Below are 57,671 nucleotides of genomic sequence, written 5' to 3'. Positions count from 1 at the left end.
ATCAGCGGCTCGGTCAGCACGCAGGCGACGTCGCCCTGCGCCAGCGCCGCCTCGAGCGCGGTGACATCGTTGAACTCGACCACCCGGCTCACGGCGTCATGATCGATGCCGTTGGGATGGATCATGTTGCGCAAGCCGACGCGGCCGTCGCGGATCTCGACATGGGCCTCCTCGACGCCGCCATGATAGCAGCCGGAGAACACCAGCACCTTGCGCCGGCCGGTGATCATGCGCGAGATGCGGATCGCGGCGCGGTTGGCATCGGTCGCCGACGTCGTCAAGGTCCAGTATTTCGCACCGAACCGGCGCGACAGCTCGGCGCCGACCCAAAGGCTGTCCTCCGTCGGCAGCATCATGGTCGCGCCACGCTTGAGCTGAGCCAGCGCGGCTTCCGTCACCGCCTCGGGCGCGTGGCCGCACATGCCGCCGGTGTCGCCGAGGCAGAAATCGATATAGTCGCGGCCGTCGATATCCCGGATATGCGCGCCGTGCGCCTCATCGGCATAGATCGGAAAACCGCCGGCCCAGCGCCGCATCCAGTGCGACGGACCGCCATAGAGGTAGTGCTGCCGGCCTTGCTGCCAGGCCGCCGCCGATCGCGGATGCAGCGCCCGGAAGCGCTCCTGCTCGGCATCGAGCAAGCGGTTCAGAACGCCTGCGCGCTCAGTAGTTGCTGATGTCATAGCGCGATCCAGGCGGTCTTGAGGTCGGTATAGGCGTCGAGGGCGTGGAGCGACTTGTCGCGTCCGAAGCCGGATTGCTTGAAGCCGCCGAGCGGCACCGTGATGTCGGCGCCACCATAGGCGTTGACGTGCACGACGCCGGCCTTGATGGCGCGCACCATGCGATGCGCCGTTGACAGACTTCCGGTCCACACCGCCGATGCGAGTCCATAGGGCGTCGCGTTGGCAAGTGTCGTGGCATCTTGCTCGCCATCGAACCGCGTGACCGACAGTACCGGACCGAACACCTCCTCGCGCCAAACCTCCATCGATGGCGTCACCTCCGTGAGGATCGCGGGCGCCATGAAGTTGCCGCCGCTCTCGACGCGGATTTGCTCGCCGCCGATCAACCGCTTTGCGCCCTGCGCTTCCGCGCGGGCAACCGCGTCAAGATTTTTGCGCAACTGCACCTGGCTCGAGATGGCGCCGATATCCGACGTCAAATCGAGGGGATCACCGACCCTGAGCTTTGCCGTGGCGTCAAGCAGCTCATCCATGAAGCGATCATAGATCGCGGACTGCACCAGCAGCCGCGAGCCCGCCACGCAGACCTGGCCCGAATTCCTGAAGATGCCATTCGCGGACACCTTGGCCGCATGCTTGATGTCGGGCACATCGGCGCAAACGATGTTGGGCGACTTGCCGCCAAGCTCGAGATGGACACGCTTCAGGTTCGATCGCGCCGAACATTCCAGCAGGCGGCGGCCAACCGCGCCCGAGCCGGTGAAGGCAAGCACATCGACATCCATATGCAGCGCGAGCGCCTCGCCGGCCGATGCGCCGCGGCCGGTGACGACGTTGAGCACGCCGTCCGGCAGGCCTGCCTCGGTCGCAAGCTCGGCCAGCCGCAGCAGCGTGAGCGACGCCAGCTCCGGCGGCTTGACCACGACCGAGTTTCCGGCGGCGAGCGCGGGACCGATCTTCCACGCTCCGATCATCAGCGGGAAATTCCACGGCACGATGACGCCGACGACACCGAGCGGCTCGCGATGCACGAGCCCGAGCACGTCACCCGAGGTCGGCGCGATCTCGCCATACACCTTGTCGATCGCCTCGGCGTAGTACCTGACGGCGCCGGCCGCCGACAGCGGTTCGGCCTTGTAGGCCATGCCGATCTCGGTGCCGTTGTCGCGCACACCGAGCACCGCGATCTCGAGCGCGTGCTGCTCGATCAGATCGGCGAACCGCAGCAGCACCTTCTTGCGCTGCGCCGGCGCCGCACGCGACCAGCTTCCCTGCTCGAAAACCTGCCGCGCCCGCTTCACCGCAAGGTCGATATCGGCCGCATCGCCGTCTGCAATCGTCGTCAGCACCTGGCCGTCGATCGGCGACACCACATCGAGCCGCGCCTCGCCAAACGGCCGCGCCGGCCGGCCGCCGATGAAGAGCTGCTGGGCCGGAATGGCGGCCGAGCGTAACAGATCGATCTGGGCTTGCTGCATGCGGGATCATCATGACGGTGACAAAAGCAGCGGCTCCGGACCGGGACCGCTGGCATGGCGCAATCCTCGCCAAATCAAGGCTTTGGCAGCAATCAACCGATAGGTGGATGTCGCCGCGGCCAGCGCCCTCATAGCGTGCTCGCACGATGGCCGAACGCCCTGCCCGCTGGGTGCAAACCAACTCGTCCACATCCCTCACGCCGCCGGCGAGCAGAAGGTCATGCCCGAGATCACGCAGCCCCGTATTCTTCTGATCGGCACTGGAGACACCAAGGCCGACGAACTGCTGTTCATGAGCGCGTGCATCGCGCGCGCCGGCGGCAGCACGATCATGATGGACATCAGCGTGCTCGGCGATCCGCCGTATCAACCCGCACATGACAAGCACGCGGTGGCATCCGCTGCGGAGACCACGATCGCGGCGATCGCATCCAGCGGCGACGAAAACTCGGCGATGTCCCTGATGGCGATTGGCGCCGCAAATCTAGCGCGCGAACTCGCGGCGCGCGATGCCATCGACGGCGTAATTGCGATCGGCGGCACGATGGGAACCGACCTCGCGCTCGACGTCGCGCAGGCGCTGCCGCTCGGCCTGCCGAAGCTGATCGTCTCGACCGTCGCCTTCTCGCATCTGATCCCGCCCGAGCGCGTCGCCGCCGATCTGATGATGATCCTGTGGGCCGGCGGCCTCTATGGCCTCAACGGCACCTGCACCGCCGTGCTGTCGCAAGCCTGCGGCGCGATCGTCGGCGCGGCGAAGAGCGCCATCAAGCCGAGCCGGGACCGGCCGGTCGTTGCGATCACCTCGCTCGGCAAGAGCTGCCTGCGCTACATGGTGGAGCTCAAGCCGCAGCTCGAGCAGCGCGGCTACGAGGTGGTTGTCTTCCACACCACAGGCATGGGTGGCCGTGCCATGGAGTCGATCGCCGCCCAAGGCGGCTTTGCCGCGGTGCTGGACCTCAGCCTGCAGGAGGTCGCCAATCAGCTCACCGGCTCGGTGGTCAATTCAGGCGCCGACCGGCTGGAGAATGCGGGCAGAGCCGGCATTCCGCAGATCGTCGCCCCCGGGGCGGTCGACATGGTCGACTTCCCGGCATGGCTTGGGATTCCGAACGAGCTGTCGGATCGGCCGTTCCACGCACACAACCGGCTGCTCGCGTCGGCGACATCGGGAGCCGCCGATCGCCGCCGGATCGCATACGCGATTGCGGAGAAGCTGGCCGGCGCCAGCGCACCCGTCGCCTTTGTGCTGCCGGCCGGCGGCATCCAGCAATGGGACCGCGAAGGCGAAGCCCTGCACGATCCCGACGCCCTCGCCGCCTTTGTCGACGCGATGCGGTCGGCGGTCCGGCCGCCGGTCGAGTTGCACGAGATCAGGGATCACATCAACAGCGCGACATTCAATGAAACGGTGCTCGGTATCTTCGACCGATGGGTCGCAGCCGGCATTGTCCGCCCCGGCCGCGCGACGGTTGCCGCATGACGAGGCCGCTCGCCCAGGCGCTGGTGCTCGATTTCGGCGGTGTCATCTCGAAGACCCTGTTCGAGACCCATGACCTGACCGAGCGCGCCCTCGGGCTCGCACCGTGCACGCTGAAATGGCTCGGACCATTTGCCCCTGACAGCGATCCGCTTTGGGCTGCGATGCAGCGCGGCGAGATTTCGGAACGCGACTACTGGCTGACCCGCAGCAGCGAGGTCGGGCGCATGGTCGGCGAAGACTGGCGCGACATGGAGACCTTCGTGAAACGCGCGCGCGGCGCCGATCCCGACACCGTGATCCGCCCCGAGGCGGTGCGCGCGATCACCCTCGCCGCCGACGCCGGCTTCCGGCTTGCGATCCTCTCGAACGAACTCGACCTATTCTACGGTGCGGATTTCCGCACCCGCCTCTCCATCCTGAAGCGCTTCGACACCATCGTCGACGCGACCCATACCGGGATCCTGAAACCCGATCGGCGCGCCTATCAAAGCGTGCTGGACGAATTGGCGCTGGAAGCAGAAGATTGCGTCTTCGTCGACGACCAGCGCCGCAACATCACCGGCGCTGCCGCGTGCAACATGCGCACGGTGCTGTTTGACGTGCGCAGCCCGGCCGCGTCCTACATCGAGGCGCTGCGGCACCTCGGGCTGCAATTCGACTAAAGCGTTTTCGAGCGAAGTGGGTACCGGTTCGCGTGAAGAAAACGCGTCAAAACTAGAATCTGGAGCCCCGTTCCGATTCCATCGGAACGGAAAAGGCTCCAGCCGGACAGAGAGCGATCATGCGCGACAGAAACTTCCTGGTTGAGAACAACGCCAAGCCGATCTGGCACCCGATGGCTCATCCCGCCGAGATGCGGGCGCAGCCGCCGCGGATCGTGATGAAGGGCGAAGGCGTCCACGTCACCGACATCGACGGCAACACCGTGATCGATGCGGTCGGCGGCCTGTGGAACGTCAACCTCGGCTACAGCTGCGATCCGATCAAGCAAGCGATCGCGGACCAGCTCAGCGCGCTGCCGTATTATTCAGGCTTCCGCGGCACCTCGAGCGGCCCCTCGATCGAGCTCGCCTACGAGCTCACCGAATGGTTCAAGCCGGAAGGCATGGTTCGCGCCTTCTTCACGTCGGGCGGATCGGACTCGGTCGAGACCGCGCTGCGGCTTGCGCGGCAATACTGGAAGATCAAGGGCCAGGCTGACCGCACCAAGTTCCTGGCGCTGAAAAAGGGCTATCACGGCACCCATTTCGGCGGCGCGTCCGTCAACGGCAACGCCAATTTCCGCCGCAACTATGAGCCGATGCTGCCCGGCGTATTCCATATCCCGGCGCCGTCGACCTATCGCAATCCCTTCAACGAGACCGATCCTGCCAGGCTCGCGCAGCTGTGCGCGGCGGCGATGGAGGAGGAGATCGCGTTCCAGGGCGCCGATACCATCGCGGCCTTCATCATGGAGCCGGTGTTAGGGGCCGGCGGCGTGATCGTGCCGCCGGACAGCTTCATGAAGCTGGCGCGCGAGATCTGCGACCGGCACGGCATCCTGATGATCGCCGACGAGGTCGTCACCGGGTTCGGACGCACCGGCGCGTGGTCGGGTTCGCGTCTGTGGGGCGCCAAGCCCGACATGATGACGATGGCCAAGGCGATCACCTCGGGCTATTTCCCGCTCGGCGCGACGCTGATCGGAGAGCAGGTCGCGGAAACCTTCGAGACTGACACGACCACGTTCGGCTCGATCGGCCATGGCTACACCTATTCGGGCCATCCGGTCGGCTGCGCCGCGGGCCTTGCGGCGCTGGCCGAGACCCGCCGCCTCAAGCTCGACGAGAATGCGGCCGCACGCGGAAAGGACCTCGCGCAGGCGCTGGCCGCGCTCAAGGCCAAGCATCCGCTGGTCGGCGACGTCAGGGGCAAGGGCCTGATGGCCGCGCTCGAGCTGGTCGCCGATCGCGACAGCAAGAAGCCCGCCGACAAGAAGATCATGGCGAAGGTTGCCGATGCCGCCTACGAGGCCGGCGTGATGCTGCGCGTCTCGGGCAACAACCTGATCCTGTCCCCGCCCCTGATCCTCACCGCATTGGATGTGAAGGCGATCGCCGAGGGGATCGACGCCGGCCTCTCAGCGGCCGGCTGACAGCGCACTGACACACGCCATGGCGCGCTCGAACGGCGCGCCATCCGCCTTGTCGCGGTCGAGGCAATCGGCCAGCGATGCTGCAGACATTCTCTGATCGGTGCAGAATATCCGCATGAAGTCGGCCGCGAGCGCGACCTTCCGCGGCGCGGATTGGCGCTCCCAGTCGCCGCTGCTCAAATAGAGTAAGGACGCATCGTCAGCACCGCTTTCGGCCGCCGCGCCCCACGCGACCGGCTGCGCCGCCAACAACGCCAGCAGCGCGCCGGCCACCGCTCCCGTGCGATGCACGCGGCCCCTCATTTGGTGTCCCTGGCATTCACCATCGGCGGCACGTCGAGCGCGGGATTGCGATCGAAGAAGTTGAACGGACGGAGCCGGAAGCCGTGCCAAAGGCCCGGCATGACCGGCCAATCCTCTGCGCGCGGCACGTGGCGGAAGCCGACGGTGTACCACAGCACGAGGTCGCGATCCTCGATCGGCCGTTTCGCGGCGGTCCATTTCGGCAAGCCATCGACCTCAGGATTCTCGTTCGGGTACATGCCTGCGGCATATCTCTCATCCTTGGCATAGGCCGAGGTCCACAGCGTGTAGGCGCTGAAGCCGGCGCGGAGCTGGATCGGATCGTCCTTGGCGAGCAATGAGACGTCGGAGTGGCCGGGCATCAGCTGATAACTGGTGCGATAGCCGCGGCTGTTGGTCTTGCCCGTACTTTCGATCCTGAACTGCGCCGCGCTCAGCGGCGTCGTGATCGGTCCTTCGGTCGTGACCGGTTTCGTTTCGACCTGCCACAGGCTCTTGCGCTGGCCCTCATCCAGCCGGCGGACGCTGAAGCGGTCCTCGACCAGTCGGTTCGAAGCGCCGTCGACGTCCATGTCGATCCGGAACGTCATGTAGTGATCGTGATTGACGGCAAGCAGCCGCTCGTCGACCAGCGTCCCGTAGGCCGTGTCCTGCGCGGCCGTCGGATCGCTCAGTGCCCGGCTCGCGACGCCCTTGGTCGCATCGATGCCGTAGGCGCCGAGCCGCACGTCGATATTGCCGGCGCGGTCGAACACGTAGTCCACCAGATAGTCGTAATTACCGACCACCGGCGCCATCCGCACCACCAGCTCGTTGTTCGGCCGCACCTCGGCGGTGTTGTTGATGAGTTCGCTGTGGCGCCAGATCGGATCGCCGGTCGGGCGCTCGAAGATGCAGACCGCGCCCTTGGAGACGACCGGATTGCCTTTGGTGTCCGAGATCGTCAGATCGAGGAAATGCGCGCCTTCGGGGCAATCGATGCCGCGCTGCAATTCACTGGAGAGCACGCCAAAGCCATATTCGCCGATATCCATATAGGCGCGGAACGACCAGGTCGGCGAAGGATCCATATAGGGCACGAACATCTCGCTCGCCGAGATCTGGTAGGCGATGTCGCGCAACGTGCCGTGGTCGTCGTAGCGGATCAGCGACAGCACCGCGCCGACGCGCGGCTCGAGCCGGACATGGAACGACCAATTGTCCCAGTGGACCTGGCCGCCCTCCACCTTCACATTGCTGCCTTCTGGCGCCGTGATCTCGATCGGCTTCGGCGGCTTGCGGTATTTTCCGGAATCGGCATAGGCGTGCGATGGCGTCTGCGGCGGTGGCGGCACCACACCGAGATCGGTCACCGACAGCACCGTTCTGCTTTTGAGATCGACCTGGGCGACCAGGTTCTCGATCGGCTTGCCCCAGAGGTTGTTGGCGGCGCCCGTGGTGTCGACACAGGGCACGTTGAGCAGGCGGCGGCCCTTCAGGGCCGGGTCGCTCACCGGACCGACCGTCAGCGGCAGGCACAGCACATTATGGAAATCGGTGATGCCGCGCTTGGCCATCGCGGCGATCCAGCGCGGGTCCTGCTTCGGCAGATCACCGGCGGACATCAGCTCGTCGATGGTCAGCGCGGCCTCATGATCCCTGACCTCGTCCCAGCCAAGCAGGCTGCGCGCGGCGAGATCGATATGCGCTTCGTAGAGATGCCCGCCGCTCAGCAGCGTCGCGTTCGCCCGCCGCGCGAAGGGTTGTCCGGGCTTCCACGCCCGCACCTCGTCCTTGGGGTCCTCGTCGACCGTCATGGAGACGACCCGCGCCGCATCGTCGAGCTTGCCGGCGCCGCGGAGAATCTCGGAGACCGAACGGATTTCGTCCGTTGTTAGCCCATCCATCGGGTGCGTTGCGGCCGCCTGCGGCCACATCCTGCGCTCGGCCTGCGCCGGCAGCGGCACCGCCAAGGTCGCCGCAACCAGGCCGGCTAATGCCCATCCGCCATGCCGGAATACCAGAGCCATCACGACCTCCACTCAAAACCAGAACTGTCAGAATACAAGCAATGATGACGGCGTGAAGGCCCGCCTCATCCGGTAACCCGTTCCGATGCGCCCGGCAGGATGGTGGCCGCGGCCGGCCGTGGCGCGGCGCGGTGGACATCGAGCAGCCGTACGCCGAGGCGATCGCGCAACGCCGGCCAGATGCCGCGCGGCGCCACGATCATCACAACGACGGCAATGATGCCGAGCCCAACCAGATACCAGCCGCCGGACAGGCCGAGCGGCCCGGTCATCAATTCGCGCAGGCCGAAGAAGATGATGACGCCCAGGATCGGGCCTTCCAGCGTTCCGATGCCGCCGATGATCACGATGAACATCATGTAGACGGACCAGTTGACATCGAATGCCGCCAGCGGCGCGATGAACAGATTGCCCATGAAGCTCAGCGCACCCGCAAGCCCGCATCCAGCCGCGGACAGCACGAAGGCGATGAAGCGATTATGCCGGACGTCGACCCCGACGCTCATCGCGGCGAGATCATTGTCGCGCACGCTCATCAGCCCGAGCCCGAAGCTCGAGGTCATCATCTTGTACAGCGCCGCGATGGTGACGAGCGTCAGGCCGCCCGCGAGCCAGAACATGGTCGGCTCGAACCAGTCGAAATCGATCAGCTTGCTGGTGGCGAGCGGCACGCCCGACGTGCCGCCGACCGCCTGCGATTTCATCGTGAAGGCGCCGATGATCTCGGCGAACACCCACATCGCGATCGAGAAATAGGCGTCGCGCAAACGAAACAGCGGAAAGGCGATGATCGCCGCGACGGCGGCGGCCACCAGCGGCGCCACCGGCAGCACCCAGATCGGGGTCACCTCGAGCCAGCCGGAGGTGAGGAACAGCGCATAGGCGCCGAAGGCGATGAAGACCTGATGGCCGAGCGAGACCAGCCCGGCATAGCCCGCCAGCAGGTTCCACATCTGCGCCATCGTCAGCAGCAGCAGGCATTCGGTCGCGAGCCGCAGGATGCCTTCATTCAGCACGAAGGGTGCGCCGGCGATGATCGCGACCAGCACGATGGCACAGGCGAGGAGAATTGTCCGTGTCGGCATCAGCGTCATACCCTGCTCGACACGAGACCCGACGGGCGGATCAACAGCATGATGAAGAACAACAGATGCGCATAGAGCAGCCCCGCATTCGGATCGATCTTCAACCCGATCAATTGCGCCATGCCGAGCGCGATGCCGCCGAGCAGCGCGCCCCAGAACGAGCCGAGCCCGCCGAGCACCACGACCTCGAAGGCGATCAAGAGCCGCTCGGCGCCCGAGAACGGCGTGAAGCCCGATCGCACCGCAAGCAGCACGCCGCCGATCGCGCCGAGCGCGAGCGACAGGCCCATGACATAATTGTAGACCCGGTCCGGCTTGACCCCGGACAGCCGGACGATGTCGCGGCGGTCGGCGGTGGCGCGCACGATCCGGCCGAACTCGGTGTGGCGCAGCACGAGCTGCAGCGCCATGAACAGCAGCGCGGCGAGCACCAGCGTGAGCAGCGGCATGATGCCGATGTTGAGGCCGGCGATCTCGAGGCTGGCGCGCGACAGTTCGCCGACCTGGAGGCTGCGCACGTCGGCGCCGAATATTTCGACCATGACGTTACGCAGGATCACCGAGACGCCGAAGGTCAGCAGCAACGGCGACAGCGGATCGGGCGACGTCACGACACGATTGACGATAGCCGCCTGATAGAGCCAGCCGACCGCAAACGACAGCGCGATCACCGGGATCAGCATCAGCAGCGGCGACACCTGCGGAAACAGGTTGGAAAGCAGCACGGCGCAGAACGCGCTCAGCACCATGAATTCGCCATGCGCAATGTTGACGACGCGCATCACGCCGAACACCAGGGCGAGCCCGATGCCGAGCAGGCCGTAGAGCCCGCCCAGCAGGGCTCCGTTGATCAATGTCTCAACCCAGATCATATCGTGCCAATCCTGGCTAGTTACCGAAATAAGCGTGCGTCAGCTGCTCCGGCTGCAACCCTTGCGCCGGGCCGGTCAGCGACACCCGCCCCTTCAACAGGCAGTAGATTCGTTCGGAGGTCGCGAGCGCGCGCTTGACGTCCTGCTCGACCAGCACGACGGCGGTGCCCTCGCGGCGAATATCGGCAAAGGAGCGATAGATCTGCTCGACCACGACGGGCGCGAGCCCGAGCGAGATCTCGTCGCACAGCAACAGCCGCGGGTTCGACATCAACGCGCGGCCGATCGCCGCCATCTGCTGCTGGCCACCGGAGAGCTGGCCCGGAAACATCCGCCGCCGCTCTTCCAGGATCGGGAACAGGTCGAACACCCGCCGCAGCGTCCAGCTGCCCTTGCGACGGTTGACGCTGCCCATCAGCAGGTTCTCCTCGATGGTCAGCGAATCGAACAGCAGGCGCCCCTCGGGCACCATGATGAGCCCGAGCCGCGACACCTGCTCGGCCGGCATCTGCGAGATGTCGATGCCGTCGAAATGCACCGCCCCTCGCCGCTCCTCGTTGAGCCCGACCAGCGCCTTCAGGAAGGTCGACTTGCCGGCGCCGTTGGCGCCGACCAGCGCCACCGCCTCGCCGTCCGCGACGGTGAAATTCATGTCGAACACGGCCTGGAGATCGCCGTAGAAGATCTGCAGGCCGTTCACATCAAGCAACGCCATCGGCCTTCAATCCCATGTAGATCTCGCGCACCACGGCGCTGTCCATCACCTCGGCCGGCGGCCCTTCCAGCACCTTGCGGCCGAAATCGAGCACCAGGATGCGATCCGATACTGCGCGCAGGGCGTGCGGAATATGCTCGATCCAGATCATGGCGTGATCTGCCTTCACCGACTTGATGATGGCGACGAGGCGCTCGACCTCGGGCTCGGTCAGCCCGGCCGCGATCTCGTCGAGCAGGATCAGCTTGGGCTTCGAGGCCAGCGCCTTGGCGAATTCCAGCCGCTTGCGATCGATTAGCGGCAAGGCGCCCGCGAGCTTGTCCGCCTTGGCGTCGAGCCCGGTGCGCTGCAACACCTCCATCGTCCAGCTGGTTGCCGCCTCGCCATACAGGCCCGCGCCGTAGGACGCGGCGACCAGCGCGTTCTCGTAGACCGACAGATGCGGAAACGGCTGCGGGATCTGGAACGCGCGCCCAAGACCCATCCGCGCCCGGCGATGCGGCGGCAGGCCAGATATCTCCCTGTCGTCGAGCATGATCGAACCGCCGTCGGCCGTGAGCAGGCCGACGATCAGGTTCAGCAGCGAGCTCTTGCCGGCGCCGTTCGGGCCGATCACGCCGAGACACTCGCCGCGCGCCAGCTCGAAGCTGACATTGTCGGCCACCACGATCTCGCCGAAGCGCTTGCAGAGCCCGCTGACGCGCAGAAGCGGTGCCATCTCAGGCCAGCTTGGAGAGCAGCTGGAGATCGGCCTGCTTCGGGATGAAAGGCGCGGTGCCGTTGTGCACGATCAGGAGCTCGTATTTCGACTTGCCGCCCTTGCTCTTGCGCCATTGCCCGCCCGAAAGCGACGTCACCGCGACGTTCTTGATCGGCGTCCCCTTGAACTTCACGGGTCCGACCACCGTCTCCATGTCGAGCCCCGCGATGGCATCGCGCAACGAGTTCTTGTCCTTCGGATCGCTGTCCTGCAACGCGGCGAGTGCAACCTCCCATAGAGCATGCGCGTAGCCGATCGGCTGGGTCCATTGCTTGCCGGTGGTCTTCTCCCATTCCGCGGCGAGCTCGGCGGCGCTCTGCCCGGTCAGCGAGGACTTGAACGGATAGGCCGGCGTCCACCACACCTCGGTCGACATGCCGTCGCCGCGATCGCCGAGCGCGTTCACCGCACTGGGGAACAGGAAAGCCGCCGCCACCGTGCAGATCTGCGGCTTGAAGCCGGCCTGCGCCGCCTGGTTCCACAGTGTCACCCAGTGATTGCCGTAGGTGAAGCCGGACACGATATCGACGCCGTTGCTCTTGAACGACGACACCTGGTTGGTGAAGTCGTCGGTCGCGATCTGGAATTTTCCGGCGGAGAATTCCTGATAGCCGGCCCCCGCAATGCCGCCGGGCAGACCGACCTTCGGATCGGAGAACGCCTGACCTGCGGGATTGTCGATGTAGAGCGTACCGACCTTCTTGTTGGTCTCGACCGACTGCCACATGCCGAGGAAATTCTTCACGACATCATCGGCGCCCCAGAAGAAGTGATAGCTGTAGGGGAAGCCCTTGTCGGGCGTCGACTTGCGCGGGAACATCCAGCCCTGCCACGGCACCATGGTCGAAATCGACGGAATGCCGCGGGCATCGGCGAGCTCCTGCACCGGAGCCTGCGCGTCGCCATCCTCGATCAGGATCAGGTCGCATTTCTCTCGCAGCACCAGTTCACTCGCGACCACCGACGAGCGGTTCGGGTCGGATTGGTTGTCCTTGAAGACAAACTCGACCTGCCAGGTCTTGCCGCCGATCTTCAGGCCGTCCTTCAGCCGGGCCTTGATGCGCTCATGGATCCAGGTGTCGGGCTCGGCAAACGGCGCGCGGACGCCGGAGAGGCATCCGACCCAGCCGATCTTGATGGTATTGCCGGCGGCCCGCGCGATATTGACCAGCGGTACGTTCATCGCGGATGCGAGACCGGTCGCACCGGCCGCCTTCAGCAGCGTACGCCGGTCGAGCCGGCCGGACGCCGAATTGTTCTTTGTCTCAGTCATGTCCTCTCCCTCCACAACCAATGATGAAATTGCTTGACCGCGGGCTCACGCCGCCGATCGCCGGATCGCGGCACGGCTCACCGCCGCAAATTTGCACAATGTGTTCTCGATAATCTGGCGCGGGATGCCGCGCACGATGAAGACGAGCCGCGAGCGCCGGTCCGCCGACGGCCAGCCCTGTAGCGTGATCGGCGGATGGAAGACGTGCTGCACGCCATGCACCACGACGGGGGCATCGGGCTGCTCGGCGACATGCACGATCGCCTTGAAGCGCAGCAGGTCCTCGCCCTTGAGCGCTGCGGCATAGTCGATCCAGCGCGCAAACGCCTCGCGCTGGATCGGCTCGTCGATGATCAGGCTGTAGGAGGACACATTAGTGTCATGCACATGGTGGCTGTGATGGCCGCATTCTGCGCCATCGCAATCGTGCTCGGCGTGATGATGCGGCGCATTCGCCGCCTGCGACGCCAGATCGAACCAGCGTACCACGTCGGCCGAGCGGGCCGACGGATCGAACAGCCCGGCATCGAGAACCTTTGCCGGATCGACCATCCCGTTCCGCACATGCGCGCGCGTCGCGACCGGATTGATCGCAGCGAGCCGCGCGTCGAGTTGCGCCAGCGCGTCTTCGGCGGCCAGGTCGGTCTTGGTCACGAGCAGCCGGTCGGCGACCGCGATCTGCCTGACGGCTTCGCTATGGGCCGCGAGGGTGCGCGCGCCGTTGACGGCATCGACGGTCGCGACCACGCCGTCGATCCGGTAGCGGCCAACGATATCGGACGCCGTCATCAGCGTGTGCAGCACCGGTACGGGATCGGCGAGCCCGGTGGTCTCGACCAGCACGCGGTGGAACGGCGGGACGGTGCCGGCAGCGCGGCGGGCGGCAAGATCGGCCAGCGTCTCGATCAGATCCTCGCGCACCGAGCAACAGATGCAGCCATTGTCGAGCAGCGCGAGACGATCCTCGCTGCTCTCGACCAGGAGGTGATCCAAGGCCACCTCGCCGAACTCGTTGATGATGGCGACGACGCCATTGAGCTCCGGCTGGCGCAGCAGATGGTTCAGCACCGTGGTCTTGCCGCTGCCGAGGAAACCGGTGAGCACCGTGACCGGGATCTGATCCGCCGTGCCCATCACGCGCCCCGCTCGTAAACCTTGCGGCCTTCGAAGAAGGTCATCTCGACCCGCGTGTCGGCAAGCTGGTCCGGCGGGATGTCGAAGATCATCTGGTCGAGCACGATCAAATCGGCCGACTTGCCGACCTCGATCGAGCCGATCGATTGGCCGAGGCCGGCCGCCCGCGCGGCATCGATGGTGTAGATGTCGATCACGGTGGCAAGATCGAGCGCCTGCTCGGCCCACAACGACTTGCCGGGAAAATCCCCGGTGGGATTTTGCCGGGTCACCATGCCCTCGATGCCCTGCCAGGGATCGGGAATCGGGATCACCGGCCAGTCCGAGCCACCGGCCATCAGTGCGCCGGCCGCCTTCAGGTCCTTGTTCGGCCAGAACCGTTGCGCGCGCTCCTCGCCCATCGCAGCCTTGTGCGCCTCGAGGAAGACGGTTGGATACCAGATGATCGGTGATAGATCGGCCGCAACCCCGAGCTCGGCGAAGCGCTTGATGTCGTCGGGCGCGATGTAGCTCGCATGTGCGATCTGGTGGACCAGATCGGTCGCCCCGTTGAAGCTGCGCACGACATCGATCGCGTCGAGCGCCTGCGTCACCGCGGCATCACCAGCGCAATGAATCTTCGCCGCAAGGCCGAGCTTCTCGCAGCGCCCGAGCCAGCGGATCAGGTCCGGCACGGTCAGCATGGTCGATCCGCGGAAGCAGCAGCCGCGCACGGGGTCGGCCATATAAGGCTCGTGGAAAGCCGCGGTCTTGGCGCCGGGCACGCCGTCGAGGAACACTTTCACATAGTCCGGCTTCACATGCGCGCCGCGATACTGCTCGCGCAGCGCAAACAGCTCCTCGCCGGCCTTGCCGAACATGAAGCCCGGCTCGACCACCGGCATCGCGCAGACCGCCCAGGCGGTCAGCTCGCCGCGATCGTCGAGCCCCTTCAGCGCCGCCATGATCGGCTGCATGCTGGCGGCGTCGATGAAGGCGGTGACGCCATAGGCGTTCAGCACCGAGATCGAACGCGCCACCGCCGCGCGGTCCATCTCGGCCGTGTAGTGACCGGAGGCCGCGAGCGCCCGCTCGACCAGGCCGGATGCGGCCTCGATCATGATCCCGGTCAGCGTCCCGGTCTTGAGGTCGCGGCCGATCTCGCCGTCGGTCGGATCGGGGGTCTCTGCCTGCACGCCGGCCAGCCGCAGCGCCGCCGAACTCGCCCAGCGATTGTGATAGGTGTCGTCGCGCAGCACGACGGGATGTCCGAGGCACGCCGCATCCAGCAGCGCGCAGGACTCCGCGGTGTTCATCTCGTTCAGGAGATTGTTGCCGAACTGGCCGCCGACGATCCAGGCGCCGGGCGCAGCCACCGAGGCAGCCTTGTGCAAGGTCTCGGCGATCCTTGGCACGCTGTCGGCGTTGGAGAAGCGCAGCTCGTAGAGATCGGCCTGCCCGCCCATCATGATGTGATTGTGGATGTCGATGATGCCCGGCATCGCCATTCGTCCACCGAGATCGACGGTCTTGGTCCCCTCGCCGACCAGCGCCGCGACGTCGCGTTCCTCGCCCACGGCGATGAAGCGGCCGGCCTTCACGGCTGCGCACGCCGCCCAAGGCTGCGCCCGGTTCGACGTGTAGATCCGGCCGTTGCGGAAGACCGTGTCGGCGAATGTCCTGTTCATACGGATCAACTTCTCGATTGGGAAAGCCTGGAGCGCTCGCTGTGCGGTGCACAGCGGCCGAACCGCGCACGACACCAGCGTGACGACAAACGTTCGGCATGTCGGCATTTGGAACAATCCACCGTCCGGTGGATGCTCCGCCGCCTGCTGCAGTGCGGGCAAGCGGCAGCGGCTCAAAAGCCCAGCGCCAGCCCGTCCTTGCGGTGGTCGGAGGCGCCGAGCAGAACGCCGCGCGCATGGTCGATGCGGATCGCCTGGCAGCCGCCGATCGGCTCCTCGGAGAAGCGGGCATCGTGGTCGCGGGTGCGCAGCTCGTCGCGGATCGCTGGTGATATCGTCGTCTCCAGCGACAGCGCGCCGTCGAAAGCAAAGGAGCGCGGTGCCTCGGCGGCCGCCTGGATGTCCATCTTCATATCGAAGATGTTCGACAGCAGATTGGCGTGACCGGCGGCCTGGTAGTGCCCGCCCATCACGCCGAACGACATCACGGTCTTGCCGTCCTTGCGCAGCAGGCCCGGGATGATGGTGTGCATCGGGCGCTTGCGCGGCCCGAGCGAATTGAGATGTCCGGGCCGGGCGCGAAAACTCCAGCCGCGGTTGTGCAGCAGGACGCCGGACTTCGGCGCATAGATGCCGCTGCCGAACGGATAGAACAGCGAGTTGATCAGCGAGACGGCGTTGAGGTCGCGGTCGACCACCGTGACATAGACGGTGTCGCGATGCTCGATATCATCCCAGACCGCGGGTGCGGAGGCGCGGCGCATGTCGATCTTGCTGCGGATCCTCCCGATATAGTCTTCGGCAAGGAATGCGACGGGATCGATGTTGCTGGTGGTTGGATCGCAGAAGAAGGCGTCGCGCGCGCGGTAGGCGGCCTTGGTCGCTTCGGCCAGCAGATGGATCCGATCGGCCTGCGCCAGCGCGCCGACATCGAAGCCGGCAAGTGTCCGCAGGATCATCAGCGCCGCCAGGCCCTGCCCGTTCGGCGGACACTCGATCACGTCGTGGTCATGGTAGCGTGCCGAGATCGGCTGCACGTAGTCCGAGGTCTGCGCCGCGAAATCATCAGTGCTGTGGGCGCCGCCGAGCCCGCGCAAGATGCCGGCCATCTCGTCGGCGGCCTCGCCTGCGTAGAACGCCTCGCGCCCGTGCTGCGCGATCCGGCGCAGGGTCCGGCCAAGCGCAGGCTGCGTGCGGATGTCGCCGACCTCAGGCGCCTTGCCGCCGGGAAGGAACTGCGCAGCGGCATTGGCGTCGATCTCGATCCGCGCCCGGAAGCGGCGCCAGTCTTCCGCGACGCGCGGTGTCACGCAAAAGCCCTGCTCGGCCGCCGCAATCGCCGGCCGGAAGATGTCCTCCAGCGACCTACCGCCGTGATCGGCGACCAGCCTGCACCACGCGTCGATGGCGCCCGGCACGGTCACAGCCTCAGGCGCGGTCGGCGGAATGTCGCGCGCGCCGCTGCCGGCATATTTTTCAGTATCGGTGCCGGCGGGCGTGCGGCCCGAGCCGTTCAGCGCGATCGGCCCGCCGGCCTTCGGCGAATACAGCGCAAAGCAGTCGCCGCCGATCCCGGTCATCTGCGGCTCGACGACGCCCTGCACCGCCACCGCGGCCACGGCTGCATCGACCGCGTTGCCACCGGTCTTCAACATCTCGACCGCGGCAAGCGTCGCCTGCGGGTGCGAGGTTGCGGCCATGCCACGCTCCGCAACCGCCACCGAGCGGCCGATGGCCATGAAATCACGCATGTCGGATCCTCAAATGTTGTGAGCGGCAGCCGCTCGCCAACATTGTCGAAAACGACACCGGTCCTTGGCGGAGTCTCGGCCGGCCGCACGGCGAGCGGCAATCCACCTAACGGTGGATCGGTGAATACAGGCGAGGTTTGTCTCGCTGGACGCTTTCCCGAAGCGGCGAATTGATTCAACGGCAACTCAGCAAAACCCGTCAAACCTGTGCGTGAGGAGTGCTTTGGCCTATCTGAATAGTTGCGTGTTCGCCGGCTAATTCTGCGGTGGTTAACTGGTTGCCAAGCTCCGAGCGCGATGGCACGCTGTCATGATCAATTTGGCTCATGTTTGATTTCCAATGCGGATGTCATCTCGCAAAGAGGTTCATGGCACCAGGCGAAATCAGTTCGGTTGCGGGGCTGGTTGGTTACGCATTGCCGCGCCTCTGATCACACTGTCATGCGGTGTCGTCGTTCGCGATGTGCACGCGGCGTCGCCCGCGGAAGAGTCGGGCCCACAGGTGACAGCATCCGAACCGTCGGCTCAAGCCGATGCTCGGAGCGCGCCGCCAGGTGCGGACCGAGCGAACCCCGAGGCTCTGCCTACGACGGAAACCGAGAAGCAATCCGAGCAAGCATCTCAGACGGCCAACGTTGTCGACTCGCTCAAGACCGCTCCTGACAATGTCGATACAGTCTTGGTCCTGGACGAGTGCTTTGTTGCCGAGGCATGCATCGACCGGTTCCTTGGAGTACTTTACGCGCGAGCGCCGAAGACCGACTGGATCGTCGTCTACGAGAAAACGGACGTAACGATCAAGCGGAAGGGAAAACAGATCACCGTCACTCGCAGCATCCCCAAGCGGGTCGAAAATGACTTCGGATGGAAGGACCCCAAAGCAGCAGACAAAGCCGGCATGCCTCTGATGGATTATGTGATCGGAGGGATGGATCGAGCCTTCAAGGGAAAGCTGTTCTATTTGCTCCATGCAGCAGAACAGGCCGGACTGGCACCTGGGATTACAAGCGGATTCCGAGATGACTATCGCCAATCAATCGCAAGCGGGCTGAAGGCCGCGAATGACAAGTCCTATCACGGTGGCAGTTCGCGAGGAGGCTATGGTCACGGGCTCGCCGCAGACGTCATCAGCATGAACGGCGGGAGCAAGGACGAGCGCGTAATCGAGACCAAGCGATTATGGAAATGGATCGACGAACACGAAAAGCAGTTCGGAGTCGGCCGTCCATATTTGAATGGAGACCCAGCGCATCTCGGACCAGTCGACGGTCCGGAATACGTAGCTCATCGTTCAGCATCGAGCCACGCCAGGCTGATCGGCAAGCGACACACCCGAATTGCAGCATCTTCCAGGCATGGCGTGAAAACGCGAGCAAAGTCAAAGGCAGCGACGAAGCCTGCGACAACGAAAATCAGCTCGCGCCTGTGATCGGCGCAGTTGTCGCTGCGCTTCGAATGTGCGCTCCGGCGAGCCCCAGCTCAGGGGGTGAGCTGGGGCTCACGGCGGCTTCGGAGACTGTAGCGGCCAGCCTCCAGCCATGACGTTACGCCTCTCCCCTGAATTTCATCCACTAGGAACTGTAATTGCTGCGCCGCGCTACTACCTTTGCGCTCCTGAGTCTGCTCACCGCGAGATCTGTTGCTCAGAGCTAGTTCAGAATGGCAATTGTCGCGCGCAACTGTCGATTTTACTATGTCCTCAGTCGTGCGGATTGGCCGACGTCAGCCCCACACCCCGACCATGCACATCGCGCGATCAGGGATCGCCGCTTCGGCCCACGGAGCGACGGTCCCGCCCCATTCGGGATGCGACAAACTAACCCGACGGGCAACTCAGCAAAACGTGTCAACCCCTCGCCATCAAAATAATTCGGTTTATCGGAACGGCAACTCAGTGTATGGTTGACGCATCTCACCCGATCGAGGGGCGCTGCGCATCGTCACGGGTGTTGCGGTGAGATGCGGTGGACGTTGATTGCGCAACTGACGAGTGCGCACGAGACGGACGGTGAAGTCGTGTGGTCCTGACGCCCTAGCGGCAGGTGTCTTTTCACAAAACGCTCACACGTCTTGTGAAGACGGTGACAAACAAGCCCAGTCTCGCCGGGGAGAGCACGAAGTAAGCCGTAACCCATCGCGCAGGGAAAGCCGGAGTCTCCGGTTACACCTGTGGTCCTACCCCCGAGCTTTCTACCTTTTGCTCGGGGCCCATGGGTGCGATCGGCACCCGGCTTTCCCTGCGCCCTCTGTTCGAGGAGGGCGGAACGAAGAGCAAAGCTCGGACAAATCATGTCGCGAGAATGTGGAGCCATGACTCACAGACCGCGCCACTCACTCAGTGTCGTCCTGGCGAAAGCCAGGACCCATTACCACAAATGGCAATTGCTGTGCGACGCTGGAGCCACAACCCCGTTCACAATCAACGGCGGTGGTTATGGGTCCTGGCTTTCGCCAGGACGACGCCTGGAAGGCAGCTGGATCGCGACACCCCCGCCTCAATGCGGCCGCGACATCAGCGCGACGACGGCGGAGCGAGTCTCGACGCCGAGTTTCTCGAAGATATGGATCAGATGCGTCTTCACCGTCGCGAGACCGATGCTCAGGCACTCGCCGATCTCACGGTTGGTGCGGCCGCAGCACAACAGCTCGACCACTTCCATCTCGCGCGAGGTCAGTCCGTAGCGCGCCGGCTCGTCGGGATTCGGGGACAGGCGGCTGGTCAGGTTGAACTCGAGGTAGTCATGGATCTTCTCGGCAATATGCATGCTGCCGTCGGGAATCGTGCAGCCCGGCGCCCAGAGCACGCTCATTCCGGCCACGATCCGGTCGTTGCGGCGGAAGAAGAACTCGATCATGTCGGCGACGCCGCATTGGCCGGCAAACGCACGATAGGTCGCCGCCTCCTGGGACGCGCATTGGTCGAGGGCGACGCTGAGCCGGGCGATCGGCCGGTTGCTCGCGGAGCGCGGGTGCAACGGATCGAGCCGGTTCATGCCGGCAAGATACTGGTCGTGGAAGCTCGGCGGAACGTTGCTGCTGAGCACGAAGCGGTTGAGGGTCAGATTGCCGTCGACCTCGTAGAACGCGGTCGCCGAGCCCTCGAGAATCCCCCGCGCGAACTGGATGGCCTGTGTGGTTGCCGGATCCGGTCGGCCCAGAAGCGCGATCATGACCTACCTCCCGATGTTTCCCGATGGCGAACGTCTGCGCGTCGCATGGCGGCCACGCTGAGACAGACGCGGGGCATAGTCAAGCAAATTGCGGGCCAAACGCACCTCCCGGAAACGGTTACGCCGGAGTAACCCGGACATGACCTCCACCATCCGGTTGATTGCGAACGGCGCGACCTATACGGAACTTTTGTACGTCCCCGATATCATTATTGGATCAACAATGAACTCGCGTCGCATCATGGCCGCCTTCCCGTCGGCGGCCGACGAACAAGTCACGCTCGCCAACTGGCGCCAGCATCCCTTCAGCGAGTGGGCATTCCGCAATGTCCGCGAGTTGCTGCCCACCGCCAACATCGCGCGCGCCTCGACGCCGGCCCCGCTGTCCTTTGCGCCGCGCTATCTCGACGACGTCAGCTTCGCTGACCCGCGCGGCGAGACGGTCGGCGTCGGCCAGGCCCTGCGCGCAAGCCACCGACGGCATCGTCGTGTCGCATCGCGGACAGGTCGCCTTCGAATGGTATGCCCACGGCCTGACGCCGGACACCCCGCATCTGATTTTCTCGGTCAGCAAGTCGGTCGCCGGAACGCTTGGCGGCATCCTGGCCGATCACGGCAAGCTCGATCCCGACGCGCCGGTGACGCGCTACATCCCGGAGATGGAGGGATCGGTCTATGGCGGCAGCTGCACGGTGCGCCACCTGCTCGACATGAGCGTCGGCATCCGCTTCGACGAGGACTACATGGCGCGCGACGGCGACGTCATGAACTACCGGCGCTCGACCGGCTGGGAGCCACCCGACCCGACCGTGCCGCCGACCAACCTACGCGACTATCTGCGCACCCTGCGGCCGAACGGTACGCCGCACGGGCGGACCTTCCACTACGTCTCGACCAACACCGACGCGCTCGGCTGGGTCTATGAGCGCGCCTGCGGCATGTCCTACGCGAAGATCCTCGCGCAGTATCTGTGGCAGCCGATGGGCGCCGAGCACGATGCCTACATCGCCGTCGACTCGCGCGGCGCGGCGCGCGTCGCCGGCGGCATCTGCGCGACACTGCGCGATCTCGCCCGCTTCGGCGAGATGATGCGCAACCACGGCATCGGCAACGGACGGCAGGTGGTGCCTGGCTGGTGGGTCGATGACATCAGGCAGAACGGCAATGCCGAGGCTTGGGCGCGCGGCGACCTGACCAAGGTGTTTCCGAACGGCAACTACCGCAACAAGTGGTACACGATCGATCGCAACGAAACCCCGTTCGCCGCCGTCGGCATCCACGGCCAATGGATCTACATCGATCCGGCCAACGAGACCGTGATCGCGCGGGTCTCCTCGCAGCCGCTGCCGATGGACCTCGATCTCGATCACATGTGGATGCGCGGCTATCGCGCGATCGCGGCCCAGCTTGCCAGCAAGGCCTGACGGGGCGCGACGGGGCGAGTCAACGACGACGCGCTATTCGATCGGCGGCCGCCGCGTATGCCAGTCCGTCACCGACTGGAATGCCGCGCCGGTGCGGACCAGCAGGTCTTCGGACAGATGCGGGCCGACCAGCTGCATGCTGAGCGGCGTCTGGTCCGACGCCATGCCCATCGGCAGCGTGATGGTCGGGCTGCCCGAGAAGTCGAACACCGCCGTGAAGCGCAGGATGTTCAGGAGGACGTTGGGGTCGGCGCCGTACTCGCTCATCTTCGTCAGAGTCGGGATCGGCACCGGCATCGTCGGGATCAACAGGAGATCGATATCCTCGAACATCGCGGAGAGGCTGCCTGAACTTCAGCCGCTCGTGATGGATCGCGGCGATATCGACGCCGCTCGTCGCCCTGCCCTGCTCGATCAGCTGCGCGAGGTCCGGTCCATATTCCGACTTGCGCGACGGGTAGGTGTCCAGATGCGCCTCCGCCGTTTCCACCGAGCACATCGCAATCCACTGGCTCACGAGCTTCTGATAAGGCGGGAAATGCACCTCGCGGATCTCTGCACCGAGATCGGCCAGCGTGCGCTCGGCTTGCACCAGCGCGGCGACGACCTGCCGATCGATCCCCTCCTGGGTGTACCTGCGATCGACGCCGATCCTCAAGCCCCGGATGCTCTCGCCGACGCCGGCCAGATAGTTCGGCACCGGCGCCCGCAGGGCGGTCGGATCGTTGGCATCCGCGCCGGCGATGACGCCGAGCATTGCTCCGGCGTCGGCCGCGCTGCGGCACATCGGTCCGACGTGATCGAGCGAGTCCGCCAGCGGGAAGATGCCGTGCCGGCTGACGCGGCCCCAGGTCGGCTTGATGCCGGTCAAGCCGCAGGTCGCCGACGGAAACCTGATCGAACCGCCGGTGTCGCTGCCGATCGAGCCGTAGCAGAGGCCGGCCGACGTCGCGACGCCCGACCCGCTCGACGACGAGCCGACCCAGTAGTTCACATTCCACGGATTGAGCGGGGTCTGCACGGCCGGATGGTGGCTGGTATAGGCGCCCTCCGTCATCTTGAGCTTGCCGAGCGTGACTGCACCGGCGAGCTCGAGCCGATCCACGATCGTGGCATTGAAGGACGGCACGAACTTGGCGTGGATCGTCGTGCCGCCGGCGGTCGGCGCAAACGACGTGTAGCAGAGGTCCTTCAGCCCGATCGGAACGCCATGCAGCGGGCCGCGCCAGATGCCTTCGGCGATCTCCGCATCGCGCTGCTTCGCCTGCGCCATGGCCCGCTCCGCAAGGACGTGCGCATAGCCATGAAACTGCCCATCGAGTTTCGCGATCCGGCCGAGGGTCGCCTCCGTGATCTCCGAGGGCTTCGCCTCGCCACGGCGAATAAGCCCGGAGATCTCGGTGATGGACTTATAGTGCAATGAATCCGCTGACATGTCGTTGTGGCCCCGGCTAGAACTGAACACCGCGCGTCAACGCGCCGTCCACGACGAGATTGGTCCCCGTGATGAAGCTCGCCGCCTTGCTCGCAAGGAACACCGCGGCGTTCGCCATCTCCTGCGGCGTGCCCATGCGACCGGTCGGATTGAGCGCCAGCGCAGTCTTGTACAGCTCGGGATTGCCGTCCTTGATCATGTTCCAGACGCCGCCCTCGAAATAGGTGTTTCCCGGCGACACCGAATTGGCCCGGATGCCCTTGGCCGCGAGCTGGTAGGCGAGGCCCTGCGTGTAGTGGATGATGGCGGCCTTGAAGGTGCCGTAAGGACCGCTGGCAAAATCGACCTCGCGTCCCGACACGCTGGAGATGGTGACGATCGCGGCCGCCGCGCTTTTCTCGAGATACGGCATCGCCGCATTGACGAGGCGTACCGTCCCCATCATGTCGGTGGAGAATTCCTTCTCCCAGCTTTCCTCGTCCTGCCCGATCGACAGCGCGCTGACATTGGCGACCACGACATCGATGCCGCCGAGCTTTCCAGCCATGTCGGCGACCCAGGCCTTCAGCGCCGGTCCGTTCGAGACGTCGACCGCACCGCCGAATGCCGCGACGCCCTTGGCCTTGATCGCGGTAATCGCAGTGTCGACATCCGCCTGATTGCGCGCGCAGATGCCGACATTGGCACCCTCGGCCGCGAACGTATCGGCGATCGCGCGCCCGATCCCCTTGGTGCTGCCGGTCACGAGAACCCTTGCTCCCTTGAGTCCCAGATCCATATCCATTCCCTCCGTTGTTATCGATTATGGAACGCGCACTTCCTCATCACATGGCGCGGCCGATCAAAGCAGCAGCTGCGCGCGAACATTGTCCGCGTTGACCTCCTCGCCGGCCAGCGATCGCGTGATCTTGCCCTTTTCCATGATGTAGCAGCGTTGGGCGATCGCCAGGATGGTGTCGAGGTTCTGCTCGACGAAGATGATCGTGGTCCCGAGCTCGGCGCGGAACGATTGCAGCGCTTCGCAAATGTGCTGCACGATCGAGGGCTGGATGCCCTCGGACGGCTCGTCGAGGATCATCAGCGACGGATTGCCGATCAGCGCGCGGCCGATCGCAAGCTGCTGCTGCTCGCCACCCGACATGGTGCCCGCGATCTGGCGCCGGCGCTCCTTCAGGCGCGGAAAATACGTATAGACCAGCTCCGGCAGTTTTTTTCCGCCGGGTCCGCCGATCAGCTCGCCGACCTGCAGGTTCTCCTCGACGCTCATTTGCGGAAACACGTCGCGGCCCTGCGGGATGTAGCCGAAGCCGGCGCGCGCCCGCGCATCGGCCTCGAGCTGCGTGACATCCTGATCCATGAAGGTGATGGTGCCGCGCCAGGTCTGCAGCAGCCCGATCAGGCACCGCATCAAGGTCGACTTGCCGACGCCGTTGCGGCCGATCACGCCGACGATCTCGCCGCGCGAGACCGACATGCTGACACCCTGCAGTATCGGCGTCGCGCCGAAGCCCGCCCAAAGTCCCGATACGTCCAGGATGCGATCAGTGGGCATGGGTCTTACCCAAGTAGATTTCCGCGACCTTCTCGTCTTCCAGAATGGCTTCGAGGCTGCCGCGCGCGAAGATCTTGCCAAGATGCAGAACGGTGACGCGTTGGGCGACCTGACGCACGAACGCCATGTCGTGCTCGACGACCAGGACCGTCATGCCCTCGGCATTGAACGACTTGATCAATTCGCCGGTCTTGTAGGTCTCTTCCGGCGACATGCCGGCGGTCGGCTCGTCCAGCAGCAGAAGCTGCGGCTGCAGCGCCAGCGCCATCCCGATCTCCAGCCATTGCTGCTGGCCATGCGACAGCGCACCGGCGAGCTTGCCGCTATCATCAGCCAGATTGAGCAGCGCCAGCAGCCGTTCCTCCTCAGCCCGGCATTCCGCGCCCGAAAGCCGCTCCTGCAGCGCGATCTGGATGTTCTGCCGCACCGGCAACTCCTTGAACACGCTCGGCGCCTGCATCTTGATGCTCATGCCACGTTGCACCCGCGCGTAGGGTCGCTCCGCGGTGATATCGACGGTGTCGAAGAAGATGCTGCCGGTGGTCGGTGGATAGAGGCCGACGATCAGCTTGAACAGCGTGCTCTTCCCGGCCCCGTTGGGCCCGATCAGGCAATGGACTTCACCGGCATTGACCGTCAGGTCGACGTCGGAGACGGCGGTCAATCCACCGAAGCGCTTTGAGACGCCTTTTACATCGACCAGTGCCATGGTTCAGGTCTCATCCGATTGCAGACGGCCGGCATCCGCCAGCGCGGGGGCCTCGTCGCGCCGCCGGCGCCTGGACCACCAGTCGACGACGAGCCTGCCGATGCCAAGGACAAAGCCCTGGGGCGCTAGCATCACGGTGGCGAGCAGGAGGACACCCATCAGCACCAGCGCTGCCTGCTGGCTGTAGACCGTGATGGTCTGGAAGCCGAACAGCAGCAGGAACGATCCGACCAGGGTCGCGGTCAGATCATTGCGTCCGGAGAATGCGACCCAGACGATCGGCATCGCCGCCGCCGGCAGGCCGATGCTGGACGGCGTGATGAACTGCCCCCAGGACGTATAAAGCGCGCCGCTGAGGCCGGCGAGGCCGCTGCCGATCACGAATGTCAGGAGCTGATACTTGCGAACGTCGTAGCCGAGCATCTCGGCGCGCTGCGGGTTTTCGCGCGTCGCCACGATCACGTTGCCGACGCTCGAGTTCACCAGAATGCGCAGCGCAACGTAGACGATCACGATCAGCGCGATCATGAGGTAATAGAGCGCCGATCCCTCGATGTCGAAGCTGCCGACGGTGAGCGGATCCATTCCCTTCATGCCGTTGAAGCCGTTCAGCCGCGCCGGACCGATATGCCATTCCGGCCCGGCCGTCTGCCCGAGGAAGAAGGCCAGCACCAGCGTCGCCGACAGCGTCACGATGCCGAAGAAAATCCCGCTGATGCCGCCCCAGATCATGAAGTAGCCGAGGATTCCCGCCGCGATCATCGCGATGACAACCGAAAGAATGAGTGCGGCGATCGTGGCCGTTCCCCCGCCCATGTTGATGGCGAGCACGCCATAGCCGTAGCCAGCGATGCCGAAGAAGAAGGTCTGGCCGAACGACAGCATGCCGCCGTAGCCCCACATCAGGCAGAGCCCGAGCGCCATGAAGATCCAGATCAGGAAGTAGGCAAAGTTGCCGACATCATAGGAGTCGGCGAACAGCGGATAGATCAGCGCCCCCGCCAGCACGGCAAGGAAGCAGGACCAGAAGATCTTTCCGCGTCCGAGCGTCTGCGGACCGTCGAGCAGCTTGAACATCAGAAATTCCCGTCTAGCGCCCACGGCGAACCAGCACGCTGGATAGCCCTTCAGGCAGCACCCGTATGATCAGGATCACAGCAAACAGCATGCCGATCTGCCCGATGATCTGGCCATAGCCCGCATTCAACGCCATCCTGATCATCGCCAGGAACACCGCCGCCGGTGCGGTTCCGAGCAGGACATTGGCGCCGCCGATCACGACGGTGACAAAGCTCTCGACCACGAAAGTCGCGCCCATGGTCGGGATCAGCGTCATGGTCGGCGCGTAGAGCGCACCGCAGAGTCCCGCGAGCGCCGTGCCGATCCCGAAGCTGATGGAATAGATGCGGCCGGTGCGCGCGCCGAGCGCCTTCGCCATTGCCGCATTCTGCATCGTGGCGCGCGCGATCACGCCAAAGCGCGTCTTCATGAAGATGATGTAGAGCCCGGCCAGCACCGCCACCGCACAGCCGAACAGCACGAGGCGATAGGTCGAGAACGTGTAGCCGCCGATCGCAAAGCTTCCTTCCGGCGTGCCGATGCCGCGCACCGCGGAGCCTACGATCAGCAGCATCGACTGCGTCACGATCAGGCTGAGGCCCCAGGTGGCGAGCAGCGAGTCGAGCGGACGCTTGTAGAAGCGCCGCACGATCAGGTACTCGACGATCATGCCGATGATCCCCGCCGTCAGCGTGGCCAGGATCTGGGCGATCGGGAGCGGCACGCCGAGATTCACGAGCCCGACCGTCACATAGGCCCCGCACATGATGAACTCGCCATGCGCCATGTTGATGACGCCCATCATGCCGAACACGATGGCAAGGCCCGCCGCCGACAGGATCAGGAACGCGAAGACGTCGGCGAACTGATAGAATAGCGAGAAGAGTTCAGCCGACATTCCACTCTCCCTGATCACGGCGCCGCATCATTGCGGCGCCGGTTCGCTTCAAAGCAGCAATGAAAAACACGAGCAAGATTCGTGCCCGCTTGCATCACGATTTGCTGGGAAGATGACTCGGCGTGTACTGATCCTTGTCGTTCTTCTTGGTGAGGTCGCAGCCGATCTCGCCGAGCCAATATGGCTGGATCGTCCCGTAGTCCTTCTCGACGGTCACCTCATGCTTGGGCCCGACCGAGATCAGGCGCATGCGGTGCGACGTATGCTGGCTCTTCGGATCGATGCAGACCTTGCCCTCGGGGGCGTCGATGCAGGCATCACCGGTCGCGATCACCTTGCGCATGTCCTCGAGCTTGGTCGACTTCGCCTTCTCGACCAGCGCCTTGTACATGTAGAGCGCGTTGTAGGCGTTGTAGCCCATGTCGTTGATGTAGAGCTCGTCGGGGAACTTGGCGTGCCAGCGCTTCTTGAAGTCGTTGGCTTCGGGCGTGTCGATCTCCTCGAACCAGTTGGCGGTCGCATGCATGTTGTTGAGCGCCGGCGGCTTGAACCGCTTGTGCTCGAAGCCAAGCATGACCTTGATCGAGGACCCCATCGGCAAATTGAGGTTGGCGGCGGCCGCCTGCTCGAAGAACGAGTCCTGCGCGGCACCGACATTGATCGTCAGCAGCCAGTCTGGCTTCGCCTTCTGGATATTTTGGATCGTCTGCGCGAACTGCGATACGCCGAGCGGGATGAACTCCTCGCCCACGACCTCGCCGCCGAGGTCCTTCATGATCTTGCGGTTCCACTCCGCCGAGATCTGGCCGAAATTATAGTCTGCCGCGATGACATAGACCTTCTTGCCGAACTTCTGGACCATCCAGGGGATCAGGGTCGAGAACTGCTGCTCCGGCACCGCGCCCATGCTGACCATGGAGGCATCGCAGACGCCGCCTTCATACTGGTTCGTGTAGAAATACGGCGTGGTGGTGCGATCGACGATCGGACGCAATGCCTCGCGCGAGGCAGAGGTAATGCCGCCGATCAGCACGTCGACCTTGTCGCGGTTGAGCAGGCGGCGGCCGAACTCCTGGTAGCGGGCGTTGTCGCCCTGTGGATCGAGATGGATCAGCTCGATCTGGCGGCCGAGAATGCCGCCGCTCTTGTTGATCTCCTCGACCGCGAGCTGCGATCCATGCAGCTTCGGCATGCCCATGAATGCCAGATCGCCGGAGACGTCCTCCAGCAAGCCGACCTTCAATGGCGGGTCGGCCGCCTGAGCAGCACCAATGACCGCCGTCCCGAGCACGGCACCAAGCAAAGCCATTCCGACTATACGCCCCGAATTCATCGCGATGTTCCTTGTCGTTGAAAGATGTGGAAGTCACGCCTTGAGGTAATTCTTCAGGATCGACGCCCCCATCGTGTATTTGGGGTCGACCATGTTGCCGAGCCGCATGCGGCCGGCCTGGCTGAGCAGCATGTAGGCGTCGATCTCGTCGAAGCCGTAGTCCGCGCTCATCCAGCGCACGAGCTCGCGATAGGCGATCCGCGCTGCATCTTCGAGCGGCCGCGCGCTGCCGATCGTCATGATGAAGTCGCGCGTCTCGAGCCGCGGCCAGGCGAAACTCCAGTTCTTGATCAGATCGATCTGCAGCGTGACGGTGGCGCGCTGTTCGAGCGCGACGCCCGAGAGCTCGCCGTCGCCCTGCGTGGCGTGGCAGTCGCCGACATAGAGCAGCCCGCCTTCGGTATGCACCGGAAAATAGATAATCGAGCCAGGTGCGACGTCAGGCAGGTCCATGTTGCCGCCGTGGTAGTCGGGCTGCAGCGAGGAGATCGCCTCGATCTCGGGCGACACGCCGATCGTGCCGATGAACGGCTCATAGGGCAGCGTGATCTTGTCGTTCCAGCGCACGCCGTTGCGGTCGACGTGCAGCTTCTTGACGCGCTCCGGCAGCGGCGGATTGAGCAGCGCCGTGGATGCGGTTCCGACCAGGCCGCCGAACTCCGGAATGATGCAGGTGGTTCCGGCCGGCTGCGCGCCGCGGGTCTCGACGTCGCGGATATAGACGGCGAGGCAATCGCCCTTCCTGGCGCCCTTCACCGCGATCGGCCCGCATTGCGGGTTCAGATAGGGGAAATTCAGCTTCGCCGTGGGGCTGTCGCTTTCGCTGGTGAGCACGCCGCCGAAGGCATCCTCAGTCTCGACGACGACCACCCCGCCCGGATCGATCGACAGGGTCGGATTGGCATAAGGTCCATAGACGTAATGGAAGCTGCCCTGTTGCTCGATCGTCAAACTATGGGTCGTGCCCGTCGCGCCCTTGGCAACGGCCCGCTTGGCCATGATGGAACTCTTCAACCAGTCTTCGGTCATGCGAACGGCTCCTCAACTCAGATCGCGGGATGGCGCTTGTGCCAGTCGGTGACGCGCTGGAACGCATCGCCGGCACGGACGAGACTTGCCTCGTCGAAATGACGGCCGACAAACTGGAAGGCGACCGGACCGCCGTTCGGCGCGAAGCCGCCGGGAAGCGTCACGGTCGGGCTGCCGGTCATGTCGAACGGACAGGTGAAGCGCAGCAGCCCGGTAATCAGCGACGGCTCCTCGCCGAGCGCCGCCATCTTGGCCAATGTCGGCGCAGCGAACGCCTGGGCCGGAACCGCGATGAGATCGACCGTGTCGAACAGCAGCCGCACGGCACCGCGAAACACCTCGCGCCGCAGCACGATCTTCTGATAGTCCATGCCGGATTGCGCTCGACCGAGATCGAGCAGGCCGGCAAGCGCCGGACCATATTCGTCCTTGCGCGCCGGATAGGTTTCTTCGTGCGCAACGGCCACTTCGATACCGCACAGCGGGAACCAGTCCTCGATGACCGCCTTCGGATCGGGGAACGTAATCTCCTTGATCTTCGCACCCAGATCAGCGGCAACACGCAGACCTTCGCTGAGCACCTTGCCGGCAGCCTCGTCGGTGCCCTCGCTGGTCCAGCGCCGATCGACCCCGATCGTCACGCCGCGCAAGTCTCCGGACAAACCAGTGAGATAGTCTGGCACGGATAGCGGCACGGACGTGGTGTCCTTCGGATCCCGGCCCGCGATCACGGCCAATATCGCGCCGCAATCGGCCGCGCTGCGCGCCATCGGGCCGATGTGATCCAGCGTGGCCGCGAGTTCGAAAGCGCCGTAACGGCTGACGCGTCCCCAGGTGGGCTTCAGCCCGGTGATGCCGTTGGCCGCTGACGGAAAGCGGATCGATCCCCCAGTATCAGTTCCAAGCGAACCGAAGCAAAGCCCCGCCGCGGTGGCGACGCCGGAACCGCTCGACGATGCGCCGGACCACAGATCCGCATTCCACGGGTTCTTCGGCGGATCGATCTTCGGGTGATGATCGGCATAGGCGCCCTCGGTCTGCTGCAGCTTGCCGAGGATCACAGCGCCGGCATCCTTCAGCCGCGCGACCACGGTGGCATCCTCACTCGGACGGAAGTCGCGATGAATGGTCATGCCATGCGCGGCCGGCGCGCCCTTGACCCAGCACAAATCCTTGACTGCGATCGGCACGCCGTGCAGCGGCCCCTTGATCTTGCCGGACGCGATCTCCTTTTCGGCTGCCGCGGCTTGGGCGAGCGCTGCGTCGCCCATCACATGGGTGTAGCTCTTGAGCTGGCCGTCGAGTTGCTCGATCCGCCCGAGCATCGCCTTGGTCACCTCGACCGGCGAGAGTTTCCTGGCCTGGATTTGCTGCCCGACCTCAATGAGCCCGAGATAGTGAAGATCCGTCGTCGGCATCGTTTCTCATCCCCGCACTTGGCACGACGCAAGCGCAGGCACTGCCCATCACCGCGCATGCGCCTCCGGCTTGGCGACACGGACGTATCGCCAATTTGTTTCGCGGCAAAAGCAAAAAGCCACCCGCCCCTCCAAACGAAGGTGACGAATGGCCCAAATGCCGCGGCTATGAACTATCGCGTGGGTCCGGGATCGAACGGAGCACTCTGCGCGGCGATCGGGACGTCATCGGCCAAATCGACGCACGCAAGGTTCGACAGGAAGCCCTGTAGGAGAAAATTCTAAGGAGGTGTGCAGCGCGTTGTCAACGAGGCTGGCTGCACAAATTTCGCGAGGTGCTGCGCAGCAAAATGGCATGACCTCTTGCACCGGCCTCTGCGAAGATGGTTTCCTGCATGAGTTGCACTGAAAGTTGTCGATGACAAAGCCGTCCATTCCCGTTGGCATTATCTGCTCGCAGCACGGGCCCTATCAGGCCATGGGGCGCGAGATCCTGAAGAGCGCCATGATGGCGGTCGACGAGATCAACGAGCAGGACGAGTTCGACTTCGCGATATCGGCGCATGTCCGCGACCCCCGCGGCGTCATTTCGGAATATCATACGGTCTGCGACGATCTCATTCGCAATGTCGGGGTCGAGCACATCATCGGCTGCTACACCTCGGCCTCCCGCAAACAGGTGCTCCCGATCGTCGAGCGCACCGACCGCCTGCTCTGGTATCCGGCACGCTACGAGGGGTTCGAATGCTCCGACAACGTCATCTATGTCGGCGCCTCGCCCAATCACAACGTGCTGCCGCTGGTGCGCTACGTGCTCGACAATCTGTCGCGCGAGATCTTCTGCGTCGGCTCCAACTATGTCTGGACCTGGGAAACCAACCGCGTCACCCGTGAGTTGGTGACGGCGGCGCGGGGACGGATTCTCGCCGAACGCCTGCTCGAGCTCGGTGAAAGCGCGGTCACGCATATCGTCGACGAGATCGTGCGGCGCCGGCCGCCGGTTGTGTTCAACACGCTGGTCGGCAGTTCGAGCTATGATTTCATCCGCGCGTTTCATGCCGCGACCTCCGCGGCAGGTCTCGATATCCCGATGCTGAGCTGCAGCCTGTGCGAGCCCGAGCTCAAGATCGCAGGTCCCGCATCGGCCGGCTGCATCACGTCGTCGGCCTATTTCGAAAGCATCCGGCTGCCCGAGAACCAGGCCTTCGTCGCGCGCTGGAAGGCGCGTCACGGCGAGCACAGCAGCCCGTCGGTGGACGGGCAATCCGCCTATGTCGCGGTCTATCTGCTGGCCCGCGCGCTACAACGCGCCGGCACATCCGATATCGGCGAGGTGCGGCGCGCCGCGGCCGGCCACCGCTACAATTCGCCGCAAGGTCCGGTCTGGATCGACGGCAGCAACAACCACTGCGTCCTGACGCCGCGGCTCGCCGTCTCCAACGCCGACGGACAGTTTGACATCTTCTGGGAAGCTGAAGCTCCGGTTAAACCGGATCCCTATCTGACGCAGCTCGACATCGCCGCCGGCCCCGCAAGGGATGGAACGTTGCCGAATGCGCCCCATTTGCGGGTTGTGAAATGAGCAAGCCGTCGTCATTTTCGCTGCGCGGGCGCAAGGCGCTCGTCGCCATCAAGGACGAGCGCGACGCCACCATCGTCAGGCGCCAGTTCGAACGTCTCGGGATCGACATCGTCACATGGGATGGCGGCGCCAAAATCGACTGCCGGCCGGACGTGACGCTGATCGACGACGAGTTCCTGCCGCTCACCTCACCGGCGCAGCGCGCGGCGCTTGGGCGAAGCCCGGTCATCGCCCTGCTCGGCACGGAGACGCCAAGCCGCCTCAAGCTGGTGCTCGACCTCGATCCGGCCTCGTTCCTGGTCAAGCCGCTGCGCTCGGCCGGCATCTATGCCGCGCTGGTCCTCGCCTTCGAGCGAAGCGAGCGCACCAATGAGCTGAAGCAGCAGGTGCTTAAGCTCGAGCAACGTCTTCGATCCCGCCGCGTCGTGCTCGCCGCCGTCCTTCAGGTCATGCACACCCATGCACTCGCCGAGCCGGCCGCCTTTGCGCTGATCCGGCGCGCCGCCATGGAGCAGCGCAAGACCATCGAGGAGCTCTCGGCCGAGATCACGGCAAACGGTTCCCTGCCCCGCGCGGCGGGCTAACTAGACCAGCATCGCTCAAGCCAAGTCGCAGCGGCCGCCGCGCAGGCTGGATTCTTGTCTTGACGCGTTTTCTTCACGCGAACCGGTACCCACTTCGCTCGAAAACGCTCTAGCTAGTTCGCGACCTGACGGCGCTCATCCGGCGTCAGCTTCTTCAACTGCTCCGCGGTCAACTGGCCATCGCCGATCAATTGGAAAGCGCTATTCGGGTCGTATTGGCTTTGCTTGTCGTTGCTGCGCCGCTTTTGATCATCGCTGCCGTCGCCTCCGCCATAGCCGAGCACTTCGACGATGATGACGGAAGGCTGCTCGTTCGTCTGCGGCGGCGGCACGGCCACTTGCTTGGCAGCGGCGCCCGCCGTGTTCGAGGCTTCGCTCAAGGAGCCCATGTTGGGCGCCTGCACCTGCGGCACGCCGATCACGCCACCCTGCGCCTGAATGTTGGCTGCGTTGACGATATGCAATGCAGCGATGTTGACGAAGCTCGACGCGCGGATACCGGCCTCGCCGGCATCGACGGTGCCAAGCGGCGCGATCAGATCGACCGTCCCGCGCGGCACCTCCGGGATCGGTTGCAGCGTTGCGATGCCGGCGCCGCTGGACGGCACTACCGGCGATATCGTGATATCGCCGTAATTGTCGTAGGCGCGCTTCGGCGGCGTATAGATCACCGTGGTCTTGGCGCCGCGGCCGGCATTGATGTCGCCTTCGGCCGACCAGATCACGATATTGCCGCCGAACGTCGTCATGATGCGCGACAGGCCCATCAGCACGCTGTTCTGCGAATAGATCTGGATGTTGCCCGCGCCTTGCGTGACGAGGCCGGCATCGGCGCCCGGCAGCAGCCCCTCGGTCCCGATCGTGACGCCGCCGCCCGGCGTGAGGAACTGGATGTCGCCGCCGAAATCGGTGTGAACGAAGCCACTTTGAATGGCGTAATTCGGCTGGCCCGGCGTACCGGTTGCCGCGGTGAATATCGTGATGTCGCCACGATAGGCGGCATCATTCGGGAACAGCGCGGCGATCGCCTCGCGCCCGCGCAGATAGGAGCCTGCGCGCGCGCCGCCGACTTCGTTATACTCGCGCCCGCCCGCGGTCAGCTCGGCATAGTAGACCTGGCGCAGGAAAACGCGCTGCTGCGCATCTGGCAGCGCGAGGAAGAAATTGAGCGCATCGGCCTTGGCCCCACTGTACCCGACGCGTTGCTTCAGCCAATCGTAGAGCTCGTCTCCATAGGTCTTGGCCACCTTGCCTGGCTGGTCCGCGATCGGCCCCGCGGCTGCGAGATTGCTCGGATCGAGATAGAGCTTCGCAAAATTGGTCCAGTCGACCTGTCCAACACCGACCTCGCCCGTACCGACGCCAGCCTGCATCACAACGCCAGCGCCAGGCCGCTTGTCGCCGGCGACCAGAGCTCCGAGGCTTTCGACCGTCGCGGTTGACCCCTGATAGATGTTCTTGCCGGCCGTGATTTCGAGCGTACCCGGGCCTGCAATCGTCAGGCCACCCTTCTCCCCGGGAGAGAGCCCTGGCCTGCCTGCATAGATGATGCTGCCCCCGGCCGCTATCGTGGACACATCATTGGCGTCGCTCTGCAGGATCAAGCCCTTGATATCGACAATGTCACCGCCGGCCAGCATCCGCAGTGGCCTTGCCGCCTGATAATAGACGCTGTTGACGGTGCCATCGGCCCCGGTCCGGCTCTTGTTGAGGATCCAACCATAAGTGATGTCCGTGATATCGCCGTTCACCGCATAGATGTGCGACAGATCGCGTTGGACCGGCACGGCCCTGTTCTGCACCGTGTTTGCATCGAACACAAAGGGCTGTCCGCCGGTATCGTACGAGTAAACGGGCAGCCCGCCGCCTGGTTGATCGTCCACAGCGGTATAGTCGCCCCAATAATTGGAGGCAGTGATCGTCGTTCCATCCCTCAGGGTCGCCCAGCCAGGCCTGAACGGGGTTGCCAGGGCCGACATCGGTGTTGTCAAGAGACCCGTCTCGAGTGCGTCGCCAAAGATCGACCCTTGCGCCAGCAGCTCGAGCGTTCCGTTCGCTGATGGCAGCAGCATTCCTCCGCCCGGATTATAGATGTTGCCGTTCGCGGCGACCGCTCGCACGATCGAGGGCAGGAAGCGCGAGTTTGACGGGCTACTGCCCGGTGCGAGCGAACCGCCCGCGGCGACCATATTGACCGCGGTTGTCGCCGTCCAGAGCGTGAACCAGCTTGCACCCTCGCCGCCGTTATCCGCAGCGGTCAGACCAGTGACGCCGACACGGCCCGGATCGAGTATGGTTCCCACGGCCATGTCGCCGCGCGCGCGGATATCGATCACGCTGTCACCCGGAGCGAAATCTCCACCGGCGAGCGTGGTCATGGAATAGGGCGTCAGCGGGTTGATCGGTCGCAGATCCGCCGTGTTGCGAATGTTTGTCGCGGTCAGGCTGCCGAAGTCTCCGGTCGCGACATCCATCCGTCCACGCAGATTGACGAACTGATTGCCGCCGGTGCCGAGATCGCCGGCCTGCACCGACAGCGTGCCGCCGCCGGTCTGCACCAGGCTGCCATCGGCCATGATACGTCCGCTGCCGCCGACGGCGATGACGACGCCCCGGCCTGTGTCACCCATCGTGCCTCCGGCTTGCACCGTGACATTGCCGCCGCCGAGCGTGCCGAGGCCGGAGAAGGCGGAGAGATTCAAGGCCAGCGTGCCATTGTTGAGCGCCGGATCAAACGTATAGCCGCCGAAATTGATGCCCCAGGCCGTCCGCTGGACGATCTCCGAACCACCCTGGCGCCACAGCCAGGACCCGATCTCGGTCGTCCGGCTCGCTAGGGTGCCTCTGACATCGCCCTGCGCGACAAGCAGGAAGTCGCCGCCATGCTCGGCGTAATACATCCGCTCCGAACCAAGGGTCGCTTGATACGCGGTGTTTGCCGAGCCAAGCACCGTGCCGTCGGATAACGTGCCGCGGCTGAGATTGTAAGGCTCGTTCGCCGTGGTACCGGTCTCCATGATGGCGGTGCCAGCGGTGTAGACGCCAAATGGCGATTGCTGGTCATAGCTGCCGCCCGCGAGAATTTCGAGATCACCCGTCCCGGTGCGCACCACGCTGACGCCTGATGTCGTCGGCTTGTTGATGGTGACGCTGAACGGATCATTGAACACCACGTTGCCCGAACCGGCGAGTGCATCGACCGTCCGCAGCGCACGGCTGTCGGCGCTGGCAAGATCGGCGCCGCCCACGAGCCGCATCGACCAGGACTGCGTTCCGGGAGCGAGCATCGGCGAGATCGCCCAGATTTGGCGGTCGCCCGGTCCGAGCAGATTGACGTTCGTCATGCCCGCCGGAAGCACCGTGCCCTTGGCAAGCGGCGTATCGGCCGTGAATGTGTACCCCCCGAACAGCACAAGGCTGGTCCCCGCCGGCAGTTTCACAGGCTCAACCGCCAGACTGAGCGCAGCATTGATGAAGATCTGCCCGGTAAAATAGACGCCCTTTTCAAATACGGTGCCGTCCGGAAATACTGTCCCAACTGGCAGCACATCACCCGGATTGTAAGTCTTTCCCGGAGCTATGATGCGCCCGCCATTCAGCGTCCTGATCCGATTGGCGGGTCCTTTCACAGTGAAGGCCTCCGACAAGGTTAGCGCGACGGGGAGCGGATGCACGGCGGTCGGGCTCTGCACGACGCTTCCGTCGGCGAGATCGAGCTCGAGGTTGATTGTGCCATCGCTCGGAATGGTCGAACCATTGCCGAGGACGACCCCATCCGTCCGAACCGTATAGGCGTCCGGCAACGTGCCGGTGGCAATCACCGTCACCGCATCGGGTGACGCCGGCGGTGGTGCGAATCCATCATTGATGCTGCCGTTGATCTTGAGGTCGCCGGCGGCACGCACGACCAGCACGCCCGGCTCACCGGAGCCGCGCACGGCCGGATCGGCGTTTGGTCCATAGCGATAGCCGGAGAAATCGAGATCGCCCTTCGTCGACAGACCACCGCTTGAGGTGATGGCAACGCCGGGCCGCAGATGGAAGGCGGAGCCATAGGCCGCAAGCCCGGCCAGGCGGTTCTGCAAGTCGCCATTCTGGAGCGCAGCGTTGATGAATGCCGCGCTGTCGTTATTCAGACCGTCGAGGTAGGCCTGATCGATGACGCTGCCGCCCGGCAGGCAGTAGGTGCGGAAGCCGTTCATCGCGATGCTGCTGGCACCGCGAATATTGAACGGGCCGCGCGCTTCGATGGCGATGTCGTTGGCGCCAGCACCGTCGCCGCCAGCGCCGCCGCGGCGCGGCGCATTGAGCTCGAGCTTGCCGCGCGCCACGCCATCCGGCGAGGTCATGTCGATCGTCGCGCCCGCGGCCACCGTCATGGTGCCCTGCGTGGTGGTGAGTTCGATATGCGCAGTGTTATTGGCTTCGATCGCCACGCCGTAGCTGTCGGTCTGGAGCACATTGCCATGGGCATCGAGCACGGCATTCGAAGTGAGCCTGAGATCGTCGCGCGCGGACAGGCGGATGGTGCCGGGCTTCGCCCCGCTCGCGTCGATCCGGCCGTCGACCGTGAGGCTTCCTTGATCGACCGAGACCGCGAGGTAGCGCGCCTTGACGCCATCGCCAATGACAAGGCTGCCTTGACGGAGATCAAAGCTGCGGGCGCTGAAGAAACCGGCATCGTTGAGCTTGGCATTCAACGCGGCGAAATCGCCGAAACTCTGTGCCGCTACCGTGAGCTGGCCGCTGTCGTAATCGCCGGTCGACGATCCCTTGAGCGTACCGGCGAACGAGACCTGCCCATGCGCAGCATCGATCGCCTTGGCCGTGATCGAGCCCGCTGCGTTGTACGCGGCCGAGACATCGATCACCGAACCGGCGCCCTGGATGATGTCGCCGTTGGTGGAGCTCAGGATGAGATCGCCACCCCAGCTGAATTTGGTGACATCGAAGAAGGCGATGCCGCGGCCCGACAGGTCGACGGTCGCGTTTGCGCCAAGCACGACGTCGTGCGTCGCATTCAGCGTCAGCTTGCCGGACGGCAAGGCAAAGGCGGTGTCGACAAAGACGCTGTCGCCGCCGAACGAGAGCGTGCCGCCGAGATCAGTCGCACCACGCGTGTCGGCAGGCGTGGCTCCAGCCGGCGCGACCAGACGCAAGGCTGCGCCCGCGCTGACATCGAGCGTAGCCCCACCGCTCGCCGTGATCAGCGGGGTCGCAATGGTGAGCGCACCGCCCTGCAATGCGCCGGTGCTGTCCTGGCTGAGCCCCACCTTCAGGGTGCCGTTGCTGTTCGCGGTGATGCGTTTCGTAGCCGTCAGCGTGACATCGGAGAAGCCAAGCGCCAGGCGGTTCAGCGTTGCGCCATCGGTCGGCTTGCTCAGCGCGGCGTCGTAGCCGAACAGAATCTCGCTGGCCGTGATGGCGAGATGCCCCGATCCCGTGCCCGGGCCGCCGGGCAGCACCGCGGCTGGCGTCTGGCTGCCGTAAGGGCTCGTGGTGCTGCCGTTGCCCGTGCGAATGCCGTTCCAGACCAGCGTGTCGGCGGTGATGCCGGCGGTGTCGCCCGCGGAGCCGAGGCCATAAATCGCCGGTGTATTGAGAACGAATTTGAGGGAATCGGAGGAGGCGCCGCCCCGGCGCGTGGCGTCGAGGTCGACACTGCCGATCAGATTGAAGGCGCCGCTTGCCGTGATGATGAGTTGCTCGAGCGTCGGGCTGCCGGCAGTCGTCGACGGCCGCAGCAGCTTGTCGAGCACACTCTGGGTGAGATTCCAGCCCGACGGCAGTTGACCTGCGGCCTGCGCCGCGGCAACCGCGGCCGCGGTGCCGACATTGATCTGCTCCTGCGTGACGTTGAGGTAGCGCGCGCCGAAATTGACGTCACCCATCGAGAGCCCGCCCGGCGCGGCCAGCACCACGCTGCCGTCCGTGAGCAACGAGGCACCGCTCGCGATGCTGATGTTGCCGGGCCCAACGGCATCCAGGAACTGGAACCGGCCATTGGCGACCGCGAGCACAGCCGGACTGTAGGCAGGGTTTGCAGACGAGTCAGGCGATATGTTGGCGTAGAAGTAACCCAGCGTGGAATCGACCGCGTTGCTGCTCAAGCCGCGCGTGTCGATGGTCGCGCCGCCCGCCATGTTGACGGTCTTGCCGATCAGGAACACCTGGCCCGCGCGAATCGTAGCGCCGTCGAGCAGGTTGACGGCCGTGGTCGAGCTCCCATCAAAGTAAATATTGGCACCGGCCCCGGAATTATCGACCTCGGAGTACACGCTGGCGCCGCCCAGCAGCACCGTCGATGCCTTGAAGGCATTGATGTCGTCGCTCGAAATCGACGTATGACCCGCGATGGGTGCGGTTCCCGGCGCCGTGACGTCGAGCACGCCGTCACCCGATGAGGCGAGCCGCGGCCTGATGACCAGCGTGCCGTCAACGCCGCCTTTGGCACCGTCGAACAGCGCGGTGCCGGCGAAGGACAGCGATTTCGTATTATCCGGCGACGGGAAGAGATTCAGTACAAGGACCTTGCCGTCTTCCGGCAGATGAGGCCGGAAGCCACTGAACTGGGCCGCCTGTGCGCGCTCGAAATCGGCATAGCCGGTCTCGTTATACTGCGAATAAAGCCGCGTGGTCTGGCCGGCGGTCAGGATCACCCGTGTTGGCAGCGTGTCCCTCATTCCGGCGTTGGCGACGCCAAGATAGCCAGATGTGACCACCGAGCCATTGCCCGCGGTCACGGGCGCTATCATGCTCGTTCCGGTGGCGCCAAGCTCGACGCGGTAACCGCCAGGCAACAGCGCGTAGCTCGAGGGGAGTAGCGTATAGGTGCCCGCGGGCAATCCTGGCGCACCCGAACGAAGCGTGATCTGCTGGCCGATCACGGGATCACCGGCGCCATTGGATGCGATCACCGGCGCGTAGTCGGCGGCGTAACCGGGCAGGATGGCATAGACCTTGTTGCCCGCGGCGCTGTAGCTGTTGACCGGATTGGCGTTGACGAGCGCGGTCTTCAACACGTCGACCGAACCGCCACGGCCGGAGACGAAGCCCGCGCCGGTGAGCGTGCCGCCGCCGGAGAGATCGAGCACCGAGCCCGGCTCACCCACAACGGATGCAGCATTGATCGAAATGCCGCTGGCGATCTTTAGATTGCTCGTATGATCGTCAAAGAAGGCGCTCGCCAGGTTGTGCAGCGTGCCGTCCGCGCCCTGATAGGTGATGCCATCCGAGGTGCCGCCAAACGGCATGATCAAGCCGGCTGCGCTTGCGGAGGTGATGCTTCCGCTGCGGAAGGTGATCCGTGCCCCGGCATCGCTGTTGAACGAGATGCGCCCCAGTGGCGCGCGGAGAACACCCCCCTGGTCGACATTGGCGGCAACAAGAGTTAGATCGCCGAACACCGCAGCCGGTACCGCCGGTGTCTGGTCGTCGTTGCGGCGGATCACGAGACGGGCGTCGGGATCATAGGCGGCACTTATTCCATTCGGACGGAGCCCAACCACGATCGTGGCGACCGCGCCGCTCAAGGGATAGATCTGGTCGGCGGTCAGCGCGAGATTTTCAACATCGAGGCCGCCATTGCCGAACCGGATATCACCGCTGCTCTGCAACGCGACTTGACGAAAGCCGCGGGCATCGAATGGAATGCTGACCGGACGTCCGGGACCGAAATCGACCGCCCCACTGCCCTGCACGCCGGTGGCTCCGAACAGGACGGAGCCGTAGACATCGATCAAGTTGCCTGCGACGGAGAAACTTCCGCCCGCCGCCGGATTGCGGACGTGGAGATTGTTGATCCCGGGCGAATATCCCATCGACGTCTGCGCATCTGCGGCGTTGTAGACGCCATCGAGCCGGACATAGGGCGCGGACAAGCGAACTGTGCTGTTCGGGGTGTCAGGCGCCGCGGCGATGACGCCGCTCGAAAGCCGGAGGCTGCGCGACAGGCTGAGATCCACATTGCCGCCGAAGATGAGAAGATCGCGGGTAAAGAGTGCGAGCGAGCCGAAGCCGCCCTTCTCGACCTGGTTGACGCCAATCACCGTCCGTCCGAATTGCAGCGCCGGATCGGCCTGACCGGGCGACAGATCGGCGCTCAGGCCGCTGCCTGTGGCGTTCTGCACGAGCGTGATATCGCGCGACCTCTGGAACGCCTCAGGCAGATCGCCGCTGGCATAGGGCGCGTTTGCATTCGGCTGCCCAACGATATAGCCACGCCAAGACATCGTCAGGTTCAGCGCGCCGCCGGACGCGCCGCTGCCGCCCGACGCCGCGCGCAAGGTGCCGTCGAGCGCCATACCGAAGCTGGAATAGAGCGAGATCGTCCCGCCATCACTCGCGGCAGGCGTCTGGACATAGCCGTTGCCGCTTTGGACATCGACCAGTGCAGAGGTACCCGACGCATCGATCAGCGCGCCCGGGCGAACGATCACGAAGGCGTCGCTGATAACGGGATTTTTCGGATCCAGCGCTCCGATGCGGATCGTGCCGCCGTCGGGCACGGCCGCATACGAAACCCCGCGCTCATCGCGTCCCACCGCATCACGCGCGGAAACATCCAGCACCGCGTCGTCGCCGATCCAGAACGAACGCGTCAGGCCGAACTCGCCGTAACCCATATTGTAGCGGGCGTCGCTGGTGGCGTCCTGCAGGCTCGTGATCAGGATATTGCCGGCGGGCGCCTTGATCGCACCGTCGATGACAGTCTGGCGATTGGCGAAGATCGAGACCGAACGCCCCGGATCGACGTTGATCGACGCGCCCTTCGCCAGCGTGAAATCATGCAGGCTCCAGAACGTCAGATCGGCGCCGACGCGCTGCGTGGCGCTGCGCGTGAAGGAATTGATCGTGAAGTTGGGAGGCGTCCAGAGGTCCGCGGCCTCGGTGACGAGGCTCCCGCTGGGCGTGATGAAGCTGCGCGGGGTGAAGCGATAGACCGGCACCTCGGCGTCCACACGGGCGCCTTCGCCGATCCGGATGCCCGTATTGCTGCTGATGTTGTAGGCCGTGAAGCCGGACTGGAAGATCGCCGGATCGAGCACCAGCGCATCGGCCACGGCTTGGCCGATCGATATCTCCTGGCCGGCGTTCAGCATCAGCGTGCCGCCGCCACCGAAGCCGTAAGCGCGAATGGTGCCGTCGAGGATGAGCGGATTGGTGAAGAACTGCGTCGAAGGCAGATGCGAATAGTCATTGGCGACGAGGCTGACATTGCCGCCCTTGCCGCCCTGCGTCTTGCCATTCGCCAGGATGGCGCCACCCGACGACACATCGATGAGCGACCCGCTCGCAAGCGTAATGCCGCCCGTGGTCGAAACAGTGAAATTGCCGCCATCCAGATGCGCCCGGCCGGATCCATCGGTTCCAGTCAGTTCGTTGCTCCACAACCCACTGAGATCGACGGCGACGTTCTGGCCGATCGTGACCTGCGACTTGCCGTTCGGAGCGTTGAGCGCCCACCATAGCTCGTTCTGCCCCTGGCCGAACACGGCATGCATGAGATTGGTCAGCGTCACGCTGCCACCATGCGCCGTGACGCTCGCGCCGATCTCGACATGCGGCGCCATGAAGATCACCTGCGCGCCAGGAGCAAGCTCGAGCGGCGCCTCGACGAGGATTTCCTTGCTGCTCGCAACACTGAGACCGCCCAGCCTGGCGGCATTGAGTGCGTCCGAATTGAACAATGCAGTCCCGATCCGATCGTCGGGCAAGACCGACGTGGCGTTCAGCGCATCGGTGATCTCAGGCGTGCGGCCGAAGATGACCCGCGCGGCGGACGCACTGGTGAGGCCAAGCCCCGAATAGCCACCGAGCGCGAGCTTGCCCTGGAGCGGCGCGACATTCTGCGACAGCTTGTAGCCGTCGGTGGTGCCGTCCGGCCGCGCCGTCGTCTGGCGTGAGCCGGTGACGACATCAGCGACGATATCAGCTTCGAACACTGCCGTCGGCGTGGACAGGACGAGAGAGCCGGCGTCACGGCCGATGGTGTAGCCGTCCTCCCAGCGGGTGGTCACGCGGCCCTTGCCGAACGGGCTGGTCCAGACCTCGGTCAGATTCGGCGCAACCTTGCCGCCGAGCTTGTGCTCGCGAATGAAGCCCGCGCCGAAGCCGTAGAACTGCATATCGGCGCGTGCCTGGTTGACGCTGTAGAGACGGCCGTCCGCGCCAAGGAAATTGGTGGCGCGGATGTAGCCGCCCTGATAGCTGATCGAGCCGCCGGAGACGTCGAACACCGCCCCCTTCTGCGCGACGACTTCCTGCGCCGACAGCGTGACGGTGCCGCCGACCGCGGCCCATTCGCCGATCCGGTGGGCGGTGTTGGCGAGATATCCCGAGACCTCGAGCAGGCCACCCGGCGTATAGTAGCGGTCGGTCGCATAGCCGCCGGTGCCCGCCGGCACCAGCACCAGATCGCGCGCGTCGATCCAGACGTCCGCGTTCTTCAGATTGTCCCGATCACGATTGGCGGGCGAGTCGCGCAGCTCGTTGCCTTGAACGTTGATCAGGAGGTTGTTGGTCGACACCGGCAGCAGCACGCCGCGCACGCCCGAGACGTCGATGATCGATCCGCTCTCGGCGAAGACGCGGCGGCTGGCGCTGACCGCCACCTGGCCGCCTTGAGCCTGCGTGGTCGAGCCGTCCTTGAAATTTACAGTACCGCCGCTGACGATCTCGATACGTCCCTGGTCGAGCCGGTCGGCGAGCTGGGAAAGATTGTCGAACTGGGCGTTGGCGGCCGGGGCGTGGGTGAAGGCCTTGGAATCGGCGACAAGCTGGCTGCGTTGGCTGTCCAGCGCGGTGTCGCTGCTGTCGAGCTCGGGCAGGATCGCGGTCAGGCTGCCACTGGCGAGCGTGATGCTGCCCGCGGCATCGGACGCTGCGTTCAGGAGATGGATCGTGCCGCGGGTGTTGACCGAGGTCGTGGCGACCAGCACCCCGCCCTGGGTGATGCTGCGGCCCGCAAGCGTGATGTCGCCTTGCTGGGCGAAGATCAGGCCGGAATTGCCGACAGCCGCGATCGCGTCGCGCACGATCGGCGAGATTTCGTTGCCGCGTGTGGTCGAGGCCTGGTTGGCATCCGTGCTGTAACCCGGCCGCAGCAGAAAGTCGTTGCCGGCTGCGAGCTGCACCTGGCCTCGCGGTGCGCTGATCGAGCCGGCATTGCTGACTTCGGTTCCCATCAGCAGCACGAAGCCGCCCCCCTGCGTCACCGAGGACGGTGCGTTGGTCGAGATCAGCGCGCCGGCCTCGACCCACACCGCGCCGCGGGCATCGGTGAAGCTCGGCACGTATTGGCCACTCGCCTGCTGCGAGTAGATGCCATTGCGCAGGAACTGGGTGTCGGTGATGTTGGCGGTCGAGGCGATCAGCGAGCCGACATTCACCTGGCTCGCACCACCGAAGATGATGCCGTTCTGATTGATCACATAGACCGAGCCGTCGGCCTTGATATTGCCGAGAATCTGGCTCGGCGCCGCGCTGCCGACGACGCGGTTGAGAGCCACCCAGTTTGCATGGCCTTGCTGCTCGAAGGTCAGCGTGGTGCGCGCGCCGACGTTGAATGAATTCCAGTTGAGGATCGCCTGCGCCCTGGTCTGCGCGATGCCGACCTGGGTCTGGCCGGCGGCATCGATCGCCTGCGTCGGCGCATTCGCGCCCTGCCATCCCGGCGCTACCTGCAGGCCACCGGTCGCAAGGCCGTTGGGCACTGCGACCTGCGGCAGCGTCGCCGAACGCTGCGAGGTCTGCGCCGCGGCGCGCGCTGCGTTCTGCAGGCCCTGGATCGCCTGGATGGCGCGCGTGGCCCGCGCCATCGCATCCTGACCGTGCTTGGCGGCTGCTGCCGCGTCCTGCGCTGCCGACTGCGACGCTGCCATCGCCGCGGCTGACGGTGACACCGTCCAGCTCGATCCAAACGGGCGCGCGACCACCGGCGTATTGGCGAGAAGTGCCACGACGCTGACGCTGCCAAACAATGCAGTGCGAACCGTCGCGCGGGTGAGAGACCTGGAGAGGCGAACCATGGAATCGCTTTCTTGCGCCGGGCGACGACAGCCGAAGATTTCGCGTCTCAGCGCCAGCACCGAGACCCTCGCGGCTGTGACGATCCCGAATGGGCCGACCCGCACGCCGGATGCGAAATTTTTTGCAAACCGCTAGAGGCCTCCTCAGCTGAGCAGCACAATGCCGCCGGGAAGCGTTTTGGCTTTCACGCCAAAGGCTTGTTCGAGCTGCAGGAGAACCTCGTCGATCCGATCGATATGGAAGCGGCCGTTGATCAGATGGGCGTTGAGCTCGGCATTGACGATGAAGATCCGGCCCGATCGGTACCGGTTCACCTCCTCCACCACTTTGGGCAGGGGCGTGTAACGGAAGATCAGCAATCCCTCTTGCCAGGCCGCCTCGACGGCCGGATCGATCGCGACGATGTCGCTCATGCGCCTCTCGTCATAGGCGATCTGCTGCCTTTCACGAACGGTACGGGCGTTTCCCTGGTGCTCGACGCGAACCTCGCCGCCGAGACAGGTGACACGCACCTCGGCTCCGAGGTAGCGCACGTCGAACGAGGCTCGCGTTGCAACCGTTTGACCACTGGACGCGATCACCGTCACCGGTCGGGACTGCTGCGGGGCCGTCGCGATCGATGCCTGTCCCGTGATCAACTCGATACGGCTGGTGTCGCCATGGTCCGGGCGCAGCGCGATGCTGGTTCGCGTGTCGAGGTTGATCGACACATTGTCGTTCAATGCGAGCTTGCGCTGCTCTCCCGTACCTGTCCGGTAGTCGGCCGCAAGCTCGGACCATGACGGCCAGAGCTCGAGCGGGGGCCGCAGCGTCACCGCTCCGACGGCGGCCGCGGCGGTTGCAAGCCCGCCGCCAAGCACCAGCCTGCGGGTCATCACGCGCTTCGCTTCGCCATCAAGCAACACGCCCAGCGACGCGGGGTCATACCGGAGGTTATGGCCGGCTTTGCCAACCGTCTCCCAAAGCTTGCTAGCCTTGGCAAAGGCAATAGCATGGGCAGCGCTCTGCTGGCGCCACAGCTGGAATGCCTCGGCGTCCTCGACTGTCGCGTCTCCGGACGTCAAGCGCCTCACCCAGGCATGTGCCTCCCGCTCCATCGCGCCGAGCCCTATCGTCGATTTGCCGCCTTCGTACGTCATGCGGACTTACCCCGCCGCGCACGCAAACGGCAGCCTCCGCGGCCGAACCGTCCGCCTATCCGCTTGACGTTCGCGATAGCCATCAACCGCACAACTATTTTCCCAGCTTCAGCGCGCAGTGTTCCTGGGCGAGGCGGAGTTCCTTCTCAACCAGGCGCAACGAGACCCCCAGCCGGCTGGCAATCTCCCGCTGCGGCATCCCTTGCAGCCGCGCGGCCAGCAGGATGACCCGGCGGCGCGGCGTCAGTTCCGCGATCGCCTTCTCCAAGGCTTCAATCTCGAAGCGAGCCTCCGTGATCTGACCCGGCCCGGGCGCATCGTCCACAATATGAAGCAGATCCTGAACCTCATTGCGGGCCAGACGCCGTTTCTCGGCCCGCTGCCGGTCGATTGCGACGTTAAAGGCCATGCGGAACAGATAGGCCGCCGGGCTTTGCACCGACCCCGCCACCTCGGCCCGCCCGAGACGCACATAGGTGTCCTGCAACGCATCGCTGGCAAGCTCCGCCGATCCGAGACGGCGGCTCAGCCGCAGCTTGAGATCGTCGTAGCGGGCAGCCAGGAAGCTACGCAGCATGGTCCGGGTTGCGTCGCTCATTGCGGCACGCTCAATTCACCCCACCGATGGTCCGGATTGCGTCGATCCCGGCGCAGTCCTGGGTCCGTTCCGACGGACGCGCCGCAACGACCATCGTGAGGGGTTGCGAGATGCCGGGCGGCGGCACCTCGTTCATTCTCAATCCGCGCAGCGTCGTCTCGATCGCGCTGTCGACGCGGTCATCGCCTGTCTTACTCAGAAGCCTAGTCTGTTGCACGGATCCCGTTGGAGCGATCCAGAACTGCACGGCGATCCGATAGCGGCCGGGCCGCAGCAAAGTGTCCCTGCAGAAGGCGTCGCGAACGCGCTCCTGCACCATGGCATAGTAACGGGCGCGAATGACCGGATCGCCTTTTCGCGCATCGACGTCGGGCGTCGTCAGCTGCCCGCCGGCCGGAGACGAGGGCACGATCACCACGGCATTCTCCGACGTCAGGCGGCCGACAAGGCCGGTGCCATCGAGCAGGAGCTGCAAAGCCTCGGACGGCGCGAAGACGCCCCTCACCTCGCCTGAGAGTCGGCCAGTCGCAAGCCGCGCATCGTAGAGCACCTCACGCCGCGACGTGGCGCCATAACTTTCCAGTGCGGATGTCAGGGGTTGCGACGGAATATCAAAGGTGAGGCGCGGCGCAGCAGCGATCGGACTGTCCTGCCCCATCGCGACATCGCTGCCAGCGCCCAGCATGCAGACGCAGATCAAAACGCACAATCGACGAGCGTCTGAGGGGCGCCCTGCCGAGCCCCTCGAAAGATATCCAATGCTCATCGTATCCGCGTCGATTGTTTCCCAGGCGGGCGGCTGTGTCCAATCTGCAACGTTAGCGTCGAAGTGTGACAGCGGTGCGTAGGCCCGTGGACGAGGATCCGAGCCCGCTCGGGATGGCGGCGCTATTTCTTCAGTTCCGCATAAAGCTGCATCACCCGTTGCGGCAAAACCTCGATACGGGGCACCCGGAGCGCATGGCGCTCGCCGAAAATGCGATCGAGCTGGGGAAATCTGTCCTCACCGATGCCGAAGGCAAAAATATCGATGCCGTGCCGCCGCAGCTGCTGAGCGGCACGGCGCGCGTCCTCCACCAGATATTGCGGATCGGGCACATCGACGTCGGACGGCTCGCCGTCGGTCAGAACCAGCAGCACCTTGCGGAATGCGCGTCGCCCCGCGAGGTAGCCCCCGGCGTGGCGCAACGCGGCACCGAGCCGGGTCGAATGGCTGCTGCCAAGGCCCGCGAGACGCGAGCGCACGACGGCGTCCATCGGCTCCTCGAAGCCCTTGATGCGGAGATAGCGCACGCGTTCGCGGCCGTCGGAGCTGAAGCCGTGCACCGCGATCGCATCATTGGCGGCCTCGACCGCTGTCGCCATGATCGCGGCGGCCTTGCGCTCGACATCGAGAACTGTCCGGCCGCGACGATCACGGTCCGCGGTCGATTGCGACAGGTCCAGCAGCAGCAGAACGGCAAGGTCACGCGGTCCCGGCGCATCGCGCTGGTAGACCCTGGGCTCGCTGATGCTGCCGGCGCGGCGCTCGATCGTCAGCGCGATCGCAGCATCGATGTCGAGCGCGTCGCCGTCGCGCTGGCCCTTGTGTCTGATGCGGCGGCCGATTGAGGCGTCGCGGGTCAATTCGGTGATCCAGCGCATCGCCTCGGCATCCGTCGAAGGGTCGAACGGCTGTGCGGAAACCGCAGCATCAGCCTCCAGGATCGTGGTCCAGTCCGCCCGCTCGGTGCGCGTGGCATAGTCCCATTCCGGGTAGGTCGCGACCGGAAATCCGTCCAGCAGGGTCACCGCTGCGGCCTTCGCGCGCAGCGTCTCGTCGGGCTTTGCGTTGTCGTCGGTGGACTGCCCATCGGCGTCGTCGCGGCGCTCGATCCGCACCGAATCGACTGCAAGTTCGATCGTCTCGGCCGGGCTGTCCGGCTGATCGCCAAAATCCCACAGCGCCAGATTGTCATCGCGATAGGCTGGCTCGACGACGTAGCTCCTGGCGTTGAACTGCAGCCGCATCTGCCCGATGTCGTTGCCGAGCAGCCCGCCGATCTCGCGGCTGATGGCAGGATCAATCCAGCGGTCGGCGGCTTCGGCAAACAGCGCCCGCCCCTTGGTCACCCACGCATCCGGGTCCTGATAGTCCGGATCGATCAGCGCCCGCGCGAGCCGCATCATCAGTCCGGCGGCAGTTGCCTGGCCGGTCGGCGTCGCACTGTGAAATGGCAACCACAGCCGGCGTAGCCCCGGCATCTCGCGAAGCGCCAGCGTCTCGACCCTGGCATCCTCGATCAGCGAGACCAGCGCGATCTGCAGCGCCTTCAGCCGGCCCACCGGAAAGCGGACAGCGGAATGCACCAGATGCGCGCCGGCATGCACGACCGCGGCGAGATAGACGGTGTCCGCCGCCTCGCCCGCGAAGCCGGGAAAGGTCTCCGGGAGCCCGATCAGGTCGGCGGCGAGCGAGGCACGCCGCGGCACCGGCGTCGGCGCAACGGCCAGCTTGCGGAGACGCGGCTTCCTGTTCCACAGCGCGATCGTGGTTGCGGCGAGGCGCTTCTCCAGCCGTGCAAAATCATCGCCGGTCCTGCCGACAGCGAACAGCCGCACCGAGAGCGGATCGTCGAGCGCGAAATAGGCGCGCCGGCGCGATGCGCGGCCGCCGCTTGCGCGCAAGCCAGCCGAAACCCAGGCGGAAAAATCGTCGGCCCCGGCATGCGCGAGCAGCGGCTCCAGCCGGCCGAGCGCAAGGCCCACCGATTCCGGGCCTGCATCTGCGAGTTGGCCGAGCGCGGCAAGCACGGCGGTGAGTTCTCCAGCGCCCGCAAGCCGCGGCAGCACTTTGGACAATTCGATCAGCAAAGCATGGGCAGCGCGGCTTCCGGCGCTGCGGCCGATGTCGCCTGCCGCGCGTCCGATCGCGATCAGGTCATTGGTCGATCGCAGCGCCTGCCATTGCTCCGATAGCTTTAGAAAGCCCAGAACCACGGCCTGGCCGAGGTTGGCCTCGAACAGGTCGTGCACCGCCTCGTCCCAGGCCGCCAGACGATCGAACGACCACATCCGGTGCAAGGCGGCCCGCGCCGCCTGCACTGCCACGGAAATCTCATCGTGGCCGCGCAGGAGCGCCGCAAGCCGGCGCCCGGACCGGAAGCCATCGAGCGAACTGATTTGCGCGACCGCCACCGCCGAGTTTCCGTTTACGCAGAGGCCGAAATCACGTCACGCAACGTGTTCCTGGTGTCCGCATCATCGGTCAAGGGAACGACGATCGTGGTCTCGCAGGCCTTTTCGAGGCTGATGCCGCATCCGATCAAGCGGCCGGCATTGACCAGCATCCGGGTCGAAGCGCCTTCGTCGAGACCCTGGCCTTTCAAATTGCGACTGTGCTGGGCGATCTTCACCAGGAGATCGGCGAGATTGGGCTCGATGCCGGCCTCGCGCGACACCACCTCGGTTTCGACCGGCCGGTCGGGATACCCGAAATCCAGCGCCGCAAAACGCTGCTTGGTGGATTCCTTGAGGTCCTTGATCGCGCTCTGGTAGCCCGGGTTGTAGGAGATCACGAGCTGGAAATCGGAATGCGCGTGGATCAGCTCGCCACGCTTTTCCAGCGGCAGTACACGCCGATCGTCGGTCAAGGGATGGATCACGACCGTCGTGTCCTGGCGCGCCTCGACGATCTCGTCGAGGTAGCAGATCGCGCCAAGACGCACGGCCGTCGTGAGCGGCCCGTCGCTCCACACCGTACCCTCCGCATCGAGCAGCCAGCGTCCCACCAGATCCGCCGCCGTCATGTCCTCGTGACAGGCGACCGTGATGAGCGGACGGCCGAGCCGCCAGGCCATGTATTCGATGAAGCGGGTCTTGCCGCAGCCGGTGGGGCCTTTCAGCATCACCGGCATACGGTTCGCATAGGCTGCACCGAACAGTTCGACCTCATCCTTGAGCGGCCGGTAATACGGCTCCTGGCGGATGCGGTACTGGTCGAGCAGCAAAGCGGGATTGGACAAGCTCACGCCTCCCATGATCGCGCAGGCAGCCGTTCGCAACCGATTGAACTCACGATGCGAGCAGTTCCTTGAGCTTGGTATCGATGAAGGCGACATCGACCGGATTGGTCCCCGGCCCGCCCGCGAAGTGTCCCCAGATCGACGGCACCGGCACGAACTTGGCGTTCGACATGTTAGCGACCTCGTTCTCGCTGTCTTCAGGCGGGAAGTAGAGATCGGTCTGCCCCGGCATGACATAGGCCTTGGCCTTGATTGCCTTCAGCGCAGCCTTGAAGTCGCCGTTGTAGATCTCGTTGGCGCTGATGTCGCCATTCTGCCAGGTCCACAGCATGGTGAGCAGGTTGTTCGGATCCTTCGGCAGGAAGAAACCCTCCCAGAACGCCACCAGGAAATCCTCCAGCGACGAAAAGCCCATCGTCTTGATGTCGAGTTGCTCGCGATAGAAGGCCTGCGAAAAGCCCCAACCCGCATAGACCCGCGCGGCGGCGCGCAGGCCGCGGGCCGGCTTATCGGTGTACCAGCCCTCCTTCCATGCCGCATCCGCGGTCAGCGCGGCCTTGACGCCCTCGAGGAACACGTAGTTGTGTCGCGAGCATTTGGCCGAGCCGCAGAACGGCGCCAGCAGGTCCATCATATCGGGATAGAGCGCGCCCCAATGGAACGTCTGCAACGCGCCCATCGACCAGCCGACGACCAGACGGATGTGCTTGATGCCGAATTTCTCGGTCACCAACCGGTGCTGGGCGCGGACATTGTCATAGGCCGTCACCTGCGGAAAACGCGGCCCGTTATAAGGCTCCGGCGTGTTGCTCGGCGACGACGACAGGCCGTTGCCCAACATGTTGGGAATGATGATGAAGTATTTCGCCGGATCGAGCGCCATGCCCGGCCCGATCAGCCATTCATTGTCGTAGTGCTGGCCGGAGTACCAGGTCGGATAGACGATCACGTTGTCCTTGGCCGCGTTGAGCTGGCCAAACGTTTTGTAGGCGAGCTTGCAGTCGCGGAGGGTCGCGCCGCGCTGCAAGGCCAGATTGCCGAGATCATAGATCTGATAGTCGACGCTCATTGATGTATCCTTCTTGCTTGATCGAGCTTGTCGCTTACGCGGGACGCGCCACCTTTTCGGTGGAAGATTCCACTCGCGCGATCGCCCCGTACACGATGCCGGCGACCAGCGCGGCGGAGATCGCAGTGGACAGCCCCGGCATCAGATTTTCAACCGCAAATGCGCACAGCGACCCGATGCCCCAGGCGATGAAGGGCTTCGCGCGCCAGTCGACGTCCGCACGCGCCCCGGTGCGCAACAAATACTGATCGACCAGGATGATCGCGCCGATCGGCGGCACGAGAATGCCGAGCAGCGACAGCCACTGGATGAAGAACGCCCAGACGTTGCCCGCGGCAACGATGATGCCGATGGCGCCGAGTATCACGGCCATCAGCCGCATGTTGGTCCCGAGGATACGGGACCAGCCGGTGGCCGCATTGTAAAGGCAGTGCGAGCAGACCGAGCCGAGATTGGCGTAGAGGAAGATAAAGGCGAGAATGCTGAGCCAGGTGAGCTGCTTGCCGTTCATGTAGCCGAACATGTTGTCGACACCGAACGGGTTGGCGTTCGGTACCGCAAGCGCAGCCGTCATCACGCCGCCAACCAGCATCGCCACCAGATTGGCGAACGGAAACGCGCTGAACGTGGAAAACAGGGACGCCCGCGGACTCGGCGCCCAGCGGTTGAAGTCCGCCGTTACCGTGCCGGCGTCGATGAATAGCGCAAGCACCACCGTGAGGCCGACGCCCATCGACATGCTGGCGACGCCATTATTGCCCGCATAGCCGAAGATCGCCGCTGCCGTCGTGGTCGAGGCAGCATCGGCCGCGACCCAGAGGCCGAGGATGACAAACAACGGTACCGACGCCAGCCCGATATAGTGCAATCCCTTCACGCCGACGAAGGTGATGCCGATATAGAGCACGCCTGCGACGATGGTCATCGCCACATAATTGAGGCCGTAGGTCGAGGAGATCAATGCGCCGGTGATACCGGTCTGCACCGCGTACCAGCCGAGCAGCAGGGTCGACAGCAGGCCCGACGCCAGCACATAACCCTTCTTTCCGAACACGATGCTCGCGATCAGTGCGAAGTTCATGCCGCGCCTGGTGCCGATCAGGCCGAGCGCGCCCACATAGGCGAACATGATCAGATTGCCGATGATCATGGCAACCAGTGCATTCTTGAAGCCCATGCCCAGCACCAGCAGCGATCCCGTCATTGCGCCGGTGATGATCATCGGAAAGCCCAGCCACACCATGGTGACCGAGAAGGCGCTGCGCCGGGCACTGATCGGCACCGGCTCATGCTCGAACTCGTGACCGAGAAGGTCGTCGATCTGCCCCTCGGTCTGATGCACCAGTCCGCTATTTGCTTCGCTGCTCATGGTAACCCCCGTTTCCCGCTGCAACAGTTTCAGAACCGCGCCGGCGCGAATGATCGCGCCGGCACAGCTCGGCTTTTCCAATCAACGATGTGCGACTTTCTGGTTCGGAATGCCCTCGATCGGACACTCGTCGGTCCCGACGGTCGGACGGGTCATGGCTTCAACCATTTCCCGCGTACCTTCGGGATCCGTGATCCAGTTCTTGTAGAAGGTGTACGGACAGACCGCGTGGCCGCGATCGCCCTCTCCGGAGTTGATCAGGCCGGTATAGCCGCGGTGCATCAGCTTGAAGAGATGGTTCTGCGACTGCATGTTGCGGCGGGCATCGCGGATCAGCGACACCGAGAGCTGGGCGTACTGGATGCCGTTCTCCTCGGTGCCGCATTCGCCGAGCGTCCGGCCGTCGAAGCCGATGATCGCGGAATGGCCGAAGTAAGAATACACGCCGTCGAAGCCGGATGCGTTGGCGACCGCGACGTAGCAGTTGTTGGCCCAGGCCATCGATTTCGAGATCTGGATCTGCTGCTCCTTGGCCGGATACATGTAGCCCTGGCAGCGGACGATCAGCTCGGCGCCGCGCATTGCGCAGTCACGCCAGATCTCCGGGTAGTTGCCGTCGTCGCAGATGATCAGGCTGATCTTCAGGCCCTTCGGCCCTTCCGAGACATAGGTGCAATCGCCGGGATACCACCCTTCGATCGGCACCCACGGCATGATCTTGCGATACTTCTGGACGATCTCGCCCTTGTCGTTCATCAGGATCAACGTGTTGTACGGCGCCTTGTTGGGATGCTCCTCATGGCGTTCGCCGGTGAGCGAGAACACGCCCCAGACCTTCGCCTTGCGGCAGGCGTCGGCGAAGATGCGGGTTTCCTCGCCCGGCACCGACGAAGCGGTCTCGTACATCTCCTTGGAGTCGTACATGATGCCGTGGGTCGAGTATTCCGGGAAGATCACGAGATCCATGCCCGGCAGACCGAGCTTCATGCCCTCGACCATCTTGGCGATGTTGCGCGCGTTATCCAGCACCTCGGCCTTGGTGTGCAGACGCGGCATCTTGTAATTGACCACGGCGACGCCGACCGTGTCCTTGCTGCTCGATATATCTCCATGCAACATGTCTCGACTCCCTTTCTGAACGATAATTCCCGCTACACGGCCATGTGCAGCTGGATGAGATCATCGGTGAGTTCACCGATCGCGCCCTTGGCGACGACGCGTCCCTTTTCGAGCAACGCGAAGCGGTGGGACGCGCGCCGCGCGAACGCGACATTCTGTTCGACCAGCACCACCGTGATTCCGCGCTCGCGATTGAGTTTGACGATCACGTCCTCGATCTGCTCGACGATGTTCGGCTGGATGCCCTCGGTGGGCTCGTCCAGCAGGATGACCTTGGGCTGAGCAAGCAGCGCGCGCGCGATTGCAAGCTGCTGCTGCTGACCGCCGGAGAGATTGCCGCCGTAGCGATTGAGAAAATCCTTGAGCACCGGAAACAGCTCCAGCACCCATTCCTCGATGCCGTTGGCCGATTTCGCCGCGAAGGTGCCGAGCGTCAAATTCTCCCGCACAGTGAAGCGCGGCAGGATCCCGCGGCCCTGCGGCACATAGGCAATGCCGGCCTTGGCGCGCTGATGGGTGCGCAACGGCGAGATGTCGGCGCCGTCGAGCGACAGGCGTCCGGTGCACCGGTCCATCAGGCCAAGGATGCTGCGCATCAGGGTGGTCTTGCCGACGCCGTTGCGGCCGAGCACCGACAGGAATTCGCCGTTGCCGACCATCAGGTTGATGCCTTGCAGCGCGCGGCTGTTGCCATAGAAAGCGTCGACGTCGGTCAGCTCAAGCATGGCTAATGCCTCCCGATCCGAGATAGGCGCGGCGCACTTCCGGATGCGCTTCCACCTCCGCTGCGGTGCCCTCGGCCAGCATCTGGCCCATATGCATCACCGAGATGATGTCGCCGATCGCCTTGACGAAGCCCATGTCGTGCTCGACCACGATCAGCGTGTGCTTGCCCTTCAGCCGCGCGAACAGTTCGGCGGTCTTGCGGGTTTCCTGCGCCGTCATGCCCGCGGTCGGCTCGTCCATCAGGATCAGCTCGGCGTCCTGGGCGACCAGCATGCCGATCTCCAGCCACTGGGTCTGGCCGTGCGACAGATAGGCGGCCGGCCGGTCGAGCTGTTCGGTAAGCCCGACCAGTTCGGCAAGACGCTCGATGTCGTCGCGGCCGGCATTGCCGATACTCCAGCGCAGATTGCCGAACACGGAGGTGCGGCGCGCCCGCGCCACTTCGAGATTGTCGCTGACCGAGAGCTCGCGGAAGACGCTCGGCACCTGGAACTTGCGGCCGACACCGGCGCGGGCGATCTCGTATTCCTCGAGATCCTGCAGCGCGGTGCCGTCAAAGCTAACAATGCCGGCGCTGGGTTTGACCTTGCCGCAGATGATGTCGAGCGCCGTGGTCTTGCCGGCGCCGTTCGGCCCGATCAGGCAGCGTAGCTCGCCCTTGCAGACACTCATGTTGAGCGAATTGAGCGCCTTGAAACCGTTGAAGCTGACCGAGACGTCGCGGAGATCGAGATGGGAGCTCATGTGCTGCCCTCCGTCTGGCTGACACCCCGTCCAACCGCGCCGCTGGCGGCCTGTCTGCGCTGGGCAACCCAGCGACAAGTGGCCTGCGCGAGGCCGGCGAGCCCCTTGGGCAGGAACAGCACCACGAGCACGAACAGCGCGCCCATCACCAGCGTCCAGGTTTCCAGGAACGCCGCGGATTCCGATAGCGCGCCCTGCATGCCCGCGACCAGCACTGCGCCGAGGAATGCCCCCACCAGGCTTTGCCTGCCGCCGACGGCGCACCACACCACCACCGAGAGCGAGAGCTGCACGCCAAGGAAGGTCGGCGAGGCAAACTCCATCACGACCGTGTAGAGCATGCCGGCGAGGCCAGCGATCGCAGCCGACAGCGCGAACACGAAGATCTGGTAGAGCGCGACGTCGTAGCCGAAGTAGCGCACCCGGCTTTCGTGGTCGCGGATCGCCTGCACGATCAGGCCGGCCCTTGACTTGGTAAAGGCAAAGGCAATCAGCAGGCTGAGTAGCACACATCCGGCAACGAGATAGTAGGTCGCGCGGCCGTAGGCATCGAACGCGACGCCGAACAGCTCGAGCTGGGCGAGATCGGTGATGCCGTTGAAGCCGCCGGTGTAGCTCTGCTGGTCGATGATCACGAGATTGATCACCACCATGGTGGCGAGCGTGATGATCGAGACGTAGACGCCGGTGACGCGCCCCCGGAACATGAACCAGCCGAGTCCCGCCGCAACCAGCGCCGGCACGAGCAGGCCCGCAGCGATGGCGAAGCTCAGCGACCGGAACGGCTCCCAGAACCATGGCAAATGCTGGACATTGTTCCAGACCATGAAGTCCGGCAGTCCGCTGGCCCCCGTATGCACCGGCACGGTCTTGAGCTTCAGCGCCATCGCCATGGCGTAGGAGCCGAGCCCGAAGCTCATCGCCTGGCCCAGATTCAGGATGCCGCCGAAGCCCCAGGACAGCCCGAGCGATATCGTGAGGATGCCCAGCACGAGATAGCGCGCGACCTTGTTGAGCAGGAAGTCATTGTTGAGCAGCACCGGGAGCGCGAACACCAGCGCGGAAACGATGAGCAACGGTGCAAGTTGCGCGATCAGGCGCTGCAATCCGCTGGAGTTAGAAATATTCGAAGGCATAGATGAGCGATCTGTCTCAGGCCCGCACGCGTGCGGTGAAAAGCCCCTCGGGGCGGAAACGGATGAGCACGACGATGGCGAGCAGCACGATCGTCTTGGCCACCGTGTCGTTTTGCAGGAAGGCGATGCCGCCGGAGAGCTCGCCGAGGATGAAGGCACTTGCCACGGTGCCGGCGAGGCTCTGCACGCCGCCG

41 protein-coding genes and 1 pseudogene (2 of these 42 cut by a window edge) are annotated in these 57,671 nt (G+C 64.7%); 7 read left to right on the top strand and 35 right to left on the bottom strand.

The features are described 5' to 3' along the window. Both H8B02_RS02520 and H8B02_RS02515 read right to left on the bottom strand, forming a co-directional pair. On the bottom strand, window positions 1–683 hold the 5' portion of the coding sequence (locus H8B02_RS02520; protein WP_229164684.1) for an aminotransferase class III-fold pyridoxal phosphate-dependent enzyme. It extends 211 nt beyond the left edge of the window; the window shows 683 of its 894 coding nt (coding positions 1–683); its start codon is at window positions 681–683; its stop codon lies beyond the left edge, outside the window. Further along, on the bottom strand, window positions 680–2,164 hold the full coding sequence (locus H8B02_RS02515; RefSeq protein WP_229164682.1) for an aldehyde dehydrogenase: 1,485 nt from the start codon (window positions 2,162–2,164) through the stop codon (window positions 680–682). The genes H8B02_RS02520 and H8B02_RS02515 overlap by 4 nt, the downstream gene beginning before the upstream one ends. Before the next feature lie 220 nt (window positions 2,165–2,384). On the opposite strand from H8B02_RS02515, the gene H8B02_RS02510 reads away from it, so the two are divergent. From H8B02_RS02510 to H8B02_RS02500, 3 genes are all read left to right on the top strand, one after another. Beyond that, a complete protein-coding gene (locus tag H8B02_RS02510) occupies window positions 2,385–3,647 on the top strand; it encodes a Tm-1-like ATP-binding domain-containing protein (protein ID WP_229164680.1) in 1,263 nt (420 codons plus the stop codon). After that, window positions 3,644–4,309, top strand: coding sequence for an HAD family hydrolase (locus tag H8B02_RS02505; RefSeq protein WP_229164678.1), 666 nt, complete (start codon window positions 3,644–3,646; stop codon window positions 4,307–4,309). Before H8B02_RS02510 ends, H8B02_RS02505 begins: the two co-directional genes overlap by 4 nt. 119 nt (window positions 4,310–4,428) lie before the next feature. Continuing rightward, window positions 4,429–5,781 (top strand): aminotransferase class III-fold pyridoxal phosphate-dependent enzyme, encoded by a 1,353-nt coding sequence (locus H8B02_RS02500; protein WP_229164676.1) that lies wholly within the window; start codon window positions 4,429–4,431, stop codon window positions 5,779–5,781. On the opposite strand, the gene H8B02_RS02495 is transcribed toward H8B02_RS02500, so the two are convergent. The 10 genes from H8B02_RS02495 to H8B02_RS02450 form a co-directional block, all read right to left on the bottom strand. Further along, window positions 5,767–6,054, bottom strand: coding sequence for a hypothetical protein (locus H8B02_RS02495; protein WP_229164675.1), 288 nt, complete (start codon window positions 6,052–6,054; stop codon window positions 5,767–5,769). The genes H8B02_RS02500 and H8B02_RS02495 overlap by 15 nt on opposite strands. Window positions 6,055–6,080: 26 nt before the next feature. After that, window positions 6,081–8,093 (bottom strand): copper amine oxidase, encoded by a 2,013-nt coding sequence (locus tag H8B02_RS02490; protein ID WP_229164673.1) that lies wholly within the window; start codon window positions 8,091–8,093, stop codon window positions 6,081–6,083. A gap of 65 nt (window positions 8,094–8,158) precedes the next feature. Beyond that, complete coding sequence (locus tag H8B02_RS02485) at window positions 8,159–9,187, bottom strand: branched-chain amino acid ABC transporter permease (protein WP_229164671.1); 1,029 nt, start codon at window positions 9,185–9,187, stop codon at window positions 8,159–8,161. Continuing rightward, window positions 9,184–10,050: a branched-chain amino acid ABC transporter permease gene (locus H8B02_RS02480; RefSeq protein ID WP_229164669.1), complete on the bottom strand. Its 867-nt coding sequence runs from the start codon at window positions 10,048–10,050 to the stop codon at window positions 9,184–9,186. Before H8B02_RS02480 ends, H8B02_RS02485 begins: the two co-directional genes overlap by 4 nt. 16 nt (window positions 10,051–10,066) lie before the next feature. After that, window positions 10,067–10,765 carry an ABC transporter ATP-binding protein gene (locus H8B02_RS02475; protein WP_173642024.1) on the bottom strand — a complete coding sequence of 233 codons (699 nt, stop codon included), beginning with the start codon at window positions 10,763–10,765 and terminating at the stop codon, window positions 10,067–10,069. Continuing rightward, window positions 10,752–11,483: an ABC transporter ATP-binding protein gene (locus tag H8B02_RS02470; RefSeq protein WP_229164668.1), complete on the bottom strand. Its 732-nt coding sequence runs from the start codon at window positions 11,481–11,483 to the stop codon at window positions 10,752–10,754. The genes H8B02_RS02475 and H8B02_RS02470 overlap by 14 nt, the downstream gene beginning before the upstream one ends. A 1-nt stretch (window position 11,484) precedes the next feature. Continuing rightward, window positions 11,485–12,798 carry an ABC transporter substrate-binding protein gene (locus H8B02_RS02465; protein WP_229164667.1) on the bottom strand — a complete coding sequence of 438 codons (1,314 nt, stop codon included), beginning with the start codon at window positions 12,796–12,798 and terminating at the stop codon, window positions 11,485–11,487. Between the two features lie 45 nt (window positions 12,799–12,843). After that, a complete protein-coding gene (locus H8B02_RS02460; protein ID WP_229164666.1) occupies window positions 12,844–13,932 on the bottom strand; it encodes a CobW family GTP-binding protein in 1,089 nt (362 codons plus the stop codon). Next, window positions 13,932–15,599, bottom strand: coding sequence for an amidohydrolase (locus H8B02_RS02455; protein ID WP_229164665.1), 1,668 nt, complete (start codon window positions 15,597–15,599; stop codon window positions 13,932–13,934). Before H8B02_RS02455 ends, H8B02_RS02460 begins: the two co-directional genes overlap by 1 nt. Before the next feature lie 173 nt (window positions 15,600–15,772). Continuing rightward, window positions 15,773–17,350 carry a gamma-glutamyltransferase family protein gene (locus H8B02_RS02450; RefSeq protein WP_229164664.1) on the bottom strand — a complete coding sequence of 526 codons (1,578 nt, stop codon included), beginning with the start codon at window positions 17,348–17,350 and terminating at the stop codon, window positions 15,773–15,775. Between the two features lie 502 nt (window positions 17,351–17,852). Between H8B02_RS02450 and H8B02_RS48355 the strand changes: the two genes are divergently transcribed. Next, complete coding sequence (locus H8B02_RS48355) at window positions 17,853–18,779, top strand: D-alanyl-D-alanine carboxypeptidase family protein (protein ID WP_229164663.1); 927 nt, start codon at window positions 17,853–17,855, stop codon at window positions 18,777–18,779. 1,066 nt (window positions 18,780–19,845) lie between these two features. Here H8B02_RS48355 and H8B02_RS02440 read toward each other — a convergent pair. After that, the gene (locus H8B02_RS02440) at window positions 19,846–20,520 is read right to left on the bottom strand and encodes a helix-turn-helix transcriptional regulator (protein WP_229164661.1); all 675 of its coding nucleotides are present in this window, start codon (window positions 20,518–20,520) and stop codon (window positions 19,846–19,848) included. 488 nt (window positions 20,521–21,008) lie between these two features. On the opposite strand from H8B02_RS02440, the gene H8B02_RS02435 reads away from it, so the two are divergent. Then, window positions 21,009–21,944, top strand: a complete 936-nt coding sequence (locus H8B02_RS02435) for a serine hydrolase domain-containing protein (protein ID WP_312000589.1) — start codon at window positions 21,009–21,011, stop codon at window positions 21,942–21,944. A 33-nt stretch (window positions 21,945–21,977) separates the two neighbouring features. On the opposite strand, the pseudogene H8B02_RS02430 reads toward H8B02_RS02435, so the two are convergent. The 9 genes and pseudogenes from H8B02_RS02430 to H8B02_RS02390 form a co-directional block, all read right to left on the bottom strand. After that, window positions 21,978–23,379 (bottom strand): annotated as a pseudogene (locus tag H8B02_RS02430) (amidase). A gap of 16 nt (window positions 23,380–23,395) precedes the next feature. Next, window positions 23,396–24,157 (bottom strand): SDR family NAD(P)-dependent oxidoreductase, encoded by a 762-nt coding sequence (locus H8B02_RS02425; protein WP_229164659.1) that lies wholly within the window; start codon window positions 24,155–24,157, stop codon window positions 23,396–23,398. Window positions 24,158–24,220: 63 nt separating this feature from the next. Further along, on the bottom strand, window positions 24,221–24,931 hold the full coding sequence (locus H8B02_RS02420) for an ABC transporter ATP-binding protein (protein WP_229164649.1): 711 nt from the start codon (window positions 24,929–24,931) through the stop codon (window positions 24,221–24,223). Further along, window positions 24,921–25,640 carry an ABC transporter ATP-binding protein gene (locus H8B02_RS02415; RefSeq protein WP_229164646.1) on the bottom strand — a complete coding sequence of 240 codons (720 nt, stop codon included), beginning with the start codon at window positions 25,638–25,640 and terminating at the stop codon, window positions 24,921–24,923. The genes H8B02_RS02420 and H8B02_RS02415 overlap by 11 nt, the downstream gene beginning before the upstream one ends. Window positions 25,641–25,643: 3 nt before the next feature. Further along, on the bottom strand, window positions 25,644–26,717 hold the full coding sequence (locus H8B02_RS02410; protein WP_229164644.1) for a branched-chain amino acid ABC transporter permease: 1,074 nt from the start codon (window positions 26,715–26,717) through the stop codon (window positions 25,644–25,646). A 13-nt stretch (window positions 26,718–26,730) separates the two neighbouring features. Beyond that, a complete protein-coding gene (locus tag H8B02_RS02405) occupies window positions 26,731–27,597 on the bottom strand; it encodes an ABC transporter permease subunit (protein ID WP_229164643.1) in 867 nt (288 codons plus the stop codon). A 94-nt stretch (window positions 27,598–27,691) separates the two neighbouring features. Beyond that, a complete protein-coding gene (locus tag H8B02_RS02400; protein WP_176532274.1) occupies window positions 27,692–28,906 on the bottom strand; it encodes an urea ABC transporter substrate-binding protein in 1,215 nt (404 codons plus the stop codon). Between the two features lie 57 nt (window positions 28,907–28,963). Next, the gene (locus tag H8B02_RS02395; RefSeq protein ID WP_229164642.1) at window positions 28,964–29,959 is read right to left on the bottom strand and encodes an acetamidase/formamidase family protein; all 996 of its coding nucleotides are present in this window, start codon (window positions 29,957–29,959) and stop codon (window positions 28,964–28,966) included. 17 nt (window positions 29,960–29,976) lie between these two features. After that, on the bottom strand, window positions 29,977–31,377 hold the full coding sequence (locus tag H8B02_RS02390) for an amidase (RefSeq protein WP_229164641.1): 1,401 nt from the start codon (window positions 31,375–31,377) through the stop codon (window positions 29,977–29,979). Between the two features lie 418 nt (window positions 31,378–31,795). Between H8B02_RS02390 and H8B02_RS02385 the strand changes: the two genes are divergently transcribed. Together H8B02_RS02385 and H8B02_RS02380 are read left to right on the top strand one after the other, a co-directional pair. After that, entirely contained in the window at window positions 31,796–32,959 is a 1,164-nt protein-coding gene (locus H8B02_RS02385) for a transporter substrate-binding domain-containing protein (protein WP_229164639.1), read from the top strand. Continuing rightward, window positions 32,956–33,543, top strand: a complete 588-nt coding sequence (locus H8B02_RS02380) for an ANTAR domain-containing response regulator (RefSeq protein ID WP_229164637.1) — start codon at window positions 32,956–32,958, stop codon at window positions 33,541–33,543. Before H8B02_RS02385 ends, H8B02_RS02380 begins: the two co-directional genes overlap by 4 nt. A 113-nt stretch (window positions 33,544–33,656) precedes the next feature. On the opposite strand, the gene H8B02_RS02375 is transcribed toward H8B02_RS02380, so the two are convergent. The 13 genes from H8B02_RS02375 to urtB all read right to left on the bottom strand — a co-directional run. Then, a complete protein-coding gene (locus H8B02_RS02375) occupies window positions 33,657–45,572 on the bottom strand; it encodes a filamentous hemagglutinin family protein (RefSeq protein ID WP_229164635.1) in 11,916 nt (3,971 codons plus the stop codon). A gap of 144 nt (window positions 45,573–45,716) precedes the next feature. After that, on the bottom strand, window positions 45,717–46,712 hold the full coding sequence (locus tag H8B02_RS02370; protein WP_229164633.1) for a FecR family protein: 996 nt from the start codon (window positions 46,710–46,712) through the stop codon (window positions 45,717–45,719). 94 nt (window positions 46,713–46,806) lie between these two features. Continuing rightward, on the bottom strand, window positions 46,807–47,310 hold the full coding sequence (locus H8B02_RS02365; protein WP_176532285.1) for an RNA polymerase sigma factor: 504 nt from the start codon (window positions 47,308–47,310) through the stop codon (window positions 46,807–46,809). Between the two features lie 10 nt (window positions 47,311–47,320). After that, window positions 47,321–47,995, bottom strand: coding sequence for a TonB C-terminal domain-containing protein (locus H8B02_RS02360; protein ID WP_229164631.1), 675 nt, complete (start codon window positions 47,993–47,995; stop codon window positions 47,321–47,323). A gap of 203 nt (window positions 47,996–48,198) precedes the next feature. Beyond that, window positions 48,199–50,487 (bottom strand): nitric oxide reductase activation protein NorD, encoded by a 2,289-nt coding sequence (locus tag H8B02_RS48350; protein WP_229164629.1) that lies wholly within the window; start codon window positions 50,485–50,487, stop codon window positions 48,199–48,201. 14 nt (window positions 50,488–50,501) lie between these two features. Continuing rightward, a complete protein-coding gene (locus tag H8B02_RS02350) occupies window positions 50,502–51,314 on the bottom strand; it encodes a CbbQ/NirQ/NorQ/GpvN family protein (RefSeq protein ID WP_283842118.1) in 813 nt (270 codons plus the stop codon). Between the two features lie 49 nt (window positions 51,315–51,363). Continuing rightward, window positions 51,364–52,383 carry an alpha/beta fold hydrolase gene (locus tag H8B02_RS02345; RefSeq protein WP_229164627.1) on the bottom strand — a complete coding sequence of 340 codons (1,020 nt, stop codon included), beginning with the start codon at window positions 52,381–52,383 and terminating at the stop codon, window positions 51,364–51,366. 34 nt (window positions 52,384–52,417) lie between these two features. Continuing rightward, window positions 52,418–53,752, bottom strand: a complete 1,335-nt coding sequence (locus H8B02_RS02340) for a purine-cytosine permease family protein (RefSeq protein WP_229164626.1) — start codon at window positions 53,750–53,752, stop codon at window positions 52,418–52,420. Window positions 53,753–53,833: 81 nt separating this feature from the next. Beyond that, window positions 53,834–54,871, bottom strand: coding sequence for an aliphatic amidase (locus H8B02_RS02335; protein WP_229164625.1), 1,038 nt, complete (start codon window positions 54,869–54,871; stop codon window positions 53,834–53,836). A gap of 32 nt (window positions 54,872–54,903) precedes the next feature. Then, complete coding sequence (gene urtE / locus H8B02_RS02330; RefSeq protein ID WP_092125394.1) at window positions 54,904–55,596, bottom strand: urea ABC transporter ATP-binding subunit UrtE; 693 nt, start codon at window positions 55,594–55,596, stop codon at window positions 54,904–54,906. Further along, entirely contained in the window at window positions 55,589–56,341 is a 753-nt protein-coding gene (gene urtD / locus H8B02_RS02325) for an urea ABC transporter ATP-binding protein UrtD (RefSeq protein ID WP_229164624.1), read from the bottom strand. Before urtD ends, urtE begins: the two co-directional genes overlap by 8 nt. Then, window positions 56,338–57,417, bottom strand: a complete 1,080-nt coding sequence (gene urtC / locus H8B02_RS02320; protein WP_229164623.1) for an urea ABC transporter permease subunit UrtC — start codon at window positions 57,415–57,417, stop codon at window positions 56,338–56,340. The genes urtD and urtC overlap by 4 nt, the downstream gene beginning before the upstream one ends. Window positions 57,418–57,493: 76 nt before the next feature. Next, window positions 57,494–57,671, bottom strand: the 3' end of a protein-coding gene (gene urtB, locus H8B02_RS02315; RefSeq protein WP_229164622.1) for an urea ABC transporter permease subunit UrtB. It continues 692 nt past the right edge of the window; 178 of the gene's 870 nt are visible here — the last part of the coding sequence; the start codon falls outside the window, past its right edge; its stop codon occupies window positions 57,494–57,496.

The organism is Bradyrhizobium altum, assembly GCF_020889705.1.
GTDB lineage: Bacteria > Pseudomonadota > Alphaproteobacteria > Rhizobiales > Xanthobacteraceae > Bradyrhizobium > Bradyrhizobium altum.
Note: the sequence above shows the minus strand (reverse complement) of the source record. Positions and strands in the feature narration are given on the sequence as shown.

Bases quoted from the DNA above. Each gene is read 5' to 3' on its own strand.
- H8B02_RS02405 (WP_229164643.1), bottom strand. From the start codon at position 27,597: ATGTCGGCTGAACTCTTCTCGCTATTCTATCAGTTCGCCGACGTCTTC.
- H8B02_RS02450 (WP_229164664.1), bottom strand. From the start codon at position 17,350: ATGCGTGATTTCATGGCCATCGGCCGCTCGGTGGCGGTTGCGGAGCGT.
- H8B02_RS02505 (WP_229164678.1), top strand. From the start codon at position 3,644: ATGACGAGGCCGCTCGCCCAGGCGCTGGTGCTCGATTTCGGCGGTGTC.
- H8B02_RS02420 (WP_229164649.1), bottom strand. From the start codon at position 24,931: ATGCCCACTGATCGCATCCTGGACGTATCGGGACTTTGGGCGGGCTTC.
- H8B02_RS02385 (WP_229164639.1), top strand. From the start codon at position 31,796: ATGACAAAGCCGTCCATTCCCGTTGGCATTATCTGCTCGCAGCACGGG.
- H8B02_RS02340 (WP_229164626.1), bottom strand. From the start codon at position 53,752: ATGAGCAGCGAAGCAAATAGCGGACTGGTGCATCAGACCGAGGGGCAG.
- H8B02_RS02470 (WP_229164668.1), bottom strand. From the start codon at position 11,483: ATGGCACCGCTTCTGCGCGTCAGCGGGCTCTGCAAGCGCTTCGGCGAG.
- H8B02_RS02365 (WP_176532285.1), bottom strand. From the start codon at position 47,310: ATGAGCGACGCAACCCGGACCATGCTGCGTAGCTTCCTGGCTGCCCGC.
- H8B02_RS02390 (WP_229164641.1), bottom strand. From the start codon at position 31,377: ATGCCGACGACGGATCTTCACTATCTCGGGCTCATTGAGGTCGGGCAG.
- H8B02_RS02425 (WP_229164659.1), bottom strand. From the start codon at position 24,157: ATGGATCTGGGACTCAAGGGAGCAAGGGTTCTCGTGACCGGCAGCACC.
- H8B02_RS02415 (WP_229164646.1), bottom strand. From the start codon at position 25,640: ATGGCACTGGTCGATGTAAAAGGCGTCTCAAAGCGCTTCGGTGGATTG.
- H8B02_RS02370 (WP_229164633.1), bottom strand. From the start codon at position 46,712: ATGACGTACGAAGGCGGCAAATCGACGATAGGGCTCGGCGCGATGGAG.
- urtD (WP_229164624.1), bottom strand. From the start codon at position 56,341: ATGAGCTCCCATCTCGATCTCCGCGACGTCTCGGTCAGCTTCAACGGT.
- H8B02_RS02490 (WP_229164673.1), bottom strand. From the start codon at position 8,093: ATGGCTCTGGTATTCCGGCATGGCGGATGGGCATTAGCCGGCCTGGTT.
- H8B02_RS02395 (WP_229164642.1), bottom strand. From the start codon at position 29,959: ATGACCGAAGACTGGTTGAAGAGTTCCATCATGGCCAAGCGGGCCGTT.
- H8B02_RS02455 (WP_229164665.1), bottom strand. From the start codon at position 15,599: ATGAACAGGACATTCGCCGACACGGTCTTCCGCAACGGCCGGATCTAC.
- H8B02_RS02485 (WP_229164671.1), bottom strand. From the start codon at position 9,187: ATGACGCTGATGCCGACACGGACAATTCTCCTCGCCTGTGCCATCGTG.
- H8B02_RS02360 (WP_229164631.1), bottom strand. From the start codon at position 47,995: ATGCTGGGCGCTGGCAGCGATGTCGCGATGGGGCAGGACAGTCCGATC.
- H8B02_RS02480 (WP_229164669.1), bottom strand. From the start codon at position 10,050: ATGATCTGGGTTGAGACATTGATCAACGGAGCCCTGCTGGGCGGGCTC.
- H8B02_RS02400 (WP_176532274.1), bottom strand. From the start codon at position 28,906: ATGGCTTTGCTTGGTGCCGTGCTCGGGACGGCGGTCATTGGTGCTGCT.
- H8B02_RS02335 (WP_229164625.1), bottom strand. From the start codon at position 54,871: ATGTTGCATGGAGATATATCGAGCAGCAAGGACACGGTCGGCGTCGCC.
- H8B02_RS02440 (WP_229164661.1), bottom strand. From the start codon at position 20,520: ATGATCGCGCTTCTGGGCCGACCGGATCCGGCAACCACACAGGCCATC.
- H8B02_RS02410 (WP_229164644.1), bottom strand. From the start codon at position 26,717: ATGTTCAAGCTGCTCGACGGTCCGCAGACGCTCGGACGCGGAAAGATC.
- urtE (WP_092125394.1), bottom strand. From the start codon at position 55,596: ATGCTTGAGCTGACCGACGTCGACGCTTTCTATGGCAACAGCCGCGCG.
- H8B02_RS02375 (WP_229164635.1), bottom strand. From the start codon at position 45,572: ATGGTTCGCCTCTCCAGGTCTCTCACCCGCGCGACGGTTCGCACTGCA.
- H8B02_RS02510 (WP_229164680.1), top strand. From the start codon at position 2,385: ATGCCCGAGATCACGCAGCCCCGTATTCTTCTGATCGGCACTGGAGAC.
- H8B02_RS02345 (WP_229164627.1), bottom strand. From the start codon at position 52,383: ATGAGCGTCGACTATCAGATCTATGATCTCGGCAATCTGGCCTTGCAG.
- H8B02_RS02500 (WP_229164676.1), top strand. From the start codon at position 4,429: ATGCGCGACAGAAACTTCCTGGTTGAGAACAACGCCAAGCCGATCTGG.
- H8B02_RS02465 (WP_229164667.1), bottom strand. From the start codon at position 12,798: ATGACTGAGACAAAGAACAATTCGGCGTCCGGCCGGCTCGACCGGCGT.
- H8B02_RS02380 (WP_229164637.1), top strand. From the start codon at position 32,956: ATGAGCAAGCCGTCGTCATTTTCGCTGCGCGGGCGCAAGGCGCTCGTC.
- H8B02_RS02460 (WP_229164666.1), bottom strand. From the start codon at position 13,932: ATGGGCACGGCGGATCAGATCCCGGTCACGGTGCTCACCGGTTTCCTC.
- H8B02_RS02515 (WP_229164682.1), bottom strand. From the start codon at position 2,164: ATGCAGCAAGCCCAGATCGATCTGTTACGCTCGGCCGCCATTCCGGCC.
- H8B02_RS02475 (WP_173642024.1), bottom strand. From the start codon at position 10,765: ATGGCGTTGCTTGATGTGAACGGCCTGCAGATCTTCTACGGCGATCTC.